The following is a 57671-nucleotide window of genomic DNA, read 5'->3' as shown; positions in this document are numbered from 1 at the left end:
GTGCATGCGATGCGAAATATAGATTAGCGCCATGCCCTCAGCGCGCAGCCGCTTGAGAACGCCGAACACCTTCTCGACATCAGATTGCGTCAGAGCCGAGGTCGCCTCGTCGAGGATCAGCAGGCGCGGCTTGCGGGCGAGCGCCTTGGCGATCTCGACCATCTGCCGGCGCGACAGCGGCAGGTCTTTCACCGGCGATGAGGGATGAATATCCGACGCGCCTGCGCGCGCCAGCGCCTCTTGTGCGATCGCGCGCTGCCTGCGCCGGTCGATCATGCCGAAGCGCAGCGGCGGATTGCTGATGACGATATTGTCGGCGACCGACAGATCCGGAATGAGCGACAGTTCCTGGAAGACGCAGACGATGCCTGATGCCATCGCCGCCGAAGGCGTGGGAAAGCCGACCTCCCGGCCGTCAAGCAGCATTCTCCCCTCGTCGGGCGAGACAACGCCGGCCATGATCTTGATGAGCGTCGATTTGCCCGCGCCGTTTTCGCCGAGAACGGCGTGGATGGCGCCCGGGCGGATCGTGATGCTGGCATTCTTCAGCGCGATGACGCCGCCATATCGCTTCGATATGCCGTCCATCCGGAAAAGAGGTTCAGATAGGCTCAAGCGTCCGTCTCCCGCAGCCATAATGAAGACAGTGCCGCGGGCGGATGCGCCCGCGGCCACCATGACGAATGGAACGGCTTACTGGTTTTCCTTGGTCTGCCCCATGATTTCCTGGGCAGTGAAATTGATCCCGCAGGTGGGGAAGGAATTGCCAACGAAGAAGTTATCGGACTCCTTCGGATAGTAATCCTGGCCTTCTTTGAAATCAGGATCGGAGACGAGCGCCGTCGGCAGCTTGATCGCCTGCGGGATCACCTTGCCCTCAAGTGCCGCGATCGCGGTCTGGATCGCGACGGCGACCTGGGCGGGGCCAGTACCGGCGGAGGTGCACTTCAGGCCGTCGGCAGCATGGGCGGCGCAAAGCTTGCGGAAGCCGTTCTCCGTCTCGCCGCCGAAAGGCACGAAGGGATGCTTGGCATCGATCATCGCCTGCACGACGCCGGTGTCGCCGCCCTGCGCGGTGACGCCGTCGAACGGGCCGTTGGTGGCGATCGCATCCGCAGTCGCCTTCTGCGCGACGCCATCGTCCCATTTGCCGACGACTTCGGTCACGTTGAACTTCTTGCCCGAGGCGGCCAGCGTTTCCTTGATGCCGTCGTGGCGGTCGGTATCGACGGAGGTGCCAGCGACGCCGCGCACTTCGAGCACCTTGCCGCCATTCGGAATGTGCTTGACCAGCCAGTTGCCCCAGATGACGCCGAGGCCCTTCTGGTCGACGTTGACGTTGATCGCGTCCTTGGTGTCGAGCGTGTTATCGAAGGCGACGAGCACGACGCCCGCTTCCTTGGCGCGCTTGATGACCGGGCCGAAGGCCGTCGGGTTCTGCGCGTCGACGACGATTGCGTCATAGCCGGCATCGATGAAGTTGTTGATCGCCGAGATCTGGGCCGGAACGTCCTCGCCTGTCGAGACAACCTTGAATTCCTTCAGCTTCGCCTTGACGTCGGGCTGTGCCGCATAGGCCTTCGCCGTCTGCACCATCTGGATGCGCCAGGTATTGGCGATATAGCCGTTCGCGAGCGCGATCCGGTAGGGTCCTTCCTTCTTCGGAAACTGCAGGAACTGCGTGTCGGCTGCCCAAGGCGTCATGCATTTGGGATCGGCTGCCGGACCGGACACGACCTTTGGCGCCGCATAGGCGGTGGTGCAGAGCAAAGCGAGCATGGGCACGGAAAGGCACGCGAGCCCGATGGGCTTCGCTTTCAATCTCTTAAGCATGGATGTCCTCCTCCTCGGGCGGACCGAAGCCGCCCCTCCAATATGAATTGATTGGCATGCTTGGTCCGGAAGGCTCCATTCCCATCCATATCCGGAACGGCAGAAAGGTAGCATAGTAGACAGCGCTGTCAATTTCTATTTGCTAGCGCTGTCAACTGTGGCATAACTATACTTATTCTATTCGCTGCTGCAGAAATATAGAATTTCGGGGAAAATTATTCCATGCGCCGTGTAACATTGGACGATGTTGCAAGTTTCGCCGGTGTCAGCCCGATCACCGTGTCGCGTGTTTTGCGTAAACCCGATGCCGTTTCCGAGCCGCTTCGCAGGCGCGTCAATGCCGCCGTCAAGGAGCTCGGCTATGTGCCGAACATCGCCGCGAGCCGGCTGGCATCGGCCAGAACCCATGCGATCGGCGTCATCGTGCCGACGCTCTACAACGTCATCTTCGCCGAATATCTGCTTGCCCTGCACGAGGTGCTGGTCGATGCTGGCTTCCAGGTCGTGGTCGTCAACAGCCGCTATTCGGAGATCGAGGAGGAGAATGCGATCAAGGCGCTGCTCGGCCAGCGGGTCGAAGCCATCATAATAGCCGGCATTCACCACACTGCGCATGCGCGCCAACTGCTCGCCCATGGCAACTTGCCTGTTGTCGAGACCTTCGAGCTTTCGCCGGATCCGATCGACATCAATATCGGCATGTCGCAGGAGAGCGCCGGGCGCGCGGCAACGCGGCATCTGATTGCGCGCGGTTTTCGGCGGATCGCATTCCTCTGCGGCAACCTCGATCACCGCTCCCAATCTCGCCTCGATGGGTATCATCTGGCCATGTCGGAAGCAGACCTCGAAAACTTCGAACTGGTAACCCAGCAGCCAAGCCACAGTTCCATCGCGCTCGGATCCGCACTTTGCGCGGACATGCTGGAGCGTGAGCGGATGCCTGAAGCAATCTTCTGCACCGATGACAATCTCGCCCTCGGCGCTCTACAGGAGTGCCGCAAGCGCGGCATCGGCATACCAAACGACATCTCGGTTATTGGCTTTCATGACCTGGAGTTTGCAGCCTGTGCCTCTCCCTCGCTGTCATCGATCGCGTCGCGACGCTACGAGACGGGCAGGCTCGCAGCCGAAAAGGTGCTATCCGCAATCCATGCGAACACCCGCCATAGCCGGGAACAGATCGATCTCGGTTTCGAGGTGAAGCTGCGGGAGAGCACCGGTGGCTAGGTAATACCTGAATGAAGGGCCTTAGATTCACAAACGGCTCCTTGTAGAAATTTGAGGAGAGGTGCCTCGTTAGTATGCTCTTGAACGGATAAGAACCCGCGACCCTGTTATTACAATTTTCCTTGATAACAGATTGACTAGGCGAGCCAAGAATTTGGCCTGACTGAATTGACTGATTGGGGGCCGACTGCAGAATGTGCGGATTTTGCGCCGGGAAGTCTCAAGCAGACGTCTTCTCTGCCTGATCGTTAAAGCTTCAGGAGGCTTGAATGTAGGCGACGGACCGAAGGCAGGAATTGGGCAGTTCACCCACGTGATTGCCCTGCTCGCTGGCGCACCGCCTCCGGACAGGCGACGCCCAGCGCCACCTCAGCGGAGCTAGGCATCGCAACGGCTTAAGCTTGTGTCATGAATGCCTGTGTCGTGATCGCATTTGAGTAGAAAGGCGCGATGTCGTTGAGGAACGAGGTCTGCTGTTCCTTGGTGAAGGCCGCCGACGCGTCGTAGATGACGTTGGTGTGATAGCCGAGGTCGTGAGCGTTGCGCACCGTCGACTCGACGCACTGCCGCAGGGCGAAGCCCATGACGTAGATGTCGAAGATCCGGTTATTGCGCAGATAGCTGTCGAGCGTGGTGGCCGCAAAGGCGCTGCTGCCGCCGGTGCGCTCGCTGATGACATATTCGCCGTCACGAGGCTCGAACCCTGGGAAGAAATCGGTCTGCTCGCCGAGGAACGAGCCATAGTCGCGCACCATCTTGCGCAGCCCGTACTTCCCTTCGCCGAGCACCCGGTAGTTCGGTTCGAGCACCATCCTGACGTGGATGACCTCGATGTTGGGGCGACGGGCCTCTTCGAGGACCTTCTTCGAATTGGCGATCGCGGTGTCGATCTGCTCGCGGTCCTGGAACTGGCCGTTGATGCCGCCAGTGGGGGCCAGCCAGTCGTTCTGGTATTCGATGAGGATCAGCGCGCTCCTAGCGCCGGCTTCGTTGGTTGCGTGGTCGGTCATGTTGTTGTTCCTTCGTTGGATGATGTTCGGGTGCTCTCCCCTGCGGCTGGCGTCAGGCCGCAAGGAGAGCCTGATGCCGGCGCAGGTGCTCGCGGAAGCAGTCGGCATAGTCCTCGGCCACAGCGTTCCTGACGCTCGGGCGCGCCGCCAGTGCCGCCCGCCATGCCGAGACACGCGGGAAGCCTTCGAAGATCGCCTGCGACACGGCGGGATCGATGATCGTGAAATAGCGGAAGAGCGGGGCGTAGACCGCATCCACCATGCCGAAGTCGGCGCCGGCGAAATAGGGGCCCGGCCCGAGCTCGGCCTCCAACTTCCGGAGCCGGTTGCGGAACGCCGCCCGCTTGGCGTCCGCGGTCGCCGGATCGGTGGCGTTGAGAAACTGCCAGCCATCGGCCAGGGTCTGCGTGGCGAACTCGATCCACGCGCGCTGCCGAGCGCGTTGCAGCGCATCGTCGGGATACATCGCCGCGCCGCCCTGCGTTTCCTCCAGATACTCGCAGATCACCACGCTTTCGAAGAGGACGACTTCCTCGTCGTCGATCTGGTGCACCTTGAGCAGTGGAACCTTGCCGGTCGGCGACAGCGCCAGGAACCAGTCGGGCTTGGCCGAGAGGTCGACGTTGATCCGCTCGAACGGCGCGTTCTTCTCGAGAAGGACGATCGCGGCGCGCTGAACGAACGGGCAGAGCGGGTGGCTGATGAGTGTCAGGCTGGGGTCGGGCATGATGGCCTCTCGATGTGACGGCAATTCCGGATGAAGGAGCGGCGCGACGGTCAGATCGCCTGGCCGCCCGAGATGTCGAAGGTGGTGCCATTCGCCCAGCCCATGTCGTCGGACAGGATGGCTGCGACCGCGCCGCCGATGTCGTCGGGCTCGCCGACACGGCCGAGCGCGATGGTCCCAGCGACATAAGCGTTCACATTCGCATCGTCGCGAACCACACCGCCGCCGAAGTCGGTCGCGATAGCGCCCGGCGCGATCGTGTTCACGCGGATCTGCCGCGCGCCCAGCTCGACCGCCATGAACTTGGTCAGCGTCTGGATCGCCGCCTTCGCCGCCGCATAGAGGCCGTAGCCCGCCATCGTGATACGCACGAAGCCGGACGAGACGTTCAGGATCCGCCCGCCATCGGCGATCAGCGGGAGCAGCTTCTGCGTCAGGAAGACCGGGCCGCGCAGATGCGTGTCGATCAGCGAGTCGAACTGTTCCTCGGTCGCGTGGATCATCAGCGCGTACAGGCCCTGACCGGCATTGTTGACCAGGAAATCGAACTGCTCGCGGCCGAACCGGGTCTTCAGCGTCTCGGCGATCGTCTCGGCAAATGCCGGGAAGCTTGCCGAATCGCTGACGTCGAGCGCGATCATCGCGGCCTTGCCGCCCAGCGCCTCGATCTCCTGGCGCAGCGTATCGGCCTCTGCCGCGCCGCTGCGATAGGTGCCGATGATGGCGACGCCGCGCTTGGCAAGATGCAGCGCCATGCTGCGGCCGAGGCCGCGGCTAGCGCCGGTGATGAGTGCGATCTGCTTGGTCATGGTATGTCCTTCCTGGAGTGGTCTCGCCGGAATGCCGCACCGCCGCGGCGTCGTTCCGATACCAACCAGATAAGCTGGGCGGGCCGCGCCCGCCCGCCCAATGCTCTCAATCTATTGCCTGATTGTCTCAAGCTCTTTGCTTGCTCGAAAAACAATGCCATAGAAGGCTCATGATTGAGCAGCTCCAACCGCATATCGACCTCGCCCTGCGCCACGCGCGATCGGGGATGACCGTTACGCCGATCCAGCGACTGGAGATCGGCGTGGGGCAAGCGACATCAGGCACGGCGCCTTGCCTGTACCGTTCAATGATCTGCTTCATCCTGCAGGGTTCGAAGGATGTGGTGATCCACGATACTCTGCTGCGCTACGACTCCGCGCAGTATCTGGTCAGCGCGCTGGATCTGCCACTGAGCGGCCAGATCCACGATGCTGGTGACGGCCGGCCTTATGTCGCGGTTTCGCTCGTCCTCGACCCCGCATTGCTAGCCGAGGTCGCATCCACCATGCCGCCGGTGCGCGACGCCGATGCGCCTGGTATGGGCATCGCGATCAATACGATGACCCCGCCGCTCCGCGACACGCTGCTGCGCCTGCTCGCGCTGCTCGACACGCCGGCCGACATTCCGGTTCTGGCGCCGATGGCGGAACGCGAATTGCTTTATCGTCTCCTGCAAGGACCGAAGGGACGCCTGCTGCGCCATATCGCCCGGCCTGAGGGGGCGCTCGGCCGAATCCGGCGTGCGGTCGAATGGATTCGCGATCACCAAAACGCCCGGCTGCGGATCGAAGCCCTGTGCGACGTAAGCGGGATGAGCCGCGCCAGCCTGCACCGCCACTTCGTTGCACTGACCGGACTAAGCCCGATCCAGTATCAGAAGCAGCTTCGATTGCAGGAGGCGCGACAACTGCTACTCTCCGGTGACCGGACTGCTTCAGATGTCGCCTTTGCCGTTGGTTATGAAAGCGCCTCGCAATTTAGTCGCGAATATCTCAGGCAATTTGGCGCCTCGCCGGTGCGCGACATGCGGCAGCTCCGGCAGACGATCGGCAGCTCGGCAGCGGCGTAATCGACCATCGTGCATCGTCTGTGTGATGCTCGTCCGCCGAACGAACGTCTGCTTACGAGAGTTGGCGAGGCTGCAATCGACGACCGAATAATTGGTTAAGGGTTTCGGGTGCCGGAGGCGTACGAAAGCCTCTCATGCAGGAACCCGCGGTCGTCAGACTGTGAGCTATGGGGTTTTGTGGAGGGAAGCGTCTGGCTGACCGCCGATCGCAGCGACGGTTGTCAGTCCCAACGTGTCCGGAGCGGTACTTGCCGGTGTGATTGCCGAGATATCCGTGGTGCGTGAGAGCAGGTTTGCTCCGCTAAAGGCCCTCACCATAGGGGCTGGCGCATAGTTTTCCGTTGGCCAGCACTGCTGTGAGCAGACCATATAAATGATCATTTCATGCCGGGTCATAAGGTATTCTCCCGGTTTCTTGTTGCCTCGTCTGGCGGTGCACGAGGCTGCCGCCAGCGCTTGAACACCTCTATTACGATCATGCGCCCGCCGCAGCATGGGCATTGCGGTCGGAAGTCGATCGGTTCGTCCTCCTCCACGTCAGGGGGCGACGGTTCAGCGTGGAGGAGTTCGCGGGCGTGGGCGATGTTGGTCTTTCGAGCGCTGCCGGCAAGCAGACCGTAATGCCGGATGCGGTGGAAACCGCGCGGCAAGACGTGAAGCAGGAAGCGACGGATGAACTCGTCGACCGCAAGCGTCATGACCTGCTGTCGATCGCGGCCGTCTCGACGGTAATTCTTGTAGCGGAAGGTGACGTCCGTTTCGTTGAACGCGATCAGGCGACTGTTCGAGATTGCGACCCGGTGCGTATAGCGAGATAGATATTCAAGCACAGCTTCGGGCCCCGCAAAGGGCGGTTTAGCATAAACGATCCAACGTTTCCTGCGTACTGGCGACAGGTGCCGGTGTCGGCCCCTATTCCAAATGGTTGCAGCAATAGAAGATGCTTGTCACTAACGGCACCTTGGGATGTGCATCAACTCTTGACTTTCGTCAGCCTCCCGTCCGTACGGAGCTTTCTAAAATGCCCCATGTTCCAAAGTATGCCCATCTTGAAAACGAGCGCCGATTTTTCGTTGAGCATTGTCCCGACTTGTCGTCGGTTCCATTTCGGTTGATCAACGACATCTACGTGGAAGGTACCCGGTTAAGGCTTCGAGCGATTACTAGCAGTGACGGATCTTCGACGGAGTTCAAGCTGTGTAAGAAGTATCCATCGGATAGTGCCACATCCAGTCCCATCGTAAACGTATATTTGACTGAAGACGAGCACAGGCTACTGTCGCGGTTGCCGGGACGAGCCCTTCATAAGCGGCGATACCGTCTCGATTTTGGGGAGGTGACGTTCGCAATTGACGTCTTTCAGGGCGAGCTTGAGGGCTTGACATTGTGTGAGGTTGAAAGTCCGTCCCCGAAAGAATTGCTGAATTTTACGCTACCGCCTTGGGCGGCAGTCGAGGTGACGAATGATCCCTTTTTCACTGGCGGAAAATTATCTGGCGTTACGAGAGGTGAGCTTGTTCAAAGAATATCCATGTTGCCCCGTCGAAGGGGCGCTATGTGATAGTTTCTGCTTCGCGCAGCTAATGATATTTTTCCAAACCTCCGATCGGCAATTGCCGTAGAACGATAGATCGTTAAATTCTAATGGGCGTGCGGCAACACTCTTCGCGTTCTGCGATGTTTTATTTAAAAGTGTAAATCTCGCCTCCTAAAATTGATCCTGCTTCAAAAGACTAGCGACGATATCGCTCGCAATCCGACCAAAACCAACATGGGGAACGCCATGGCGCAAGGGAAAGTCAAGTGGTTCGACGTGAATAGGAAGTACGGCTTCATAAAGCCTGACGACGGCGGTCCAGATGTTTTCGTGCATCTGAGTGAAGTGATGAAGGCGAAGTTGCCTCACCTGCGACCAGGCGTGTCAATTGCCTATACTCTTGAGATTGAGGACGGCAAAAGGTCGGCAAAAGAGCTCTCGCCAGCGACTATGAGCGTTGATCCAAAGTCTCCCGCCCAAATAATGAAGGAGCCGCCAAACGATTTTGCGGATGAATTCGAACAGGAATGGGGATTACGGCAAGCCTGAAGCCGGCACAGCTTTTTGCGTTTAAATTCTGGTGTTGCCTTGTCTTTTCACCCGCTTGAACGATAGGTCGACTTCTCTTGGCCAATGCGCTTGCAACCATTATCTGTAGCCCAGACCTTTTTGTTTCGCGCGTGAGGTTCTACGTGGCATATGATTGGGACGGCGTTAGAACACGGCGTATCAAGATATTGAAGTTCGGTGTTTCGCTCTTGATCGGCCTATCTCTCTTGGCTGGCCCTGCGATATTGCTCGTCCGGGCTCACCCCTAAAATTAACGGGTTGGTCGAATCGCACCTCGGCATTCTGGTAGGCTCTTGAGCATGGAGGACGTCGTCCAATTAGGGGCGACGAGATTCACGACCTCCCCTTCCCGCTGGATGCGGCCGTTGATCGCCATCATGCTGGAACCGAGCACCACCTGCTGCGGCGTTCGAAAAGTGTCGGCCAGACGACGACATTGCCTGGCCCCGTTTCGTCTTCGATGGTCAGGAATGTGACGCCCTTGGCCGAACCAGGTTTCTGACGCACCAGCACGAGATCCGTTGTCATCAGCAAACGGCCGTCACGGGTTGACATCGCCTCCTCGTAGGTGGCGATATCGCGGGCGGTCAGATCCTTGCGCAAAAAGGCAAGCGGATGTTGGCATAGCATCAGGCCGACATGACAGTAGTCCTGAATGACGTTGTGCCCTCTGTTTGGCGAAGGCTGACCTCCGGCCCCGCTGCTCGGCACCGGTCAAAGCGGAAGAAGAGCTTCGGAAAGCGTGCGTTCGCGGCTTGCGGAAACGTCTTCCTCCCTTTTGACCGGTCGTTTTTCCTGTGATATCTCTCATCTATTCTAATGAGCAGATCCATACTGCATGCCTAAACTTTTGCATCAGGTCTCCGCCAGGAACGGCAGAGCATCTCGTTAAATTGCAATGTTCCGAGGTAAGTTATGGTTTCTTCTAAAGATCGTTCACGATCAAAACAGCAACCCAATGAGGGTGCCGTTGATCTTTCCCATCATCCACTCGTTGAGCGCCTTTATCAGCAGGGTGAGGGTGAAGCCGACCAAGTCGCGCTCGTTGGCTTTTTGGGACCGTCGAAGAAAGCCAATTTCATTCGGCTTTACCTAAGTCTGAGCTTTGATAGATTTATTGAGATCCCCGTCGGAGACATTGTGCTGACTCAAGCCGTCGACGCACAAGATGAAAATAGTCCATCGCGCCTCTTTGTTCGCCGTGATGCCAAGCTGGATCTCGTGTACACGGAGACACAAACGGTCGAAGCAAGGTATCTGCGGGGAAGGATTTCGACCGATTACCTTACTGGTTCGTCGTCATCGTCAGGTCTCAATGGCAATTTGGCTTATGGCGGACGAGCCGGGGTAGAGAACGCATTCGCAGGGAATACGTTCGAGTTGGGCTGCTATACACTAGCCGGCAGTCTGTGTCTGACTTGTACTAAAACCTTTATATGTCCGCCGGAAGTGTTATAGCGCCGCCATCGCTAAGGACTATCCTGGATGTCGATAGCGCGACGACTTATTTGATCGAGCAAGGGTTGATCGATACGACGGCAGTCCTGGATAGGGCGTTGACAATAACGGAGGGCGCGCGGCGAAATCGACATCTCCGCGTTGAGATCTCTGGTATGCCCGGCTTTCTGGTGAAGCAGTCGAATGGCCCCTCCGAAAGTCCGACCACACTCCGAAACGAGGCAGCGTTCTATCTTTTCTGTCATGAGCACCTGACTGGCGCTTCCGTACTGAATATACTCCCGCGCTTCGTCCGCTTCGATGAAGACCGCTCCGTCCTTGTACTGGAGCTCTTGAGTGAGGCTATGCCGCTCTGGCAGCATTATCTCGCCCAAACTGATATTCCTCGACGACCAACCGTCGATCTCGGTCGTGCTTTGGGCTCATGGCATGCCGCCTTTCGCTTGCGGAGCCCGCTTTCAGATAACTCTCTCAAGTGGTTGCCGACCCATCTCCCACAGATACTGCGCATCCATCGACCAAGTATCGATTGGCTCGCTGACATAAGCGCTGGCGGTTATGAGATACTTCGTATCCTTCAATCCCGCAGGCGCTTGATGCGACAGCTGGATAAGCTTTCGAGCGCATGGACACCGAATACCATTATTCATGGGGACATAAGGGCGGACAATATATTGGTCATTCCATCTCAACCTGAATCAGTCCAGTTGAGGCTGGTGGATTGGGAGCTGGTTCAGTACGGAGATCCAGCTTGGGACCTTGCAGGGGCGTTTCAGGATCTCCTTCTTTTCTGGATCAGTACAATCCCAGATCTTCCAGAAACGTCGAATTCCGACCTCGAACTGCGGACGGCGCAGGCGCACTATCCCTTGGCTGTGATCCAAGCAGCACTTCGCGCCGTATGGCACGGCTATCGGGAGACCGCCGACCTACGATCCGCTTCCATGCATTTTGTCCTATCGCGCGCTATTCAATTTTCGTCCATCCGGCTCATTCAAGCAGCCTTAGAAGCTACTCAAGGCGGCGGCCCTCTTCCTTCAAAGGCGGTCCTGCTACTGCAGATCGCATCGAACATCCTGGATGATCCGGCGACCGCTCAGGTAAGACTTTTTGGCATTCCGCAGTCGGTGGCGGCCTGATGGTAAGTCTTCATCCGGACCTACTCGCGATGGCTGAAGCAGCGGAGGTTCTTTCCCCGACCACCTATCGCGTGCTTGGGAGCGTCAGGAACCTTGAATGCACACTCACCGCAATCGATCACGGTGATCGCCACCTTAACACACGATCCCAGATGGTGCGGGCGCTACAGGATGATCTCTATGTTCAACTGTACGTCCGGCCGACGCAAGCTGCCCCATCACACGTTAATACCTTCGCGCAAAGAAGCTTGGTCAACACCTTGTCTTCTGTCAACGGCGGGCGCGGAGGATGGGAGAGCGGATGGATCATGGTGGAACAGTCGAAAGGGCGGGATGGCTATGCAGCGATGCGAAAAGACGGGGTTACATTCATGGTGCCAAGAAACGATATTCGCGGCCACTCAGGCCATCTTCAAGCGGGCGAGCTTTGTCGCGTGCGAATTGGCAAGGAAATCCGTAATCTCATGCCAGGCTATTATATCGCTATCGGTGATGGTGATCCCGGGCATGGCACGCGCGCGAGTGCGAGTGTGAATCCCGCACTGATGCGCCTCTATTGGCACTTGACCGCCCAGGGGGCAGTTCCGTTCATCGAATCGGTGACGAAACATCTAAATTCCGCGAGAGTACCTTTTCGCGCCAAGGTACTCAATGCCGCAGAGGCTTACTGTCGGGCTGATGCTGGCGTGCTCTATTTGGAACGTCGCTGGTATCGCCAGTCCACCGACCTGCTAGCCTGCGTATATAGGGACGTAGCGACGGTTTTGCGTGCAGAAACCCCGATGTTTGCTCGACCTATCGAGAACGGATTGGCTGCGGCCGAGGACCCGGCCAATGGATTGAGCTTTGGGCAGGATCGTTGCCATATCGTTGCCGGGGCGCTTTGGGATGCGTTCGCGCAAGGCAAGACGAGCGTGCATGCCCGCGCGCTCGCGATTACTGCCGCCATGCGCGCCGCAGATCTCAATCCCTTGCGTCCTCACTTAGGCCCGCGATCACAAGATTGTCATAGGCTTAAGGCGGCACTCCGCGTTGCAGAGAGCTGAAGGAACGAAACTCTGATCAAAAGGGCTGGAACGTGACAGTCTTCCTGGACGCCGCGGCTGCAATTGGCCGAACAATCTGTGATACAGCCTATTGGGATCGAACGCAGTCGCGCTGCAATTGGGTCGGTCGCGTTGCGAGCGGTCCATTATCGGGAGTGGAGGGGATGGTTCCGAAGGCCGCCGCGCTCAGCGCTGACTTGTACGGCGGGACGAGCGGAGTGGCGCTTTTCCTCGGTGAATTATTTGGCCAAACCGGAGAAACAAAATTCCGGCGGGCGGCAATTGGCGCGATCAACCAAGCAATACACCAAAGTAAGAGCCAGTCTCATGACCCTCAGGGCGCGTCACCCTTATCATTTTTCAGCGGGTCGCTTGGCGTCGCCTATGTCGGTTGTCTGCTGGCGAAACTGACCAGCTGCGAAGAGGTCTTCGATCTTGCGATCATGCTTTTGAGGCTGGTTAGAGAACGACAACGTGCATCAAGGCCACTGGACCTGATCGGGGGAAATGCGGGAGCGATACCAGCGCTACTAGCGCTTGACCGAATGGGCGTCGGCGAAGGTTGCAGGGAGCTAGCCACGAGCCTTGCTGAAGAAATTTGCGAAAATGCCACGCGTGAAAACAACTTCGCGATCTGGCAACCAAAAATAACGAGTGGTGCCGATGTAGCGTCTGCCCCCCTTACCGGATTCGCTCACGGCGCTGCCGGCATCGGACTTGCTTTGCTCAAAGCATATGCCGAAACTGCTCGACGAGATTTTCTCGAATATGCACGCCTTGCGTTTGCATACGAAGACGCTCACTTTAATCCAGCTCTCGGCAATTGGCCGGACTTCCGACACGTCTCCGAAGCAGGAAAAGGAACTCCATATGCCGTGGCCTGGTGTCACGGTGCGGCTGGGATTTCACTCTCTCGCCTTTGCGCGATGTCACTCGATCCTGCGCGTCGAGATGCGCTCGCGACGGAGGCACGTGCGGGTCTGCGCACGACAATAGATGCGGTTTTCCATCGCACTCGACAGGGTTTTCAAGACGCAACCTTGTGTCACGGCGTAGCTGGGCTCAATGAGGTACTTTTGACTGGTGGAATCGTTCTGGGTGAAGAAGGCTATGTGGATCAGGCGCGAAACACCGCTCTGGACTTAATTGATAGACATTCAACAAAGGAAAACTGGCCAACGGGGACCGGGGGACCGACACCCTCGCTTATGCTAGGAACGGCCGGGATAGGTCATCATCTACTTCGTATCAACGCTCCGCGAGACGTGCCGATGATCCTCGCGCTGACCCAGAGGCGGCCAGCGGGTAGCGCTCATATTTAATTGAGGAGCAGCGGAGCGACCAATATTTGCCACCGCCCTTGTAAAGCCGAGTTGGGGCGGCCTGCTTGGGATATGGCAAACGATGGCATCCCAAACCGGATCTTTGCTCTCGAATGGATAAGAACCGGTGCTCATCCCATTCAATGAATATTGCCCGTAATAACAAAGAAATAGAACGGAGCGATTACGACAATCTTCCGCTAGTCGCAATCGTTCTCATTTTGGATATCGGCGAGTTCTCGCCTCCCGTTGCTCTCCCACGGTGGATTTAGTTAGCCTCGACCCTTGTAGCGCGAAATGTGACCGTATTTGCGTCCCGGTCTTCGGATGTTTCAATGTTTATGTATTCATCTCCGGGATAATCAGTGAAATGGGATTTGTTCAACGTGAATGATCCGCCATGCGCATTTATTATCAGCCACAACGTGTTTCTAAGGCGAACACGCGCGGCTTCAGCCGAATGCTCTTTCTCGGGCTTTTTAGCGGCCATCACATCACCTCGTCGAGTTTCGGTGCGTCCACTCCAAAGCTAACGCAGGTGCACCGCTTGCGCAAGGTCCGCTTGGCATCAAGCGTTTCGCATGCTCGCAATCCGGGATTGAGTGAGCGCCAAGTCAGTCATTCCATTTGAAGTTAGCGTTTGCGCTCGAATGGGATAGCCCCAGGCAATCGCCCCCACTCGGCTGGATCGAACGCGAGCACAGAGGGCACAGATTGGTCATACAGCCGCAGATAAGCATAGCCGATGCCTGCTCGACCCAGCAGCAGAGAGGGGTCTTCGACATCCCACCCGCAAGGCCATACTCCTGAGATCCCGTGGCATTCAATACCACCAATAAAACATTCCACGGCGGCTTTCGCGGCGCAGTTTTGCCAATTCAAGTCAGCATTTCCCCATCGGGAAGCCTCCAACAAGATCTCGGAATTTCCGGCGAGCCCATGACATAGGTTGAAATTGGCGCTCTCGTTCCCAGTGTTCCTTTGGACCGTTAGCCGGAGTGTCTCAATAGCGTTGACGATGTGCTTCGGGAGCTGCCGAAGTCCCATGACACGGCCCAAATGCAGGCGGCTAAGAATAATGCCCGCGCCACCGTGGCACCAGAAGTTGATGAATTGGCGGGACTTATCATGACCTCGATGGTCGGGCCAGTTGGCGCGACTGTCACTGTAGGTCAGATCTTCGTAGTGCATGGCACCTATAATTGCATCCAAGAATGAACGATCCGTGGTAATTCGCCAGAGCTCTGCCAACGCAAGGACAATACCGGCAACGCCGTGCGACATCCCACTGAGATGCCTGCTGGAGGCAATCGTTGGATTATGCCAAGACCATGACGGCCCATCCCGGTGCACAATTTTTAGAAGCATTTCGCCAAAATCGATTGCATATCCGCGAAATGAATCATCCCGCAAGAGAACCGAAAAGCTCAACAATCCAAGTATTTTTCCGGCCAATCCAAGAAGCAAATCAGGGCTGTTCGCTTCGGGAGCCGCCTGTGATGTAGCAACGTGGCGAGCTACGACGACGGCTTCGTCTACGACGCTTTCGTTTCCAAGGGCAAGAGCGGAGCGCGCCGCAATCAAGGCGATTCCCAGCGATCCGGCGTACAGACCGGTCGCTCCTGCGGGCTCCGATGTATCAAAAAGCGCCTGCCGCATGGCCGCTGTTCCCGTTTCCAGGAACTCCTCGCTTTGGGTTCGATATCCCAATTCCAACAGAAAATGTCCTATTCCGGCTGTCCCATTGTAGAGACATGAAGGAAGCGTTCTAGCGGTCAAGGGTGATCCAGGAAGGGTAGTGCTGCCAATCCATTGGCAGCGGCGCTCGTACCAAAACGCGTCCGCCGACAGTCGTTGACCAATCTTCTTGGCCGCCATCAACCATTTTTCTGCAGGCACGGCTCCTGAGCTCTGTTGCCATCGGTCGGCTGTGTTCGTTGCGGATCGACAGATGAGAGTCTCGAGCTGCTCGATGCAACCCTCGTCCGAATGTTGCTGCTTGTAAGGGCGGCTTGGATCAATGCCGTGACTGAGAAAAACCGCGTCGCAGCAAGAGTGAACGTCCTCCGGCTTTGTAAGTTCGACCTCAGCGGCGCGCAATCGGGCTTCAGCGATAAGGCCACAACGATGCCTTCCAAAACTCTCGCCTCCCGGAGGATTTTCTGCTACCGATAATCCTGGTGCGATCCAGCGGGTTAACGCCGGAACACCATCCCGAAAACAATGGCTTGCCTCCCGGTACGCATCCGCGAGCGCTCTTTGTGCGCCGCGTGCGCGAAGATCAATGTAGATCACGCTGGTATCCAGCCGACGACTATAGTCAAGTGGATGAGCAAGCGCCTTCAACCTGAACTTGACCTGTGCACAATCTAGATGGCGTGTCGCGGTCGCAATCCATTCTGCGGCGCCGCGGGCATGCAAATTTGAGTATACTCGATGCGGCGCAGCCTCATTAAGGTCGTTTCGGCCGAACAGCAAAAGAAACCCCGGCGACGCGTGCAAGGTCCAACTGCGACCGCCTACGGCGACGACGTCGGGCCAAGTGTCCTCGCCGTTATCAGCGGATATGGGGAGACCGTTCTCGCGCCGCCGAAGTTGGGAAGTTCGATCCGGGTAAACGGAAATCCCTCCCAAGGATCCCACGAGCGCTGTTGGCGTGATGTTTTCGACTGGCATCTCCGTCCACGCGATTTTGTTGAATCTGGCATCACAGAGCATTTGCACAAACTCGTTATCTGCCTGGACATAATAATGAGGATATTCGAGATAGGGCGTCGGGCCGCCGACGCAGTAGAAATTCTCGTACAGGCAGTCCGTCATTGCTCCAATAAGAGTAGCGTTGCGGCGCAGGGGCTTAAGCGAATGAACCCTGCGTTGCGAGAGCGCGCGATACACGCCAAACCATTCAAACCCTGGCGGATCAAGAGAGACCAGCAGTTCTCTCATCGCAACGTCGATTGCAGCGCCCGGGTTGTCGTCCAACATTAGCTATCCGCCTCCCACAAAAGCCGTGACAGCTCTTTACGGCGAACTGCGAGGTTTGCTGCCATCTGAACAGCCTTGACGGAATAGAGGTCGAGTTCGGTGCGAATCTGACCCGCCTCAAAAGCAGTCTGAAGGAGGCGAGCTGCTGAAAAGCAGAGACATTCATCTGCGAATTGTGCATCGAGCTTCTTACCAGCGTTGGCACAGTAGCTTTTTAGAAAGACCTTGCAGAAAAGACTGACCCTATGAAACAAAGCCACTTCGCGTTTTCCGTTCTGATCGTCGCTCGTTTCGATGCCGTGATTCACGGCGTCAATCAACCAAACATGAAGCAGATCCGCGAGTATAGATCCCAAATCCCAACGGGTATCACCTAACCCCGCAAACTCCCAGTCGACCAGAACGATAGCGCGTTCAATGTCTCGGAATACTATGTTATCGAATTTCAAGTCACCATGAATCAGGTTCGAAGATTGCCAGGATACCTCCAAATCTGTCAGGAGTTCACAAAGCGGCCTATCGTGATGGATCGCTGAAATCAGCTGAATATTGGCGGGTGTCAGGTCGCGAAAGAACTCGAGGCCGGGACGGAGCAGCGAAATCCCCCTCGGAGTTGGTGAAGCACCTTCGATGTGGCTCCCCGACGTAGCCCGATGGGCAATTGCTAGGGCACGGCCAAGTTCTTCCACCTGAGCGGCAGCAACCTCTTTCCAGCTTTTCGGCGTGCCTACCCCAGTAGATGAGGGGATCAGCTCGGTCACAAATACGCGAAGTCTAAGATCATGGTGAACCATACGCGGTACGTAAATTCGAAGCTCCTTAAGGTCAGACTCGAGAAACTGTGCTTCGTTTCGGACTGAACGAGCCGTCGTGTCATTGCGGGCTTGTTTGATAAAAAAACCCGTACCATCTGCTCTCTCAACGCGAATGTTGCAATTGCGCCGCCCCAACCGGGTGATCGTAAGACCACCTTCAACGATGTCCGCATTGGATATCAGGCCGGCACCCAAAAGCAGGCGAGCCGCGTCCGCTTCACTTAATATCATCGGTGCGGTAAAGTTTGCCACTCAACGCGTGGCGGCGATCCACCCCCTTCACCAATTCTCATTTTTCTTCAACCTGAGGAGGACAAACGTCGGTGTGGCAAATTTGCTTAGACATGCAGATGTCCGATCGGCATAACCCTCCGCCAGAATGGGCGGCAAAGTATTCGCCGACAAACTCTTCAGCTGGTGGCGACGCCGCGTGAAGCGATAGCTTTGCCACCGCGGTTTCGGATGGTCTCACAAACGTGTGGCTCTCGGCACGTTGCCCAAGCGCGTCTGAGATGGGACCATCCAGAAACAAGTGCTTGATTTCGTCTATCAAAAGAGAATGGTCGGAGCCATCCGCAGCATTAACTAAATCCATATCAAGTGCCTCCAAAATTCCAAGGACCGCGCACCAACACCATGACTTAGCAAAAACGAACTCGGTATAAATACCTTATATCTTGCAATGGGTTTTGCAAGCACTCGCACAACTCGCAGTGCTACGTGTCACTTTCCATTTAATTTCGGGTCTTCCTCACTTTCTGTGGTGATAGACTTTGCGGTGGTCGCAATGCTCAACGCTGCACCGGCGGAGGAGAATTTCAGCGAAGTAGCGGCCATGCAGAGATCGGATCAGTCCATTGAAGACGATCCGGCAGGCGCTTTTAGCGGGATGGGCGGGAAGCATGCTACCGCTCAATTGACGAGGTTACCCCACAAGGTGAGAACGACCACGATTAAATGGCAAGCGACAGTTGTTTAATCGGGCGCCAATCTCGACGAAACGATCCGCATCTTCATCGATGCATTTCCGCTGCAGCAGTTGGAAGCACGCAATGAGGATTGCATCAACGAAATGCTCGCAGCGAAAGTCGCCTGATCCGACAGAGATGTGCAGAACGCCGGGGCTTGCCGCTGGATGAAAGTTCAGTGGTAGGTCAATTGAATTCGCTATTTTTGGAAGACCCCGCTGCCGCATCTGGATCACCGCTCCTGCATGGCCTGCGACGTGACCTCGACGATCGGCGAGAACAGGTATTCGAGGATCCGCCGCTTGCCGGTCTTGATCTCGGCGGTGGCCGCCATGCCCGGCGAGAGCGGCACGACGTTGCCGTCGACATTCATGGTGCCGGCGTCGAGCTTGACGGTAACGGGAAAAACAAGGTTCTGCACCCGCTGCACATTCGTTGTCGGCACAGTTGCCTGCAATTGCTTGGTCGGAGCGCCTTCAAGCTGGTTGGCATCGGGCTCGGGGATTGCGTCTCGCGCGACCGCTGTGACATGGCCATGGATCACGCCATAGCGCGTGAATGGGAACGCTTCGAGCTTAACGACGGCGGTCTGTCCGACGGAGACGAAGCCGATATCGCTGTTTGGGATATAGGCCTCCACCTCCAGCGTCGAACCATCCGGCACGATGCGCATGAGGTCGACGCCTGTGGTGACCACCTGGCCGATGGTATTGATCGCCGACGATTGGATCATACCATCGATCGGGGTGGCGATCGTCATCGATTCCCGCCGCTTGCGGGCCTTGATCAGCTGGCGCTCGAGTTCGTCGGCCTGGCGTGAGGCCTCGCCTGCCTTTTCGACATTGTCGGCAATGAAGGTGTGCAGCGTCTTCTCTCCGTCGCTGGTGGTGACGCTGAGCGATGCCTTGGCCTCTTCGAGTTGGCCGGTCTCCTCGGCGAGTGTTGCTTCCTCCTTCTGGCTGACCTCCTTGGCGTCGATCACACCGGTCTTCGAGCCCGCGTCCTGATCCACCAGCGACGCACGGATGGCCACCCGTTCGTTGAGCGTGTCGACCAACCGCTGCTGCGCCGTCATTGTCTGCTGAAGCCTGGCGACAGTCGCTTGGCTCTGCGTGTGCTGTGCGGCGATATTGGTGAGGCTTGCGGCAAGCTGGGAAAGGTCGGCCTTGAAGATCGACTGTTCGCGCTCGCGGATGCTGGCCGGCGTGTCGGAGGCAAAAGCAAGCGGGAGATCGGGGATTTGTTTCCTGTCCGTCCAAATGCCCTGCTCCTGCCACTGCTCGACCGTTGCCAGCACAGCCTTGCGGCGGACCATCTCACCCCGATAGGCCTGCAGATTGATCGATATCGCCTCCTCGTCCGACCTAAGCTCGGTATCATCGAGCTGAACGACGATGTCGCCCACCTTGACCTTTGAGCCATTGACGACCGGAATGGACCTGACCTTGCCGAGCTCGATCGACTGGATCACCTTGACGCGGCCGGTCGGTTGGATCTTGCCTTGCGCGGTCGAGACGATGTCGAAAGTGCCGAGATAGCTCCAAAGGAGCGTGGCTGCCACGACGATGGCGATGAACCAGATGAAAGCGGTGCGGATCGGCGAGGCTGGTGTCTCAAGAATCTCGAGCGCCGCCGGCAGGAACTCGTTCTCGGTTCTACTGCGCCGCTGTGGCCGGCTCGGGCGCTTGGGCGGCTTGACCACCTGGTTCATGGCTGATTGAGCCCCGTCTGCAATTGCCACAGATGCGCATAAAGACCGTTCGACCGGGCAAGCAGGCTGTCGTGCGTGCCCTCTTCGACAATGCGGCCATCCTTCATGCCGATGATGCGGTCGCAATGGCGGACGGTTGCCAGGCGATGGGCGATGATAACGACCGTCCTGCCTTTGACGATCTCGCGCATGTTGGCAAGGATGATGCGCTCGCTCTCATAGTCGAGCGCACTGGTGGCCTCGTCGAGGATCAGCATCGGCGGATTGGTGGCCAATGCTCGCGCGATCGCCAGGCGCTGCCTCTGGCCGCCGGAGAGGTTGGCGCCGCGCTCCTCGATCAGCGTATCATAGCCCTTCGGCAGCTTGGCGATGAACTCGTCGGCGCCCGACAGCCGCGCCATCTGCATGGCGGCTGCGCGCGACATTGATGGATTGACCAGACAGATATTGTCGTGGATCGTCCGGTTGAACAGCATGTTCTCCTGCAGCACGACGCCGATATTCGATCGGAGCCAGGCCGGATCGACCTGGGCGATATCCTGGCCGTCGACGAAGACCTGGCCGCGGGTCGGGATATAGAAGCGCTGCACCAGCTTGGTCAGCGTCGATTTGCCCGATCCGGATGGCCCGACAATGCCGATCACTTCTCCCGGCCGCACCGAAAGGGAGATATCACGCAGCACTTCCGGGCCATCGGCGGTATAGCGGAAGTTGACGCCCCTGAAGGAGATGGCGCCTCTGGGCTTTGGCAGGCTGACGGAGACTTCCGGCCGCGGCTCCGGCGGCGCGTTGAGGATATCGGCAAGCCGCGCCACCGAGACCTGCACCTGCTGGAAATCCTGCCAGAGCTGCGACAGACGCAGGATCGGCTGCGAGACCTGGCCGGCAATCATGTTGAAGGCAACGAGCGCGCCGACGGACAGCTCGCCATTGATGACGGCCTGAGCGCCGAACAGAAGCAATGCGGCGGAGGTGATCTTGTTGACATACTGGATGGCGTTCTGGCCCTTGGCGGCGAGCATGGTGGTGCCGAATGACGATTGCACGTAGCCTGCCAGCCGCTCTTCCCATTGCGCGGCGACGACCGGCTCGACGGCCGAGGCCTTCAATGTCTGCACGCCGACCACGGTCTCGACGAGGAGCTGCTGGCTATAGGCGCCACGCTCGAACTTCTCGTCGATCTTCTCCTTCAGAAACGGCCGGACCAGAAAGCCGATCGCCAGATAGAAGGGGATCGAGGCCACGACGATCCAGGCAAGCTTCGCGGAATAGGAAAACAGTACGAAGATGAAGACGATGGTGAAGATCAGATCGAGACCGGAGAACAGCCCCTGCCCCGTCAGGAAATTGCGGATCGTCTCCAGCTCGCGCACGCGGGCGATCGTCTGGCCTGTCGCCCGCGTCTCGAAATAGGAGAGTGGCAGGTTGAGCATATGGCGAAACAACCGTCGCCCGAGCTCGACGTCGATGCGATTGGTCGTATGCGACAGTGCATAGGTTCGAAGATACTGCAGAATGACATCGAACAAGCCGACGGCGGCGAGACCGACGACCAGCACGATCAGCGTCGAATAGCTGCGATGAGCCAGGACTTTGTCGACCACCACCTGGAAGAACAATGGTGTGACCAGTGCGAAGATTTGCACGATCAGCGAGGCAAGCAGGACGTGCCCGAAGGCATGGCGATAACGCCAGATCGACGGCAGGAACCAGCGGAAGCCGAAATTGCCGCGCGAGGCTCCAGGCCCGGCCAAACGCCGCTGCAGCAGGATGAAGTGGCCTGATGTCTCGGCCAGCAGTTCATGCGCCCCAAGATTGCGGCTGGAAAAGTCCGTCGGATCGATGATGCGCCAGCTGTTGTCTGGTGCGGCTCCGCCGAAGACCGCAAAGCGGCCATCGGTCAGGCAGGCGATCGCCGGCGTCGGCAAGGTCGCAAGCCGGGCATCGGACTGGATCTCCAGATGCTTGGCTTTCAACCCGACAAGCTTGGCAGCGCGTAGCAGGTCGTTGCGCCCAGCCTCCTTCGACAGCGCCAGATCGCGGGCCAGTACATCCGGGTTGGAGGCGATGCGGAAATAGCCGGCGATCGCCGCAATCGCTGCAAGACCACTGTCGGGCACGCGCACTTCGTCCAGGGAGGCGGTCGGCGGCGGGCTCGGTTCGAGGGTGATTGTTTGGTCCATGACAGTTGGCTTGAGCAGGTTGATCGAGACGCGCCGGAGTTATTTTTGAACCTGGATGCTGGTAGCGCTGTCCTTCACGGTGCCATTTCCGAACGAAACGCGGAGGATGAACCTGTCGCTCCCGCTATAGCCCGGAGACGATTGGTAATAGTAGCCGATGACGGGAAGCTTCAGTGAGTTGCATTTTGCAAATCGGCCCTTTGCGTCGGTCAAGACCTCCTGCTCTGCAACAAGCGTCAACTTGCCATGAGCGGGCGGTTCGACCACGCGTATCGTCGGTGAATGCCCTGCGCTGCAGTCGGGGTTGATGTGCCAAGCGCGTCCAACACGTTCACGGTTGCCGCTTTTTGCAGTCTTGTCGTGGCTCACCTGCCTCACTCCGTCCGCAGATGTAGTGACGCATCCAGACATTGATATGGCGATTATGATAGAAGAGAAAGCCACAAGAGGAAATCGCATTGCTTCCTTGTCCTTAATGCTCCGGCGCGTTATCCGGATTGATAAATGCGACGGTGTAGATGCCATGCAGCTCACCAATTAAAGCCAGCTCATTTGACGACATTGATCTCAGTCGTCACATCTTGAACGAAGCCATTTGCGTAGGAGTGTCGTGTAATCGCGCGGTCGGTACCGATGAATCCACTATCGGACGTATAATACTGCCCGTTGCCTGGTACTTTCTTGGAATTGCATTTGCCGTTCTTCCAATACGGGAAAACATCCTCTCGCTGGATCAGAAGTTTGCCGTGCTTTGGCGCCTGCAGCACGCGAACGGAAGGATTTCCCCGCACGCTACAATCAGGGTTCAGACTCCAATCGCGCCCGACCTCCGTGCGTTCACCGCTCACGGCAAAGGCATGGTCATTAATCTGCTTGATGCCATCCGCGTTGCTGGTTACGCAACCCGACAATGCGGCGCCTGCACCGACTAGGATCAAGGGTAAAATCAATACTTTATGCATGCCAACTCCTCTGCCTGGGGCCATTCAATGAAAACCGGAGAGCTTTTCGTGTTGGGAACGCGGCGTTGCGGGGTGTGAACCGGCGGTCCGCAGAGCCCTCACCATGCTCGCGCTCATAACGCGATTTTGAGTAAACTGAACATACTCATCATAGGGGATGGCGCCTTTGGCATAGGCGGTGAGAATACGGCGGCAATATTCGTGACGTACATTGGATCGCTCGACATTCATCAGCTTCGCGAGCTTGTCCTGGGCGTCCGGCGTGATGCCAGAGTGGCTGCATTGCTCGATGTTCCAATTGAGAGCCGCAGGATTGCTCAACATGTTCTTATCATAGTCATACCCGCCCTTGGTCGTGACGGGCGCGGCATTCGCCGAAACAGAAAAGGCGGCTATGGAAATCGCAGCGAAAATTGGAAGATTGCGTCTCATTCTGATCTCATTTGTTTGGCATCGGCGCGGCTGGTCCGTGGATTGCGGCGACCCAAGAATCGATATCGAGCAACGGAAGGTACTTAACCGACACACCAAACTGCGTTGGCCTGGCGTGTCGGTTTTCGTTAGCGATCCTTAAGCGGCATTTTGCTTGGGGATCGCCGGCTGGTAGCTAAGCGTGGCGTCGCCGACCAGGTAGTGCGACGTGCCGTCGGACGTTTGATAGGAGCTTGTCCCCGTAATCGCGGATCCGTCAGAGAAGGACTGGCTGCCATCCGTGGTCGATAGAAGGTTGACCAGTTTGATGCCCGCCTCCGACATGGTTTGCAGTTCCCCATCGTCGACAGCGCCGTTTTGGTTGGCATCGCGCCAGACACGGAATTCGCTCCAGCGATCGTCATTGGCATCAAGCACATTATCGTGATTGCTGTCGAAGGCGAGACGCAGACCGTCCAGGTCAGAGACCGAGCCACCATTCGCCGCCACCTGATCAGGCGTCGCCCATTCGGAGAAGGCGAGCTCCTTCGACTGATCGATCTTGCCGTCTGAACCCGCCTGGCCGTCCTCGCCAAGATCGATCGCGAGGAAGCCGTCCTGCGGACCCACCCAGGCGGTGCCGTCGCGTGCGCCGTCGCCATTCCAGTCGAAGGTGACGGAGGAGCCGGTGGCGAGCGCGTTGGTATCGAGCGGCCGCAGATCGATATGACCGTCGCCATTCAGATCGAGCAGCACCGGACCATGGCCATAATGCTGTGCCGGCCATTGATCGACCATAATGTAGGGATTTTGGTGTCCGCCACCTTGGTATGCATATCGCGCCCAAGCGATCAGTGTACCGGAGCTGTTGTACTGATAATCGGTATAGCCGCCGTCGTCGTTATTTGATCTTGCGTCGTGGAGCACGTTGTTGACGAAATGCTGAACAACGGTGGTCCACGCCTGATTGTTGCTCACGTCGTGTGTGGTCACTTGGTAGGTGCCCGCCGTATCGCTGTAGACACTTTCGGTCACAAGCTGACCAGCTGAATTATAGGCATTGGCAAGAGACGACCAGCTCTGGGAGTTGTTAACGTCGTAGGCATACAAAATCTTGCTGCCGTCATCATAATAGACATTTTGATTGGTCATCTGACCAGCGGTATTGAACGACTGGTCGATCTCGGACCATGATTGGGCATTGGTCGGATCCCAGATCCATACCCCCTTTGTGCCATCATCGTAATAGGCCGTCTGTGAGGTTCGCTGACCATTTCCATTAAAGCTTTGGTCAACTCGGTTCCACGACTGGGCATTGGTGACGTCGAAGTCGATACAACCTGTACGCTGGCCCGCGGCATTGTAGTAATCGATGTGCTGCTGCGCTCCGGTCGGTGCGTAGAGGGTAATTGCAGTTCTGGTTCCATCGTCGTTGTTGACCGTTTGATTGGTCATCTGACCAGCAGAATTGAAGGACTGATCGATCTCGGACCATGATTGCGCATTGGTCGGATCCCAGGTCCACACCCCCTTTGTGCCGTCATCATAATAGGCCGTCTGAGACGTGCGTTGACCGTTTGTATTAAAACTCTGGTCAAGCCGGCTCCAGGCCTGCGCATTGGTGACATCGAAATCGACACTACCGGTCCTTTGGTTCACCGCATTGAAATAATCAATATGCTGCTGAGCGCCCGTCGGCGCATAGAAGGCAATTTCTGTTCGAGTGCCATCATCGTTGTTGACCGTCTGGTTGGTCATCTGCCCGGCAGAATTGTAAATCTGGCTATAGCTCGACCACGGTTGCGTATTGCCGGGATCGTAATTGTAAACGCCCTTGCGCCCGTCATCCATATAGTTGACTTGCTGGGTTACGCGCCCAGCGCTGTCATAGGAAATCTGGTAGCTTGCCCAGTCATTGGAGCTTGTTACGTCGTAGTCGATGCTCGCGGTGCGGACACCCGCAGCGTTGAAGAAATCGACGTGCTGCTGGGCGTCGGTTGGCGTGTAGAAAGTAATCTCCGTCCGCGAACCGTCGTCGTTGAACTGCTTGTCTATCGTTCTGTTGCCCAACACGTTGAAGGACCGCTCGACACGGGTCCAGGGATTCGCATTCAGTGGATCGTAGTAAACGGCGAACGTTGGGATGCCCGTCTTGTTGGCGTTGATGACACCAAGCACTTGCCCGCCGGCGGCATTGTAGTTTGTCGTTACCGAGCTTCCATCGCCGGCGATAACGACCTGCGCCGTCTTTCGGCCCTGACCATCGCTGGTGACCCTGAGCGTCAGGCTTCCCATCGCCGAGACAGTGTCGACGACGCTCTGCGTCACCGCGCTGCTGGCATTGAGATCGACCTTCGTCAGCGTGATCGAGCCATCATTGTGAATGACGGACGTTTCGGTGTGGTCGATAACGCCATCATTGTTGGAATCCTTGCTCAGCACTGTGATCAGGCCGTCCGCGCTGGTCTTGATCGTGCCCTTGGCAATGACCGTGCCGCTGGTATTCGTCTCTGTCACCGTGGCAACCGTCGAACCGTCGACCTGAAGCTGCGACTGCATGACAACCTCGAAGGTGCCGTTGTTGTCGTAGTCGTAATTCACAATCTTCGTATGGCCATCGCGGTAGCTGTCGGTTTCCACCTTGGCGGCAATCGCCTGGCGCCAATTGACCTTACCGGCCGGAAGATAATTCGTCTTCTTCGCGATGGCATTGTTGGTGACGATGGAGACGACCGAACCCGCCGTGTCGGCGGTCAGCGTCTCCACCTGGTCCACCGTGCCGTCGCCATCGACGTCCTTGGAGGTGGTGCGCACCATGCCGTCGGACGATTGCTGGATGGTCGTCTTCGTCGCCAGCTTGCCGGTCGTCAGATCCGTATCGGAGATGACGGTCATCTTGCTGCCATCGGCATTGTTGGTATTGACGGTGACACGGCGGCGATCGACGGTGCCGTTTCCATCGAGATCCCAGTCGGTGGTGGTCTGCAGCCCGTTAGCCGTGGTGGTGGAGGTCGAGCCGTCGCCCTTGACGCCGGCGGACTTGTAGTCGGTCACGCTCTGCGTCGTAACACCGGAATCCGCCGTGACCGTCTGCTGGTGCTGATCGATAACGCCGTCGCCATTAGCATCGCGGTCGATCGTCAACGTCTGCTTATCGGCGCTGGTGAGCGTGACAGTCTTGTCGATGAGCTTGCCGGAGGCATCCGTCGTTGTGACGGTCTCGCGCTTGGCGCCGTCCGCTAAAATCTCGACCGTATCGCTGACCGTTTGCGTCGCAAGGCCCGTCCGTTGCTCGTTGGTGGAGACGACCAGACCATCGGCATTCGTCGTTGTAACGAACTTCGAGATTAGAGAGCCATCGGCTTTCGTGCTCGTCACCGTCCGGGTGCGGGTACCGTCGGCATTGATCGCGGTCACGTCTGTCGAGGTCTGGGCATAGGTGCCAGCGCCCTTCAGATCCGATTGCGAGGTGATCGACATGCCGTTGGCGCTGGTAGTGGTCAGATAGCGGCTGGTGAGTGTCGTGCCGAAAAAGTAGCTGACGGTCTCAGTCCGCGAACCATCGGTATTCAGAACCGTCACGTCGGTCGTCGTCCTAACCCTCGAGAGAACGACTGAGGAATTGGCAAGAGCCCACGCCTGCGCTGCGGCGGCTGTGTGCCCCTGCCCCTCCGGAGAATCCGCGCATTGTTGGGCCAAGGAGGCGCGCGTGGTTCCGGCCGCGATCGCGCTCACCCAGGCTTCGGCAGCTCCTGGTTCGGGCGCCCGACCGAGAGCGTTTTGATAAAGCAACTGGGCGAACTGAAGATCGGTGAGCGTGCCGTACTTTTGCGCAAACTCAGCGGACCCGATCATCATGGCGACAACTTGTACTGCGGTCGTGCCGGTATTAAGTGCGCTCGCGTAAGTGGCGAAGCCGGCGGCATCAGGATCGCGTCCCAAAACAGCATGATAAAGCCGGTAAAGCTCATTTCGGATCGTCGCGCCAAACGGATCGTCGGACACCACCGTTGTCCTGCTCAAGCCGTCGGCAGAGATGTCGGTCTGGGTAATGGCACTTAGGGCAAGCGTGCCACTGCTGTCGGCGGTGTAGATCTTTTCGACCGTCGTCTTGCTGCCATTGGCATTGAGCGTCGTCAAATCGCTGACGGTCTTGTTGGCGGCACCGTTTCCATCGGTGTCGTAGTTCACCGAGGTGTTGAAACCACCGGCGCCCGTCGTCAGCATTGTGGAATGCGACACAGCGCCCGTGGATGTCAGATCCGAGAGAGTCTGGGTGACGCTGCCGTCGGCATTCTTGGTCGTGACGGACTTCTGGTCCACGACGCCATTGCCGTCGATATCGTAGTTCACCGTGATCGCCTTGCCGTCACCGCTCGTCGTGGTCGTCGTCTTGTTGGCGATCACACCGGTGTTGGTCAAAACCTCGGTTGTCGACCCATCCGCGCCAAGCGTCGTGACGTCGCTACCCGTGCGCAGAGTCGCACCCGCGCCATCGGTCCAGCTGGTCTGCCTGGACAAACCATTGCCGCTCGTCGTCGTTGCCGTCTTCGAGATGAGGCTGCTGCCCACGCCGAACCTTGAGACCGTCTCGGTCTTGCTGCCATCGGCATTGAGCACCACGACGTCGGTGATGACTTGCTCATAGACGCCGTCACCGTCGAGATCGGAACTCGTAGTCACGGACAGTCCATTGGCCGACGTCGTCGTGACGGCGCGGCTGGCAAGCGTCGTAGTGCCGGCCTTGTAGGTCTCGACCGTCTTCGTCGTCAGACCTGTCGCATCAATGACAGCCGTCGTCTTGACGTCGCTCTTGCCGTCCCCATCGAAATCGACTTGGCTCGTAACAGTCTTGCCATCCGAGGTCGCGGTGTTCGTCGTCTTCGACAAAAGCGTGCCGGTTGCCGTGCTGACGGCATCGACCAACGAGGTCGAGCCGTCAGCGTTCAACGTCTTCGTGACGGTCTCGCTCCGGTCGACCGTGCCATTGCCGTCATAATCGTAATCGCTCTTCGTCGCCAGCCCATTGGCGCTGACGGTCACCTTGGTCTGATCGGTGAACGAGGTGCCGACGTAATCAGACGTCGTGGTCGTCTTCGAGCCGTCATTGTTCAGAACCGTCGCCTTGGTGCTTTTGGCATCGATCGCGCCATCGCCATTGATGTCGCTCTGGACCGTGATCGTCAGGCCGTTGCCCGACGTGGTCGTCGTTACCTTGTCGAGCAAGACGCCAGTATTGCTCTTGTCGGTCACCGTTTCCGTCCGGCTGCCGTCGGCATTGATGACGGTTTGGTCCACCGTGGTCACATCGACCGTGCCGTCGCCGTTCAGATCGTCCGCCGTGGTCGTGGTCAGCTTGTCAGCGCTGACCGTCACGATCGTTTTGCGGTGGAGCGCACCATCGGCGCTTGCCTGTATCGTGGTCGTCGTCTGGCTGCCGTCCGCGGCGATGATCTGCGCTGCGGCCGCATCGATGTGACCGTCACCATCCACGTCCTTCGTGACAGAGGTCGTCTTGCGATCCGCGCTGACCGTGATCACCGTTTGGCTGAGCAGCGTGCCGTTGCCGCTCTTCGCCGTTACCGTTTCGGTGCGAACGCCAGCATTGAGGGTAATCACGTCGGTGACGGTCTGATCGACCGTGCTGTCGCCGTTCAGATCGGACTGAACCGTTTGCGTCAGGCTGTCGGCAGACGTTGTCGTCACCGTCTGGCCGATCAATGCACCATTGCCGCTCTTCTTCGTCACCGTCTCGACCCGTGCGCCGCCAGTGCCTGCCGTGATGACATCGGTCGTCACGGCATCATAGACACCGTCACCATTGGCATCGGTGCTGACGGTTTTGGAAAGGCCATCGGCGTTGGTCGTCGTCAGCACCTTGCCGACGATCGATCCGTTCGGATTAAGGGTGCTGTCGGTCTCGGTGATCGTTCCGTCGCTCGCAACCGCAATCACGGTCTGTCCATCCGCAGCGCCGTCACCATTGGCATCGGCCGAGATATTCTTGCTCTTGCCGTCTGCGCTGGTGATCGTGACGCTCTTCGACAGGAGGACACCGCTGGCGCTGGTATCCTGGACCGTCTCGGTCCGTGAGCCGTCGGAGGCGGCCGTCGTCACGTCGGAATGAACGAGATCGGCAATGCCGTCCCCCGTGACATCAGACGAAGTCGTCGTCGACAGGCCGCTTGCGGCCGCGACGGTCGTCACCGTGCTTCTGGCCGAATTGTCACCATTCATCGTGGTCACCACGGTCGTCACGTCGCCATTGGTAGCAATCGTCGTCTGGGTCAGATCGCGCTCGTCGATCGTGCCATTGCCGTCGAGATCACTGGTCACGGTCTTCGTGTGCCGGTCGGCGCTGGTGACCGTCGTGACGCTCGAGAGCAAAGTGCCGTTCGAGCTGCTGTCAGTCACTGTTCGCGTGCGCGATCCGTCGCTGGCGACGGTCGTGGCGTCTGAGACGACCTCATCATAGGTTCCGTCGCCGTTAATATCGGTCTTTGTCGCCTTCGTCAGGCCATCGGCGCTGGCGAGAACCTGTATCTGGCTCAGCACCGTCCCGGAGGCGCTGAGAGCCGTGGTCGTGGTAGTCGTCGAACCATCGGCATTGGTGACAAACGTCTGGCTCTGATCGGCCTTTCCGTCGCCATCTTGATCAATGGTCGTCGTGATCGTGTTGTGGTCGGCACTGGTGACCGTTGTCGTGCTGTTGAGGACGGAGCCATCGGCATTGAAATTCGTGATGACCCGCGTGCGAACACCCGAGGCAACCGTGGCGACATCCGTTTGCGAGCGGTCATAGGTGCCGTTGCCGTCATCGTCGAATTTGGTCGACACGCTGTTACCGTCGGCGCTGGTGTTTACCAAATCCTGGAAGGCCAGGCTGCCATCGGCATTGTAGGCCTGAATCGTATTCGTCTTCGACTGGTCGACATTGGTCACGGCCGTCGATTTAACGATATAGCCGTTGGAATCGCTGGCAAGAACGGCGTCGCCCACTGCTCCCGTCGAGCCGTCGGACTTGGTATAGGTCGTCGTCCCGGTAATGGCCGAGCCGTCGCTAAAACTCTGGCCGCTGCCCTTTGGCGTCAGGTCGATCGAGGTGATCCCGAGCGAATCCAGCGACACAAGCTGGCCGTCGACCATGACCTTGAACTTCGACCATTGCGCATCGCCGGCATCGAGTTTGCCATTGTCATTGGTGTCGAAGACGTCCTTGAGCGCCTCAAGATCGCCCGTCGCCGTCGGATCCCACTGCGTGAACTCAAATTCCTTCGAGTTGCTGATCTTGCCGTCGCCGTCGGCGTCGAACACCAGGACGCCCGTGCCGTTGCCTGCCCAAGCCATGCGGTGCTGGTAGCCGTCGCCAGCGATGTTCAAGAACTGGGACGAACTGCCGAGCGTATCGACGTTTACGCCATTGCCAGAAAGGTCGAGGAGAACAGGGTTCAAACTGTCGTCTTCAGATTTGCCTGGGTGATCTTCCGTTGCACTGTGGGATGATGAGTAGCCCCCGATATGATCATCCGCAGACTTCCCTGCATGATCTTCCGTCGCACTGTGGGAGGACGAATATCCCCCGATATGATCATCTGCGGACTTCCCTGCATGGTCCTCGGTGGCACTGTGGGACGACGAACCACCCCCGATATTGTCGTCTGCGGACTTCCCCGCATGATCTTCCGTCGCACTGTGGGAGGACGAGCTATAGTACCCGCCAGGCGAACCGTCGAGACCAAGGTCACCCAGAATCCCTCCGTAGAATGGCTCAAAGTTCATGTTCGGCGGCGTCGGAGCAACCGGGACATCTGGAACGTTCGGCATAAAGCCGAAATTCCATGCGGGGTTATCGACAGGCGTAACTGGCGTCGGCGCCACCGGATCAACCGGAGTGAACGAGATGGGACCGATGCTATCAGGCGTCGGGGGATTGATCGCTAGGTCAAGATTGAATGGGCCAGAATATGGCTGCGAAGGAGTAACGGGTGCTGGATCAGCAACGCCAAACGTATCAGGATTTAGAGCTCCTAAATACGCGGTATCATTTAGCGCACCTACAAAGGCAGCCCCGATTGCTTCAAGGAGTTCGTACGGTGCCTTCACATAACCATATGCTTTAGCCTCCGCCTCGCCCGCCGGGGATTTCTCTCCCATCCCCACCCCCAATTGAACGGTCGCAGAATGTGTCCCCAATGAAACTCCTACGCCGGCTCCCTCAAAATACTCGGCACCAGGATTCGCCTCCTTGTTGGAGGGATCGTAACTTACTCCTGGGGCGGTAATATTGTGTTCAAATTCAGTTTTGCCCGTCATCAGGCTGTGATTGACACCAACCTCTAGGCCGGCTCCATGCAGCCCAACGCCGGCTGCAGCGCCGACACCGACGTCAAACCGCTCATCGCTTTTAGGTTCATCTCGTAGCGTTCCCATACTTATCTCTCTATGTATTGAGTGGAGAGTTTGTAGCGTTTTACTATCAATATCACCTTTATGACTTAGCCTTTGATGACAGATCTCATATCCTCAAGCCCTTGTATGAGATCTTGAAGTATCTTCGGCGCCTGGAGATCTCCATGTTCCGCGGCCTTTCGATACCAAAACATCGCTTGACTGATATCCTTTTCGACGCCTGCGCCCTCAAGATACGCGTCACCAAGGTTCTTTTCAGCGCGCGGATAGCCCTGCGCTGCCGCCTTCCGATACCAATTCACAGCACAAGCGGTATCCTTTGGGCGTCCCAACCCAAGAGAACACATGATGCCAAGACCATTTTGTCCACCCGGATAGCCCTGATCTGCAGACTTTTGGAACAGAATTGCCGCTTTCGAATAGTCCTTCACTCCATTCATTGAAATATAAATGCCGCCCAAATTGGATTGAGCAACTGCGTTACCAGCGCTGGACGCTTTTTCCAGCCAAGCGATTGCAACACTTATGTCACGAGGAACGCCAAGCCCCCACTCATACCGGCCGCTCAAGTTTACTTCCGCGCGGACATCCCCTTGTTCTGCCGCCTTGCGGTACAATTCTGCGGCTTGCACATCATCTTTCGCAACACCTCGACCATTTGCGTACATTGCCCCTAGAGCGTTTTGCGCACTCGCCAGGCCCTGATCCGCCGCCTTTCGATACCATCGTTGGGCCGTATCGAAGTTTTGCTCCACGCCATGCCCGGTTTCATAAAGAAGCCCCAAGCCAAACTCGGCTTGAGCATCGCCCTGCTCAGCCAAGGGCTGCCAGTATTTCAGCGCGCGTTGATAATCTCCTGTATTATATAGATCCTGCCCTTCGTCAGCATATGCGGCCGTTTGAAGTGCAGCGATAATTATCGATATTGCGAGTAAGTATATGACGCGCATAGCGATACCCAGTTGTTAAGTGATCTAGTAATCACGGTGACGTCGCCGATAAGTGGCATACCCTAGCGCATCTGCAACCTCGAACGATCAGTACAAGTCCTCATGTTCGCCAAGCTGCTCACCAAGCCTGTAACTCCTCCATCGGACTCGCAGCTGCGGCGCTTCTCACTACCCAAGCCAAACTGGTCGCAACTCTAAACTGACGGCTCACCGGTTGCTCAGCATTGTCAATCTACAATCATCGCGTATATTCGCGGTGATTACGAACGAAACGAAGCCGAGGCATCGCAACCCACTCACAATGCGCATATTAACTCCACGTATACGCGCATTTTTGTCATTTGCAATAAAGGACTTTTCGATGACGAGCGAAATAAGCGAAAATGATCACGCCATATCCGAATTACGCTCAGATCATCCAGAAGGCGAACCAGCGCTCGCCGCACAATGCATCGCGGCCCTACTGACACGGCACGGCATTCCCAAGTACCGGTTCGCCGTCACCGTCTCCGAGATCCTCGGCCTTTCCTACTCGGCGGGAAACCGTCGTCTGACGACAAATGCCTCCTGGTCGCTTGAGGAATTGAAGCGCGTCGCCGAGCATTTTGGCGAGACGCTGCAGGAACTCGTCACATCAGAAAATGCCGACGCCCTTGTCGATGCTTCGATCGTCATCAACAACCACATCGTGCCCTGCCGTATCCGCCTGGGTACCATCGTTGGTCAGGTGTCGCCAGGAACGCTGATTGCCGCCGAGATCGACGGATCGTGGCGGGTGATGCCGGCAGACGCCAGATCGATCATACCGGCCCATATCGTTACCCGTCTGCTGATCGAACCGACTGCCTCACGGCGCCGGGTTGCCATTCTGGACGATCACGCCGATACCGCCAAGACGATCGTCCAGTATATGGAGACGGCGGGGTTTGAGGCGGTCGCCTTCAGCGACCCTCAAGCTCTTCACGATCAGACCGATTTCGACGCTTATGTGTTGGACTGGATCATCGAGCGCGATGCACGGCGCCAGACGGCACTGGAACTGGTCGAGAATATCCGCGCGCGCAATGCGCTTTGCCCGATCATCATCCTCACTGGGCAGATCAGGACCGGGAATGTCGACGAGGAGAACATTGCCGCGGCATTGGCGCAGCACAATCTGAAGTTCTTCACCAAGCCGGCAAGCATGCCGATCCTCATTGCCGCCTTGAACGCCAGCTTCAAAACTGCATGATCGTCCGCAATTGCTGCTGCCGTATCGGCTTAGTGAGCATGGCATCGAAAAGTGACAGGTCCCGCCTGGAGCCAGCATTGGCGGCTGAAATGGCGACGAGCTTTGGCTTGTAGCCCAAATTCGTCTTGCGGATCTGGGCGGCAAGCTCGGGTCCGGTCATGATCGGCATATCGAGATCGATGAAGATAGCCGAATAGGCATGTGCGGCGGCATAGTTCAGTGCCGCCATACCGGAGGATGCGACGTCGGTTGCTAAACCAAGCTCTTCAAGCACCGCCGAAAAGCCTTTCAGGAGGTCAGGATGGTCGTCCACTACCAGCACCCGTTTCTGATCGTCATTCGCCCTCTGCGAGTGTCCCTCCGCGAGGACTGCGGGAATTGACAGGTCAAACAGGCTGCCGCCCTCGGGCGGGCTGCTGACCGTCATTCGCGCGCCAAGCTGCCGCAACAGGGTCTGGACGACCGATAGGCCGATGCCGCGGCCTGCGCCGAGGCTCAAAGGTCCCCTCGCATCCACGTCGCTCTCGAGGATTCTCGACGGCAGGCCCGGTCCGGTATCGGTCACGCGCAGGGAAAGTTCGCCAGCCTTTTCATCAAATGGCGCAAGATCGACCTGGACAAAACCGGATGACGTGTATTTCACGGCATTCGAAACGAGGTTATGCAATAATTGCGCAATGCGCTCGCTGTCCGCGACCACGAAAATAGCTTCATCTGGACTGATCAGCCGCAGCTGCAGATGCTTGGCTTGCGCCATGTCTTGATAATTTTCCACCACCTCGCGGACGAGCTCCCCTGCCTCGAATACACCAGGCTGCAGTTCGATATATCCCGTTTGCGCCCGAGCCAACGTCAGCATGTCGCGAAGCTGGATTGCAAGGCTATTTGCCGCCCGGCGGATACGCGCCGTCAATTCGCTCCGCGTCCTTATATCCTGAGGGCGTTCGAGAATATCCAGCGCCGAAACGATCACCTGAAGCGGCGTCCTAAGCTCATGGCTGACCATGGCGAGGAATGAGATCTTGTCTTCGACAGCCGCTTCCGCAGCGGCTATCGCGCGCGTCCTTGCGGCAATCGCCAGCCAATAGAAGATCGAAATGATAATGAAGGACAGGATTGCACAAAACAGCATGCCGGCAATTACTAGGATGATGATATGCCCTGCCTGAATCGTCTGGAAAGCCTTTTCCTTCAACTGGCTATCCCGATCCATGGCCGCCTTGGAGACTCTGTCCACGACAAAGGCCATTTCCTCCAGCTTCGGCAACAATGCCTGGGCATCGGCTGACGAAATAGCGGGTTTGATTGCGGGCAGGACCTCTGTCGCGAATTTCTCCAACGCGACTCCATCCTCGGAAAAGCCCGGAAGCGTCTTAAAACTATCGTTCAACTGGGAGGGCCGGACGATAATAGTGATGCCGGAAATCAGGACATCAATGTGAAACGAGAGCGCGTCCGGTTCAATGGCAGATCCATCGGCCATTGCTTTCAGGTCCAATCTGACATCTTCGAGCTCCCTGAGCACCTGCGCCGTCGGCCAATAAGAAAACGACGGATTTCTGCTGCTCGCGGAATCCCAGAGATCATAGGCAGCTCGAATGGCAGCCCAGTTGTAGCCGATAACTCCAAGGCATAGGGCTACGATCACTGCGGGAATGCTAAACCATGCAACATGGAAAAACTTCATTCCACTTCGATCCCGCAGAGCTGCCACACCAGATACGAGGCCGCGGCCGGCGTGTCCAATTGCTCCTTGAAACTGTCACGGGGAAACATGACGAAGACCGGTCCAAAATCCCTAATCGTCAGCCGAACCCCGTTCTTGCTGACGGCAAGGATGGTGCCGTACTTCTCCAGATAATCGGCATCCACTTCCACGCTGAAATTATCAAGCGCAATGAGCCGCAGCTTCGTTCCTTTCGCATCAACCTCGCTCAGCACCTTACTGAGCAAGGGCCCCGCGAAATCGCTATTGGGAGTCCACGCCGTCGATGTTGTCACTGTCGATTGCGGTAGTCCGAGAAATTCGCGTTCAGACATCTCATAGGCATTTGCGGCGCTGTTCGTCGTCTTTCCAATTTTGCCGGAGATTGTCAAAAAAACACCCGGCGTGCATCCATTCGGAATACGCATGGCTGCGTTCGCCAGCCCGGTGCTCGACCAAAGACCAATGACAATCAATGCGAATGCGCGCACCATTTTCCCAGACATGCCCAACAATCCTGCAACCTTTCGCAGTCTGGCACAATTCCAATCAATTTCGAAGGGTATCCGATGGCGTTTGCGTGGAATCCCAAAAATCGAAATGTTCACGAGCACATCGTCTTAGCGGAACTCAGGACGGAAAAATTGCGATACGGCCGATGACAGTTTGAGTAATGGCCCATATGCTCGTCCGGATTTCTACATCTTAAAGAAGATATAATTGGCGAGGCCGACTTAACGTGATCTCCGTTTATTGTGTTCTGCGGTCCGGCGGCGAGTACAAGGCCGAGCACGTGTTGCGCCTATATGCGCAGGTGATGAGACATCTTCCGGACGCCGATTTTCGCTGTCTCTGCGATATCGAAGTCGGCGGCGTCAAAACTGTGCCGCTGGCATATGACTGGCCGGGCTGGTGGTCGAAGATGGAGCTATTTCGGCCCGAGATATCTGGCGATATTCTCTTCATGGATCTCGACACCTCGATTGTCGGAAACCTTACCGATATCGCTTCGGTCCGTCGGCTTGCCTTGATGCGCGATATCTATCGCCCGGACGGTCTGCAATCATCGATCATGTATCTGCCTAAGGCGGAACGCGCGCGGATTTGGGCCGAATGGTCCAATCGGCCGCAGCATTGGATGGATCTTTATCGAAAGGGTGGCGACCAGGCGTTTCTCGAGCGCTTTTGGCTGGATCGCGCCAAGCGGTGGCAGGATTTCCTGCCCGGTCAGATCGTCTCGTGGAAATCGCATGTGAGGCAAGCGCTTTACGATGATGAGCGCGGGAATGGGTCAATCCCCTCCGGCGCCCGCGTGGTGATTTTCCACGGCAAGCCCCGCCCCTGGGATATCGGATGGTAGGTTGCAATCAACCCACTATATCGAGCAACAAACCCGGTCTCGGCGTCGATTATTCGCAAAACACAATGCTCTTGAAGGGACTCGAACCGCCGACCTCGTCGTTTAGTCGAAGTGCTCGCCCAGAATCTCCCTGTGTGGGCAGCTGCTTGCCTTCGGGGGATGGCCGATATGGGACCGTTTATGCTCTGGCGGGTTTCGGGCGCGCCGGGGTGGCTTGCAGACATTCCTTTATTGGGCCGCAGTGTTCGGCATTATGATGATCGCTGCTTGTGCTGGGCCCCCATGCAATAGTGCCGCAAAAAGGGCCGACGGGAGGCCTCGTGCGAATCGCAGCGCAATCGACTACAGGGCAATCATGCGCTGCTCTAATAAATGACAGGGCTCGCGTGGTAGGCTAGACTTTGCGAGGAGGAGATCTGACCCGGTCGGCTTCGACCCTCTTGAAGGACGGCCATTCGATGTCCCGCTTTCCAAGCTTCCAATATGCGCCGAGCGAGACGCGCCAAATTCTTCGGGATCGCTTCTCGCGCAAGCTCCGCGTTTCGTGGCAGGATCGCTATCTCGACCCGAATCTTGCCTACACGCCCGACGTCGTGGCCCTGCGTCTCCTTCAGAAGATGACGATATCGCCGGCCTCGGCCTGGCCCGCCGTCGAGGCCGCCTACGGCTTGGACGGGGTTTGTCCAGACGAAGCGGCCACTCTACCAGACCTTGTGTCGTCCGGCGGTGCGCGCGTGGTCTGGGGAAGAGTCAAAATCTCGCGGGACATCGCGGTCAGGGCGCTACGCGCGCCCAACGGCGAGATGGACGCCCTGAAGGCGCTCGTGAAAGGCATCCACGGCCAGACGTTCGGGTTCGACACGGATGTAGGGGCGGACTCCGAGTTGCGTGCTCTGTCCGAAGATATTGTTGCGGGCCAACTAGATCCGCATCGCCTTGTCGTGCGCAGTCCGGCCTGGATCGCCGAACGGCTTTGGGAACCTGTTCGCAGCCAAGCGAACTCAGTCGAGGTCGCGTTGCGCCACTGGATCGATCTCTGGGGCGTGCTTCAATATCCCGACATCGTCCCCGAGCGGGCATGGGGGCCGGGTGACGCCGCCACGTTTCGAGAGGCAGCGCTTGGCTTGATCGGATCAGAACCGGCGCTGGCTGGCTGGATCGAAACTCGTGACCTCTATGTCCGGCAAGCGGCGTTCGCCCACAACACCACGGCCGCCAACGCCGAGTCGCGTATCCCGGCGCCGCCGAGCACGGCCGTCTACCGCGCGCTTTGGCTGGAAGGCCAGGCCGTTGAAGCCAGCGCCTATGGATCACTGGACGACTGCGACGCCCTGTTCGGATTAGCGCGGGTGCTCCTCGCCGACGTCGATGCGCAGAACAACGCCAAGGCCCCGCACCCCCTGGCCGCCGCGCTGTTCGACCTCGCGCTTGACCGGTCCGAACTCTTCAATGCCGTGCTGCATCAGGCCCGTAGCCATCCGCGGCTGCTCGCCGACCTTGTGCTGCATCCGCCCACGGCCGCACTCGCCTGTCTCTTGATCGCCCAGTGGCGTCATCCAGGCGGCGCCTGGGAACGGTCCCTCACCGAGGCGGATCATCAGGTTGGACAGGCCGACACCTTCGCCGATGGCGTCGCGATTTTAGGGGAACACCTGCGGCGCGACGCAATCCCCGTGGGCGAGGCTGCGGCGCTGCTGACTTGGTTGCATCGCCGCGCCGGGCCCGAGTTTGTCGATGACGTCGCCGGGGCGGACGTGCTAATGGCGAGCCTGCGCCGGGAGTTGGCGATTTGCCCCGCGCCCGTTCTGTTGGCCATAACGGGGTTTCTGCGGGGACCGGCTCTGGACCAGGGATTAGGCGCGCCGGAATTCGCCGCAGTCCTGGACCTTTGCGACCTCGGGAACCTGACGGACGACGTTGATCCCGAGGGAGTGATCGCCGCCTATGAGAGCGCCTTGCAGGCCGGCCACTACAGTCTGTCGGCTTACCGCGTGGGCGCCGCTGGCGCGGCGGCCTTGGCCCGCCTGAGCGAGCGAACCGACGATCTGAGAAAGCGCTTCCTCTATCCCTTGCACCTTCGCGCTCGTCTGGCCGCCGCTCCGCTGGACCACAATCCGTTCACGCTCGCCGATGCTCTCGGCCGGTGCGTCCGCGCTCATATCCGCATCCTGTGCCGCGCAATCGTCGGCGGTCCCCGCGACGCAACCAGCGACCTCTTGGAAGCGCTGGTCGACGCTGTTCGGTCCGGTGCGCTGGAGCATAAGGAAAAGGGGCGGGTCGCGGCTTTCGCGCCGAGCTTTGAAAGCACGTTGATCCGCACGCCACGCGATCGCCCGCTGTCGGGCGACCTGACGGCGGCTCTTGGGCGCCTGAACCCCGCGGCGCAGGTCGCCCTGCTGGACGCGATCCTGGAAACCGACGAGCCTCTGATCCTCGCGCAGATCTTGCCGAACGTGCCGCCGAACCTCCGCGCGCGCGTCGAGCAGCGGATCGCAGCACTGGCGCCTGACGCCGCCGCCGAGATTCGATCTTTGCCCGAGATGCACGCCCGCATCGATCAGCTGCTGACCATCGGGGCGGCCGACGCCGCGGCGAGTTACATGGCCGCCGAAGAGAACCTGAAGACGTGGGGCAAACCTGCCGGCCGGGAACTGACTCGCTTTCGCAATGAGCTGCGGCTGGCGTTTCTGAAGCAAGATTGGGACGCGATCACGCAAGCGCCGCGACCGGCCTTCACCGCCCAGCTGGCACAGGAATCAGCCCTCGAAACCTTGCAGCAATTTCGCGGCCTCGTGGCGCTGGTAGGGCCCAACTCCGACCCAGCGGTGGCGAAGGCGGTGTTCGCCAATCTCTTCTCGAAACGGAAATCCCTGATCTTCGCCACCAACTGGTTCGTTGCGGCCATCAGCGAACTCTTGGTCGACGACAGCTTCAGTCTCTTAGCGGGTCCCGACGTCCGGCTCGGTCGCCAGGTGCTCGCCGAGCTCGACCGCATGGTCGCCTTGTTGCCGAAGGGGCCAACCGACGAAGTCCTGGAGTGCAATCGCGCGCAGTTGCTGCTGGCGCTGGGCGAACCCGGCCAGGCCTTGGCGACGCTATCCGGCGTGCCGCTGACGCGTCTTCACGCCGTCGCCGCCGCCTATCGCGCCGTCGCCTTTGCCCGCTTGGGTCAGCCGGCTGAAGCCACGGCGGCCTTGGACGGCGCCGAGTTTCGGTTCGGCGCGACGCCCATCCTCGCCGCGGCGCGGGCGCACATCGCTAGCGGGGCGGCGTTCCTCGCCTTGCCCGAGGTCTCCGCTTACGGCAACCTCGTGGACAATGTCGGGTCGGCGATCGCGCGTTTCCGGCTGATGGGCCCGCAACAGCAGGCCCGGGTGCTTCGTCCGCAGTCGGACGCCTTCGAGACGCTGCTGATCGACTATGTGCGTCGGGCGGCCGACGCGGTCGTGTCCCTGGTCCCCATGATGAAGGGCGTCGATATCGACGCCATTGAAGACGATCTGAACGGCTTCGTGCAGCATCTGTTGGCGGCGCGCGTCCAATTCCTCGGCTGGTCGGTAAACGACCAGTCGAAGGGAGGCTATAGCGCGAACGCCAACGCCGGCGAGCGCGACATCATCCTCACCAGCGGCAGCACCATCCTGACGATCATCGAAGCGCTCAAATGCAAGAGCGCGCTGACCCAGGACGTCGTGAGGGCGGACCTGGAAAGCCACTTCCAGAAACTGTTGGGCTACGGCAGCCCACGGATCTTCTTCCACCTGACCTACGCCTATATCGACGTTGGCGAGGTCATAGCCTTCCTCGGGACAGCGGCCGAGACGGCATGCCCGCCGGGCTTCAAATATCTCGGCCAAGAGAAGATTCGCCATGAAGACTCACAGCCGCCGGGCTTTGTTGCCCGCTATGACGCCGACTTCGGCGAGGTGAAGGTGGTTTTTCTAGTGCTAAACATGGGCCAACACCGCCAGCGCAATGCTGGGATCACAGCGGGGAAGACGAAGGCCCGGAAGGCGATCAAGGGAGCAGGGAAAAACATTGCGGTGAAGTCAAGCTAGTGGCTCAAGCGGCCGTCGGACACGACCAGACGGCGAACATGAATGGATTACGGCTTTCAGGATCGCCGATTGATGCCGCGAACGGCGACAATAGCGCAAAGCAGTCGTTCTGCCCTTTGCTGCGACGCTGTCTTTTAAACACCGACACACCACCGACAAGATCAAATCTTTTGATGTGAAAGGAGCCGAACCGACGATCCTATTGTTGCAAAAAGCTATCCGTTTAAATTACTTCAATAGCGAACGTCGGCTTTGGCTGTGTGGAATGACCGCTTTATGGCCGTCAGGCGACCAACTGCGTTCGGCCGCGTAACGGCTGTAGCAGACCTTTGAGGGCGGTCTATTAATGCCCGCCGCTCAATAGATAAGCGGAAATTAGACCGTCTTGTAGATTCATTCCTGATGTTCTTGCCTTAATCAATGACCGAGCACATTGTCCCTTCAGTCCTTGGGGAGCGATGCGCAAGCTGGCGATTCTACCGACGACGTCGGTGTTTTTGACTCCGTCTTTTTCACAGTCGGGCATCACGAGCGTCTTGGCGGCTCTTCCATCTCTCACTTCATCGATAAGGCGCTTCATGCGCTCCTCTCCAAGACCAGCCAACCTCCGATAGGGGGTTTTCTCAGAATTATCTTGTTAAGGCTGCCACTTCTTCTAGCCTCATGATGCCGATTTAGCTAAGCTTCGTTGGGGCATTCGGGGAGATTTTATGGGCAGCGTGGCAAGTGTTGAGCGCGCGGAGTATATAGAAGAACTGCAAGCGCTCGACACTAAACGGCAATTGATCGTGCGTCTCGCTTCTCATAGGTTTGGACTGCCTTTTCGCTGGCAACGCGAAGCCAAGCGAGCTGAATTCAACCCAGCCCGCCTAAAGTCAATGTTGTGCAGGGGGGCTGAATGAGGCAGTCGTCGAGAAAAATGCGACGCCGCAAAGGCCTGCCACCTCAACGACAGCTGCGTGACCGTGCTTCACCGGGAACGTTGCCAAACAAGCTTCCCCTGATCCACGTCACCGCCACCGCACTTGCGAGAGAAATCGTTGAAAGCGGTAAATTCGAAGTCCATCATTGCAAAATATTCAACAAGGACTTGATCTACTTCTTTGTGTTGAGACCGGCGTACAAGAGAAAAGATGGAGACGCAAAGTCCGATCTGATCAATCGCTTCCCTTTCGTTTTCATTGTTGCTCCAAACGCTGTTACTCCCTACCATGTGTATCCGTTAGATACTGGCGGAGCCGACGCTGGAGTATTTGCCGACCAGGCTGACGAGTTCGTTTGTCTCGAAGATTACGAACTTCATGCGACTCATGCCGCAGCGGCTGGGCAGATCGGTTGGGCGTTCGGGTCACTTGAAGCGTATTTCGACGGCGACCTTCGAGCCGATCTGGTTAGTGACGTGCCCGCCCACGAAACTGTGACACTCAGCTATCACGCCATAGCTGGCATGGCTCGGAGCGGCAGCAATCAGCCGGACAAGCGTGCCTCGGCGATCGAAATTGCAACGTCGCGCAACGTTCCGCTAAAGGGTAACGTAATGCTGGCCATTGTCCCCGATCGGTATCTCGAAGACAACGGCACCAAAAACTCCTCATTCATAAAGCAGCTGAATGATCGTCACATTGAATGGGAGACCTATATATGGCAACCTAATACGACGCCCAACGAATTTCAGGAAGAAATTGCGCGGATCGCGCGTGCCTACTTTAAGAAAAAGGGGCTGATGTCATGACCGGTGACGGAATAACGGACCTGCTGCTAACTGGCTACCTGCCGCTGCGGACACAGGGTCTTGCCCTGCCTTGTTATGCATCTGGGCCGAATTCTAATGTTTGGTATTGCGCAGTCTGCTCCATTGATGGCGACCATTCTGGGACGATCATTTCATTCGAGCCATTCGAGGCCGACGGAATAATTCGATTGGAAGCGGAAGCATCGCGATCGGTTTCGGTGGGTGACCCATGGCACGATGTTCTCCTCTGGAACAAGGAAGTCTATGTGGGAGCGCCGGCAGTCATAATCGCACAGTTCGCACAAGTGATGGATCAGATCGCTGAGGACATACCCTTGGCATTGCTCGACCTGGCCATGGCAACCGACAGGCTAGACCGCCGGCAGCTGGCCAACGGCGCTTATGGTTACGTCAGAGCGAACTGGGGTGAACGACAAGCAGACCGCTGGCAATCCGACAATTTTGTGCGTGGCCATCTCGTCATCGAAGCCAGAAGGCTTGCAGTGGGCGCTGGCCTTAAGGACGTTGGCTCAATCCGAGAGCTTGCCGTGGATCGTATCAACGGCACACTCGTCGTCACGATGCCGGATGTGCTTTCTAAGCGCTTTATTGAGCACGGCATTCTGAAGCTGTTTACAGCCCAAGCTGCACGGCTTTCGGACGAGACCGGCATATCACTGCAGTTTCTTACTGCCAGCGAAACGGCAGTAAGATCAAAACCGGGACGCGTTTCCGAGTATGTGCCAAACCACAAGAAGGTTTATCACAGGGATGTTTTTCGACAAAGATAGCGCCTTGGAGTCAACAACCACGGCATGTATTCCTTTTGAACGTGAGAACTGGGGATGCCGCAGTACGAAGGTTGATCCTTTTTCGGCGTCCATCCTTTGCCCCTTGCAGACGATCAGCGCCTCTACTCCTGGGCATAAGTCAGACGTAGAATCGGTGGCGTCGCCTTAACCGGCTGGTTTGAATCGACTTGATAATCGGGCTGTCATGACCGAAGCCCCGCATGCCCACTTCAGACGCCACCGGTTTCCTGCTGAGATCATTGCCCATGCGGTGTGGCTGTATTATCGGTTCCCGCTGAGCCTGCGCGACGTCGAAGATCTGTTGGCGGAGCGCGGCATTGTCGTCACGTTTCAGACCGTCGCGGAATGGGCGGCGAAATTCGGCTTAAAGTTCGCTCATCAGCTCCGGCGCCGCTCACGAGGCCACTTTGCCGATAAGTGGCAGCTCGATGAGATGGTGGTGACGATCAAGGGAAAGAAATACTGGCTGTGGCGCGCCGTCGATGCAAACGGTTATGTCCTCGATGCCCTGCTGCAAAGCAGAAGGAACAAGGCAGCGGCGCTGCGTCTGATGCGCAAGCTGCTCAAGGGCCAGGCTACCACCCCGCGGGTGCTGGTGACTGACAAGCTGCATTCGTATTCGGCCGCGAAGGCCGAGTTGATGCCGGGCGTAGAGCATCGATCGCACAAGGGATTGAACAACCGTGCCGAAAATTCTCATCTGCCGCTACGGCGCCGAGAGCGGCGAATGATGTGCTTTAAGTCAGCGCGACAATGTCAACGTTTCGTCTCGGTCCATGGCCAGGTCGCCAACCTCTTTCAGCTTCATCGGAAACATCTCTCTGCCACCGATCATCGCCAGCTCCGCACCATCGCCGTCACCACCTGGCGTGAAATCGCATTGTCGGTTGACGCCTGAAATTCGGCCTGCAAGAACTCACGACGTACGCGATCGGTTAAGGCGACGCCACCGTTTCAGCAACTCTTGGGGAGTGCCCTTCACTTGCCGAAGCCGAATGTCTTGCGCAAACTTTTATCGACTGCGTTCGCCGGCATGAATCTGCGCAAGCGGCTGAGAAGCGTCGCGTTGCCGCCCGCCGGCCGGCGCATGCGGTACGGGCCGTTGATGGCCGCCAGGATTTTCGCGGCCACGACCTGTGGTGAGGGCGCTGACTTGATCTGCGCCTGAAGTGTCTCGATGGTCGCATAGGCCTGCTTTTCATAGGCGCCCAGGGGGGCCTCGGTATGGGCCGCGTTGACGTCGAGCTTCGTGTTGGTGAAGGTGGGTTCGAGCAGCACGACCCTGACGTTGAACTCGCGGATTTCGTGGTCCAGCGACTCCGACAGCCCCTCAAGCGCATGCTTGCTGCTGGCATAGAGTCCCATGAATGGCGCTGGCAGGAAGCCCAAGACCGAGCTGACATTGATGATGAGGCCGCTACGGGCGGCTCGCATGGATGGCAGAGCGGCACGTATCATGCGCAATGGGCCGAACACGTTGGTATCGAAGACTCTTTGAGCTTCCGCAGTCGAGGTATTCTCGACGGGGCCGATCAGCGAAACGCCGGCATTGTTGATCAAAACGTCGATCTTACCTGCTTCAGACAGAACCCATTCCACAAAGTTCGCAACCGATGTGTCGTCGTTGACGTCAACGGTTCCGAAGTGCACGCCTGGGATTGAATTGGTGCGGTTCGGGTTGCGAACGCCACCAAACACCCTGAAGCCGTTTTGTGCGAGAAGGCGGGCAGCGGCCTCGCCTATTCCGGATGATGCGCCGGTGATTACGACGACTTTCTGATTGGACATGCATGCTCCTGAGCTTTGTGCGAACAAGTGCTAGGAAGCTTTCAGCGGAATCGGATTTTTTGTTCCTTTGTCCGGTGGGAATTCCGCGTTTTGCTTCGCACGAGATTCTGTTAGAGTTCGATTGCAATCTAACGTGATTTTGGATGTCGATCAACATATAAATTGAGACTGCGGCTGTTTCGAAGCATTTTCATCCAGATGACGCGCTTGGGTGTGCGAGGTTCGCATGCAACGACTGGAGATGCGTGGCAGGACTTCCCCTCAGTCGATTGATGACAGCCGCAGCATTGCCAATGTGCTCAGTGCCACCAAGCCGGTGCGTTCGCAGCCGCGACCCATGCGGCACGCTATGATGAACGATTGACGATCGAGCCGAGGAGGAGAAGTTCCTTGCCTGACACTGCGCTGATGAACGGTTTCGAGTTTGTGACGGGCCTTCCGAAGGGTATCTTCCCTCGCCCCCGCCGATGGCAGATCTGCTGCCGTTCACACTTCTTCCACCCGAGGACAGTCATGTTGAGCTTCTCGCCGAGCCCGAGGCACGTTTTCTCAATATGATGAATACAGTCCACGGCGGATGGATCATGACGATGCTCGACACCTCCATGTCGCTTGCCGCGCAAACAACGTTGATGCCCGGCGAAATCTGCCCTTCGCAAGAAACCTCTGTTAAATTCATACGTCCAATTTCTGCCGACTGCGGCGAATTGAGGATCACCGGAAAGGTGATCTCTCGCGGTCGGACGGTCATCACGTTAGAGGGCAGGATAGAAAGCCCTCAAGACAAACTCCATGCACATGGGACGTCAACCTGCCTGATCGTTCGACCCGGACCGTGAAGGTCGAGTAGCTGGCTTCGAACAAGATCTATGCGCTTATCATCACCTCGGAAGCTTCGGTGCTTTGCAAGTCGGATTTGCCGAGAGCTCGCATGATGAAGCGGATTTGCGCATGCACGGCTTCAGCAATGCCCTCTCCCTCCTGAACACGTTGTTCAACCAAAACCGGATGGAAGAACGGCAGGAATGCGGTGATCACTCCCCTTGTGGCATGGTCGGCATCTTCCACCAGGAGTTCGCCCGATCGTAGACCCTGACGGATAATCTCTTCCAGGATCGCCCGAATTTGCTCACCATACGCATTCATCGGTGCCCAATTTTCGTTCATGGCAGCGACAAACAACTCGTGCATGGGTCTTTCTTCGATCATCGTCCGCTTGCTGTAACGATGAAGGACGTTCAAAAGTTCAACGAGCTTTTTGCTGGCTACCGCGTCTGTCCGTGCGATAGAAAAAGCAATTTCAGTCTGCGCCTTCAAGACACGCTCGCACACAGCATTGTCGATCGCGGCCCTTGTAGGAAAGAAGCGGTACACGTTCGCGCGACTTGTACCCAGGCCAGACGCTATGTCAGCAATCGTTGTTTTGCGATGACCGATACGCCGAATGTGTTTTTCCGCAATATCCAGGATCCGGTTACGTGTTTGCTCTAAAATTGCGTCGCTGGCATCTGGGGAATGAGACCCCCCTTCCTCGGATTCCGGTTCCTGTCGATCGGACGCCCAATAGGCGTCCGACACCGTCGATGCTGAATCCCTCGTTTTCTCCTTCGCGCTGGAAGCGGTCACGTCAGTACACATCCGAAACATGATCTCACTCCGCAGCCATAGCGCGTTGCAGTTCGGGAGCCTTTTGCTCTGGATGATGTGCTTCTCCCTTCGTCGGCTTGATGCGGAACCAAGTTGCGTAGAGAGCAGGAAGGAACAGCAGGATCATTACGGTCCCGACCGCCGTACCGCCGATCAGCGTGTAGGCCATCGACCCCCAGAACACCGAATGGGTGAGAGGAATGAAGGCAAGAACGGCCGCAAGGGCTGTCAGCATGACCGGGCGGGTCCGCTGCACCGTCGCCTCGATGACGGCGTGATAGTCGTCGAGACCGGCTGCCTTGTTCTCCTTGATCTGCTCGGTCAGGATCAAAGTATTGCGCATAAGGATTCCCGCCAGCCCGATCAATCCGAGAATGGCGTTGAAGCCGAACGGCTGATGGAAGAGGAGCAGCACCGGAACCACGCCCGCAAGGCCTAGCGGTCCCGTCAGCATGACCATGGTCATGGTCGACAGGCTGCGGACCTGCAGGACAATGACGATCAGCATAGCTGCAATCATCGCCGGGAAGATCTGGACGAGGGCGACGTTAGCCTTCAAGGACTCCTCGATGTTTCCTCCCATCTCGATACGGTAGCCGGCTGGAAGCGACGCGATCAGCGGCTGAAGCGCCTTCAGAATCTGCTGCGAAACTTCCGGGGGCTGCGTTGCCTCGTTGATGTCGGAGCGGACGGTAATGACAGGCGTTCGATCGCGTCTTTTCAGGATTGGTTCTTCAAACCGAATTTCCGAGTGCCCGATCTGATCGAGCGGAACCTGCCGGCCACCGCGGCTCATCAGCGAGAAGTCTGCGAGTCTAGAAGGATCGAGGCGGCTTTCACCGGCGCTGCGGGCGATGACAGGCACGGTGCGAATATTCTCGCGAACCTGCGTGATCGGAATTCCGCTCAGCAACAATTGCAACTGCTGGGCCGCCTCCGCCGACGATAGACCGATCAGATTGAGCCGATCCTGGTCTGGGACGAAGCGCAGCACAGGTGTGCGGTTGCCCCAGTCACGGTTTGCCTGGCGGACATCCGGTACAGTCTTCATGATTTCCAAAGCCTTTTCGGAAATCTGGTACAGTTGCTGAGGATCCGGACCCATAACACGGAATTCGACAGGAAACGGCGTGTAAGGGCCGAATACGAGCTGCGTGACGCGGACATAGGCTTCGGGAGCGAGGCCATCCGACACAGCGCTCCGGAGACGTTGCTTCAGGGCTTCGCGGGCTTCGGCATCAGGTGTCAGCACGACGATCTTGGCGAAGGAAGGATCCGGCAATTCCGGCGCCATGGCGAAGAAGAAGCGAGGAGCGCCCTGCCCCACATAGCTCGTGACAGTCTTTGCCTCCGGCTGCTTCTGCAGCCATCCCTCAAGCTTCTCAACCGTCGCCGTCGTCGTCTCAATGCTGGTGCCCTCGGGCAAGCGGACCTCGACCAGTACTTCGGGGCGGTCCGACGTCGGGAAGAACTGCTGCTTGACGGCGCCCATACCAACGACGGACACACCCATGGTGATGCCGACCACCGCACAGGTGACGAACTTGTGCCGCACGGCAAACTCGATCATTCCCCGAAGGCGGCGATAATTTGGCGTGTCGTAGATCGCGTGATGGCCACCGTCGACCGGCTTGATCGCCGGCAGCATCTTGACGCCAAGATAGGGCGTGAAGACCACGGCGACGATCCAGGAGACGATGAGGGCAAAACCCACGACCCAGAAGATGTTGCCGGCATATTCGCCGGCGGTCGAGCGCGCGAAGCCGACCGGCATCAGCCCGATGATCGTCACGAGCGTGCCGGACAGCATGGGCGCGGCCGTATGACTCCAGGCATAGGCGGCCGCCTTGATGCGATCCATCCCCTCTTCCATCTTCACAACCATCACCTCGATGGCGATGATGGCGTCGTCGACCAGAAGGCCGAGTGCGAGAATAAGGGCGCCAAGCGTGATGCGATCGAAGAACCGCCCAGTCTCCAGCATGATGAGGAAGACGACGGCAAGCGTCAGCGGAACGGCAAGGGCAACGACGATGCCGACGCGCCACCCGAGGCTGATAAGGCTCACGAACAGCACGACGCCAAGCGCCATGGCGAATTTCAGCATGAACTCGCCGACGGCTTCCTGGATGTTGACGGCCTGGTCGCTGACCTTCGCGAGCGTCATGCCGAGCGGCAAGATCTGTGCGATCGCATCGGATCTTTCTTCCAGTGCCTTGCCGAGTTCCAGACCGTTCCAGCCCTGCTGCATCACCACTCCAAGCATAATGGCCGGTTCGCCATTGTGACGGATGAGATAGGTGGCCGGATCTTCATAGCCGCGGCGAATCTCTGCAAAATCCGAGAGCTTCAGCGTGCGCCCGCCTGCGACGATGGGCGTGTCGGCGATCGCCTGTATGCTGTCGTAAGCGCCATCGAAGCGGATGAAAACCTGTGGGCCGCGCGTGTCAATCGATCCCGCTGGCGTCACGGTATTCTGCCGCTGCAACGCGGCAGCTATGTCCTGCGCAGAAATGCCAAGGGTAGCCAGTTTGGCAAAGGAGAATTCAACGAAGATCTGCTCGGGGCGCTCTCCGAGAATGTTGATCTTCTTGACGCCGGGCACATGCAGAAGGTCCTGGCGGATCACCTCTGCCTGACGCACAAGGTCGCGCATCGGCATGCCCTTCGCCTTTAGCGCATAAAGACCGAAGCTGACGTCGGAATACTCGTCGTTGACAAAGGGACCAAGAACGCCTTGGGGCAGGTTTCGCGCCTCGTCTCCAAGCTTCTTTCGTGCCTGATAGAACTCCTCCTCCACCGCTGTGGGCGGTGTACTGTCCTTCAGCGTGACGGTCAGAAAAGCGTATCCCGGTCGCGTGGTCGTCTCGACGCGATCATACCATGTCAGTTCCTGGAGGCGCTTCTCAAGAGGCTCGGCGACAAGATCCTGCATCTCGCGCGCTGTCGCGCCTGGCCACACGGCTGTCACGGTCAGCGTCTTGATGGTAAACGAGGGATCCTCCGCCCGTCCGAGCTTGGCGAAGGCATAGACGCCGGCGGCGGCAAGCAGAATGATGAAGAACAGCGTAACGGCTCTCTCGCGAACCGCAAGCGCGGATAGATTGAAGCTCATTGATTGGTCGCCTCTGCTTGTTCTGTCGTGGTCCGGACGCTGGCGCCGTCCTGCAGGAGATGCGCTCCGAGCGCGACGATCGGCTCGCCCGCCTTGAGGCTCGAAACCACCGCGACCTCCTCACCCATCTTCTCGATCTTTACTTGCCGGAAGTGGACAGTCGACGTTTTTTGGTCAAAGACCCACACTCCAGTTCGGCTGCCGTCGTCAAAGACAGCACCGACTGGCACCACCGCATGCGCCAGACCGGTGTCGTTGGAGATTTTGATGGTGACTGTCGCGCCGAGTGGGGCCGAGGCTGCGGTGCCATCCAGAACCCAGCGTGCTTCATAGGTGCGGGTTTGCGGGTCGGCGGCATCCGAGATTTGCCGGAGCCGCGCCTTGTCTTGCCGGCTCTCGCTTCCATAGATGCTCGCCTCGGCCTCGTCCCCAATCTGCGGCCGAGTGGATTCCGGTAGCCAGACCAGTGCCTCACGAGGCCCGGCCTGGGCGAGCCGGATGACTGTCTGCCCAGCCGCGACAACTTGGCCCGGCTCCCCAAGCGTTTCGACGACAGTGCCATCGGTATCAGCCATCAGCAGTGAGTAAGTCGCCGCGTTTTCGGCGACCCTCGCATCGGCTTCCGCCGCCGCGAGTTGCGCGGTTGCCGTGTCCAACGCAGCCTTTGCTTGCTCGTAACGCTGCGGAGAAGCGGCCGCCAACCCGTTTTTCACCAAGGCGGCGTAGCGTCTCTCGTCAGCTTGCGCCTGGGTCCGGACGGCTTGAGCCGCCGCGACCGCGTTGCGTTTGGCGGCAAGCGCCAGATTAAGATCGGTCTCGTCAATGCGCATCAAGGGCTGACCCGCCTTGACCTGCTGGCCGACGTCAACGTAGCGCTCAATGATCTTGCCGGGCACCCGAAATCCCAGATTACTTTGCACGCGAGCGGCAATGGTACCGGTGAAGGTGCGCACAGTGGTACCCGGCCTCTTTGCATCCACCACACTGACGAGCGGCGGCACGACGCGGGGGTCTGCGGCTTGCGCTCTTCCTTCCGAAGATTCGGCAAGGAGAACGAACGCCGTGGCGCCAGCGGCCACCAATATGCCCACGGAGGCGAGGAGAATTTTGCGGTTCATGTCATTTGACCCTTGTTGACGGGTGCAGTGGTTAATTTAGATTGCGATCTAACTCTAAATGTGTTATAGATGTCAAGTGAAATCTAAATGGAGATCGATATGAGAGTCAGTCGGGCTCAGGCAGAGGCAAATCGCGAAGCGGTGATCGACGCGGCAAGCCGGCTCTTCCGAGAGCATGGATTCGATGGGATCGGGCTGAAGGACCTAATGAAGGGCGCCGGCCTCACGCAGGGTGCGTTCTACAAGCAGTTCGCGTCGAAGGACGATCTTGCCGCGCTTGCATCAAGGCGCGCGCTGGAAAGCGCCACGAGACGATGGTCAACCGCAGCCGCAGACGCCTCCGATCCCCTGGAAGCTGTCATGGCATTCTATCTCTCCAAGGATCACAGAGGAGAGAAGGCGGAAGGTTGCCCCCTGGTGGCGCTCGGAGCGGATGCGGCTCGGCAAAGCGAAGACGTCAGGCGTCCATTTGAGGATGGTATTCGCGCTCACTTCGAGGTGCTGGATGAACTGATGGGTGACGCCAACAGCGCAAGTCCAAGCGACAAGGCGATGGCGATACTGTCTCTGATGGTGGGGTCCGTCATGCTATCCCGCATCATCGATGACGAGAGCCTGTCGCAAGGTGTGCTCGACGCAGCCAGTGGCGAAGTCAGGCGCATTGCGCATCGCGACGATGTTGCCTGAGAGCCATGTCGGGCTCCAGGCCCCCGACGCCGACATGGGCCGAGATGTGGCTGCCGCTTGATTAGGTCTTTGAGTAAGCTGCATGTTTGGAGAGCAGGCCCTGACCCATTGTCGGTCGGGACGCCGATTGCAAGCCAATTTTTAATGCGAAGACAGGTGGAAAGCAGATGCGTCGCATCGTTGTCACAGGTATGGGAGCTGTCAGCCCCCTTGGAGCAAATGTCGATATTTCCTGGTCGCGCCTTCTCGCGGGCCAAAGCGGTATTCGGCGACTGGATAACGATGTGGTCGGGGACCTGCCCGCGAAAGTAGGAGGCGTGGTCCCCTCACTGGACGAAGACCCTGAAGGAGGCTTCGATCCGGATACGATCATGCCGCCAAAGGATCAACGCAAGGTCGACCGGTTCATCATTTTCGCGCTGGCAGCCGCAGAAGAGGCGCTAACGCAAGCGAACTGGAAGCCGGCGTCGAATGAAGACAAGCTCAGAACAGCGACGATCATCGCGTCCGGCATCGGTGGCTTCCCTGCAATAACCGAGGCCGTCCGCACCGTCGATCAACGCGGGGTGCGCCGCCTCTCGCCCTTCACGATTCCGTCCTTCCTCGTCAATCTCGCAGCCGGGCAAGTCTCAATCCGCCATGGCTTCAAAGGCCCTCTCGGCGCCCCCGTGACGGCGTGCGCAGCTGGCGTTCAGGCCATCGGTGATGCCGCCCGGCTCATTCGATCCAATGAGGCCGACATTGCCATCTGCGGCGGAACCGAGGCCTGCATAAACATCGTCAGCCTTGGCGGCTTCGCCGCGGCAAGATCGCTGTCAACCGGCTTCAACGAAACGCCGAGCAAGGCGTCGCGTCCCTTCGACACCTCGCGCGACGGCTTCGTCATGGGCGAAGGAGCGGGCATACTCGTGATCGAAGCACTGAGCCACGCTCTTGCTCGCGGTGCCACCCCGATTGCCGAACTCGTCGGATACGGCACGACAGCCGACGCCCACCACATCACCTCCGGTCCCGAAGACGGAAGCGGAGCGCGCAGAGCAATGGAGCTTGCGATCGCGCAAGCCGGCGTCGCCCCTCATGACGTGCGTCATCTGAACGCGCACGCCACCTCGACACCGGTGGGAGATCTTGGAGAAATCAGAGCTATCAAGGGTCTATTTGGCGACGGAAAGTCTATCGCCGTCAGTGGAACGAAGTCGGCAACAGGACACCTGCTCGGCGCGGCCGGAGGGCTGGAAGCCATCTTCACCATTTTGGCTCTCAAGGGCCAGGTGGCGCCACCGACCCTGAATTTGAGTATTCCAGACCCGGAGGCGGCCGGAATCGATTTCGTCGCAAATGAAGCACGCCGCATCGACGCCGAATACGCGATATCCAACGGCTTCGGTTTTGGCGGCGTTAACGCCAGCGCACTTTTTCGGCGCTGGCCGACGGAAGGTCGCCGGACGTCGTTCATTGGCTGATGGTTCATCACGACCTTAGCGGCATCATGAGACCATTATATTTGCCCCAAGAGCTGACCTTCCATGAAACCAACGGAGGTTACTATCCAGAACATAACGCACCTCAAGCCAAGGATCGCCATCGTTAGCGGCGGTGGCGGCGGAGGTAGTGCTGTCAACAATATGATCACACAGAATCTGGCGGGGGTCGAATTCATCGTTGCAAACACCGATGCCCAGGCTCTGTCGATGTCAAGGGCACGGCGGCTTGTCCAGCTTGGCTTGTCTCGTCTTGCCGGACAGCCGATCAACGATGACGGTGACCGTGTCGCCGGCGTAGTCGACGAACAGCTTGTCGCCGGCCGCATGATCCTGCCGCATCGTCACCGGCAGCTTCAGCGCCCAGCCGCGGTAAAGGTCACAGTACCGACTATAGCGATATCCATCGGGATGACGGCTGATGTATTCGTCCCAGAGGATCTGCAACGTCACATGCTTGCGCTTCAGCTCGCGATGGACGTGTGCCCAGTCCGGCTCAGGGGCGCGACGATGCCCCGTCTTCGTCCCGGCCGCTTTATAAAGCGCCGCCTCCAGCACTGCATCGCTGACGTCGTCACCCAGAGGCCACGACAGCCCGGCTACCGCCGCACGCCGTAGCGTCTCGCGCACCGTCGAGGGCGCAGTTCCAACCCGCACCGCAATCGACTTGTGGCCAAGTCCTTGCTCAAAGCGATATCTCAATATCTCGCGGACACGCCGCATCTCCAATCTCTCCGCAGGCATCCCGTTCGTTCCTCATCAAAGTCGAAGGAAGAAACTTCACACCAGCAGAACACCCACGCCAGATGCCGTCCAACGGGGGCGGCATCATCTCGGAATCAGGGGGCGACTATTTCTCGGAATTGGGGGGCGACATCATTTCGGAATTAGGGGGCGGATTACCTCGGAATTTGCAGACTGTTGCTTCGCGGCCCAGAAATCAAGGAACGCGCGTAGTTTAGGCAGGAGTGTGGCTTGCTTTGGGAAATACATGAAAAAGCCGGGAATTGTTGGCATGAACCGCTCGAGGCACGGTTCAAGCAATCCTTGCCTGACCAAGGGTTCGACGACCGAGGCGACAGTGTAGGTAAGCCCCACGCCGGAGGCTGCCGCCGACACGCATAGTAGTGCACCATTGACGGTCAGAGGCCCCTTTACAGCGATCTCAAACACTCGAGGCTTTTTATTGCGGCCGGGTTCCATGAAGGACCAGCGATAAAGCCCACCGCTGGTCTGCCGGATATTGATGCACGCATGTCCAGTCAAATCTTCCGGCCGTTGCGGTTTATTGCGGCGGGCGAAGTAGGAGGGCGCGCCGACAACAGTGAGAGCAACGGGCGGTGTTAGCCGCACGGCGACCATGTCCTGCTGGATCATCTCGCCGATGCGTATCCCGGCATCATATCTCTCTGCAACGATATCGACGAAACGATCCTCGACCGTTAGCTCCAGCTCGATCTCCGGATAAGTTTCCGCGAACTCCGCAAGGATTGGTTCCAGGAGAGGCTGGGCTACGAACGGAAGGTTCAAACGCAACAATCCCGTCGGACGTGACCCGGTGGTCTGCGCGGCTTCGAAAGCGGCGTCGACCTGCTCAACGCTGACGCGGGCATGTTCAAGAAACAGCATGCCTGCCTCCGTGAGACCGACCGCGCGGGTGGTGCGGGTAAACAAGGGGGTGCCGACACGCGCTTCGAGTTGCTTGATTGTCCATGAGATCCCAGCCGTTGTTATACCGAGCTCCTTGGCTGCTGCGGTGAAGCTTCGCCTCTCTGCCACGCGGGTAAAGGCAAGGATTCCGTCGAGAAGGTCAGCGTGCATTGTCAAGCCTGACTTGAAAGGCAGTGAAAATATGAGCGTATTGTCAATGAAACTATCGTGGTGGAAAATGAAAAACAAGATCAACGCTGGAGAGATCATTGGCACGCTTAGCAATAACCCGTCGAGACCTGGGCATTCTTGTGGGCGTTCTGGCGATGCTCTCCCCCATAGGAGTGGCTATGTCACAGACCCTGAACGCACCCAACGGCGCAAAACCCCTGACCGTGAGTTTCTCAAGCGGCGATGGCTACGTTGTCGGCCAACTATACCTCCCGGAAGGTTATGACTATACCAAGCGCTACCCCGCCGTGGCGATCGGTGGCTCGTTCAACTCCGTCAAGGAACAGATGGGTGGCATATACGGCGCAGAGATGGCCCGACGTGGCATCATGGCGCTCGCCATCGACTATCGCAACTACGGCCAGAGCAGCGGTATCATGCGCCAATATGAGGATGCCGACAGCAAGGCCGATGATCTTCTTGCCGCTCTCGCTTACCTGAAGAAACGCACCGACGTTTCGGGCACTGGTCTGCTTGGGATCTGCTCCTCGGCTGGCTCGGTACTTTATGCAGCATCCAAGGACCCGAGTGTTGGTGCGGTGGCAACGGTTGCAGGGTCCTTTTTCGAACCGTCCATCACATCGATGATCTATGGCGCCGATGACGGTGTCGCCAAGAAGAAGGAAGCTGGTCGCAAGGCCCGCGAGCGCTTCGAGAAGACCGGCGAACTTGAATTCATTCCGGCCTATCACTACACCGATCAAGCTGCCGCCAATGTTGGTCCCATGGACTATTACATGGACCCAAGCCGTGGCGGAGTGCCTGAATGGCGCAATGCGATGGCCGTAATGTCGTGGGCCAACGTTCTGGATTTCAACTCGGTCGAGAAAGCATCGAGTGTGAAGTCACCGACGCTCATCGTACACTCTGACGGTTCTGCGTTTCCGGATCAGGCGCGAAAAGTCTACGATCAACTGGCGGGACCGAAGGACTTATATTGGGCCACGGGAAATCATTTCGACTTCTACGATCAGGCTCCGCAGGTGACGGATGCGGCCGACCACGTGGCCGAGCACTTCATGGCAACCTTGAAGTAAATGCCATCTGCATTCGATGTCTGGCGCGCACGTCGCGCCGGACATTCTCTTCCTTTGGAAGGAGAGGCTTAACATGAAGGTGATGATCTTTGGCGCTACCGGATTGATGGGTCAGGGTGTTCTGCGAGAATGCCTCGGTGCCGGAGACGTCGAACAGATCCTGTCCGTAAGCCGGACGTCGGCCGGAGAGATGAACCCTCGTTTGAGGGAATTGCTCTTATCCGACCTCTTCACGCTAGCCGAATATGAGGATCAACTCAGCGGGTACGATGCCTGCTTTTTCTCATTGGGGGTTTCGTCGGTCGGTATGGATGAAGCGACCTACACCCGTTTGACCTTCGACCTCACACTGTCCATCGCCACCCTGCTGGCATCCCTCAATCCGCAGATGACCTTCATCTACGTCTCCGGCGTGGGAACCGACGCCAGCGGGCGGAGCATGTGGGCGCGCGTCAAGGGGCGCACCGAAAACGCCCTTGCGAAACTGCCGTTCAAGACTGTCCATCTGTTCAGACCGGCAGGCGTTCTTCCGGTCCACGGCGAGCGATCGAAGGTCGCGCATTATAACTGGCTGTATGATGCCACGGGCTGGTTCTTCCGGCCGTTGCGCGGCCTGATGAACGGCTACGTCGTGACAACTGAGGAAATCGGTACCGCGATGCTCAACGTCGCCCGCATGGGCTGGAAGACAACCGTCCTAGAGCCTGCTGCTTTCATACGGAAGCATATCCTGAGTTTGTGAGATAGTTTGCGCATTCGGCTGGCGAGAAGCAGTCGAGCATTTCACCAGCCTTGCGCCATGTCGCTTCGACTGTGCGAGGTTGTTCTCTCCTGATCAGGTGCTTGAGCTTCGCAAAGACTTGCTCGATGGGATTGA

41 protein-coding genes and 3 pseudogenes (1 of these 44 running past the window's edge) are annotated in these 57671 nt (G+C 58.1%); 18 read left to right on the top strand and 26 right to left on the bottom strand.

Annotation, left to right across the window (positions count from 1 at the left end; translation table 11 throughout):
- Together HGP12_RS29800 and HGP12_RS29795 are read right to left on the bottom strand one after the other, a co-directional pair.
- Nucleotides 1-615, bottom strand: the 5' portion of a protein-coding gene (locus tag HGP12_RS29800; RefSeq protein WP_168880036.1) for a sugar ABC transporter ATP-binding protein. It extends 924 nt beyond the left edge of the window; only the first 615 of its 1539 coding nucleotides appear in the window; its start codon is at nucleotides 613-615; its stop codon lies beyond the left edge, outside the window.
- A gap of 78 nt (nucleotides 616-693) precedes the next feature.
- The gene (locus tag HGP12_RS29795) at nucleotides 694-1833 is read right to left on the bottom strand and encodes a sugar ABC transporter substrate-binding protein (RefSeq protein ID WP_168843375.1); all 1140 of its coding nucleotides are present in this window, start codon (nucleotides 1831-1833) and stop codon (nucleotides 694-696) included.
- Nucleotides 1834-2055: 222 nt separating this feature from the next.
- Here HGP12_RS29795 and HGP12_RS29790 point away from each other — a divergent pair, with 222 nt between their 5' ends.
- Nucleotides 2056-3060 (top strand): LacI family DNA-binding transcriptional regulator, encoded by a 1005-nt coding sequence (locus HGP12_RS29790; protein ID WP_168843376.1) that lies wholly within the window; start codon nucleotides 2056-2058, stop codon nucleotides 3058-3060.
- Between the two features lie 395 nt (nucleotides 3061-3455).
- On the opposite strand, the gene HGP12_RS29785 is transcribed toward HGP12_RS29790, so the two are convergent.
- The 3 genes from HGP12_RS29785 to HGP12_RS29775 are packed head-to-tail and all read right to left on the bottom strand — an operon-like array spanning nucleotide 3456 to nucleotide 5606.
- Nucleotides 3456-4070: an isochorismatase family cysteine hydrolase gene (locus HGP12_RS29785; RefSeq protein ID WP_168880035.1), complete on the bottom strand. Its 615-nt coding sequence runs from the start codon at nucleotides 4068-4070 to the stop codon at nucleotides 3456-3458.
- Between the two features lie 52 nt (nucleotides 4071-4122).
- Nucleotides 4123-4797: a glutathione S-transferase family protein gene (locus tag HGP12_RS29780; RefSeq protein ID WP_168880034.1), complete on the bottom strand. Its 675-nt coding sequence runs from the start codon at nucleotides 4795-4797 to the stop codon at nucleotides 4123-4125.
- Nucleotides 4798-4847: 50 nt separating this feature from the next.
- The gene (locus HGP12_RS29775; RefSeq protein ID WP_168880033.1) at nucleotides 4848-5606 is read right to left on the bottom strand and encodes an SDR family NAD(P)-dependent oxidoreductase; all 759 of its coding nucleotides are present in this window, start codon (nucleotides 5604-5606) and stop codon (nucleotides 4848-4850) included.
- 170 nt (nucleotides 5607-5776) lie between these two features.
- Here HGP12_RS29775 and HGP12_RS29770 point away from each other — a divergent pair, with 170 nt between their 5' ends.
- Complete coding sequence (locus HGP12_RS29770; RefSeq protein ID WP_168880063.1) at nucleotides 5777-6676, top strand: AraC family transcriptional regulator; 900 nt, start codon at nucleotides 5777-5779, stop codon at nucleotides 6674-6676.
- A gap of 392 nt (nucleotides 6677-7068) precedes the next feature.
- Here HGP12_RS29770 and HGP12_RS29765 read toward each other — a convergent pair.
- Nucleotides 7069-7575 (bottom strand): annotated as a pseudogene (locus HGP12_RS29765) (transposase); the annotation flags it as partial.
- Nucleotides 7576-8459: 884 nt separating this feature from the next.
- Here HGP12_RS29765 and HGP12_RS29760 point away from each other — a divergent pair.
- Entirely contained in the window at nucleotides 8460-8762 is a 303-nt protein-coding gene (locus tag HGP12_RS29760; RefSeq protein WP_168880032.1) for a cold shock domain-containing protein, read from the top strand.
- A gap of 343 nt (nucleotides 8763-9105) precedes the next feature.
- Here the strand turns inward: HGP12_RS29760 and HGP12_RS29755 are convergent.
- Nucleotides 9106-9452, bottom strand: a pseudogene (locus tag HGP12_RS29755) (OB-fold nucleic acid binding domain-containing protein); the annotation flags it as partial.
- 246 nt (nucleotides 9453-9698) lie between these two features.
- On the opposite strand from HGP12_RS29755, the gene HGP12_RS29750 reads away from it, so the two are divergent.
- The 4 genes from HGP12_RS29750 (at nucleotide 9699) to HGP12_RS29735 (ending at nucleotide 13748) form a co-directional block, all read left to right on the top strand.
- On the top strand, nucleotides 9699-10241 hold the full coding sequence (locus HGP12_RS29750) for a hypothetical protein (protein WP_168880031.1): 543 nt from the start codon (nucleotides 9699-9701) through the stop codon (nucleotides 10239-10241).
- Nucleotides 10220-11380, top strand: a complete 1161-nt coding sequence (locus tag HGP12_RS29745) for a phosphotransferase (protein ID WP_281408526.1) — start codon at nucleotides 10220-10222, stop codon at nucleotides 11378-11380. Before HGP12_RS29750 ends, HGP12_RS29745 begins: the two co-directional genes overlap by 22 nt.
- Nucleotides 11380-12426, top strand: a complete 1047-nt coding sequence (locus HGP12_RS29740; RefSeq protein ID WP_168880029.1) for a T3SS effector HopA1 family protein — start codon at nucleotides 11380-11382, stop codon at nucleotides 12424-12426. The genes HGP12_RS29745 and HGP12_RS29740 overlap by 1 nt, the downstream gene beginning before the upstream one ends.
- Before the next feature lie 164 nt (nucleotides 12427-12590).
- Complete coding sequence (locus HGP12_RS29735; protein WP_168880028.1) at nucleotides 12591-13748, top strand: lanthionine synthetase LanC family protein; 1158 nt, start codon at nucleotides 12591-12593, stop codon at nucleotides 13746-13748.
- Nucleotides 13749-14381: 633 nt separating this feature from the next.
- On the opposite strand, the gene HGP12_RS29730 is transcribed toward HGP12_RS29735, so the two are convergent.
- The 10 genes from HGP12_RS29730 to HGP12_RS29685 all read right to left on the bottom strand — a co-directional run bounded on the left by HGP12_RS29730 (nucleotide 14382) and on the right by HGP12_RS29685 (nucleotide 33142).
- Nucleotides 14382-16733, bottom strand: coding sequence for a lanthionine synthetase LanC family protein (locus HGP12_RS29730; RefSeq protein WP_168880027.1), 2352 nt, complete (start codon nucleotides 16731-16733; stop codon nucleotides 14382-14384).
- Entirely contained in the window at nucleotides 16733-17800 is a 1068-nt protein-coding gene (locus HGP12_RS29725; protein ID WP_168880026.1) for a phosphotransferase family protein, read from the bottom strand. The genes HGP12_RS29730 and HGP12_RS29725 overlap by 1 nt, the downstream gene beginning before the upstream one ends.
- 37 nt (nucleotides 17801-17837) lie before the next feature.
- Complete coding sequence (locus HGP12_RS29720) at nucleotides 17838-18143, bottom strand: hypothetical protein (RefSeq protein ID WP_168880025.1); 306 nt, start codon at nucleotides 18141-18143, stop codon at nucleotides 17838-17840.
- Between the two features lie 605 nt (nucleotides 18144-18748).
- Complete coding sequence (locus HGP12_RS29715) at nucleotides 18749-20227, bottom strand: HlyD family type I secretion periplasmic adaptor subunit (protein ID WP_168880024.1); 1479 nt, start codon at nucleotides 20225-20227, stop codon at nucleotides 18749-18751.
- Entirely contained in the window at nucleotides 20224-22410 is a 2187-nt protein-coding gene (locus tag HGP12_RS29710; RefSeq protein ID WP_246703590.1) for a type I secretion system permease/ATPase, read from the bottom strand. The genes HGP12_RS29715 and HGP12_RS29710 overlap by 4 nt, the downstream gene beginning before the upstream one ends.
- A 39-nt stretch (nucleotides 22411-22449) precedes the next feature.
- Nucleotides 22450-22779: a hypothetical protein gene (locus tag HGP12_RS29705; protein ID WP_168880023.1), complete on the bottom strand. Its 330-nt coding sequence runs from the start codon at nucleotides 22777-22779 to the stop codon at nucleotides 22450-22452.
- Nucleotides 22780-22958: 179 nt separating this feature from the next.
- Nucleotides 22959-23372 (bottom strand): hypothetical protein, encoded by a 414-nt coding sequence (locus HGP12_RS29700; protein WP_168880022.1) that lies wholly within the window; start codon nucleotides 23370-23372, stop codon nucleotides 22959-22961.
- 24 nt (nucleotides 23373-23396) lie between these two features.
- Entirely contained in the window at nucleotides 23397-23804 is a 408-nt protein-coding gene (locus HGP12_RS29695) for a hypothetical protein (protein WP_205926714.1), read from the bottom strand.
- A 138-nt stretch (nucleotides 23805-23942) separates the two neighbouring features.
- On the bottom strand, nucleotides 23943-31235 hold the full coding sequence (locus HGP12_RS29690; protein WP_246703589.1) for a beta strand repeat-containing protein: 7293 nt from the start codon (nucleotides 31233-31235) through the stop codon (nucleotides 23943-23945).
- 1043 nt (nucleotides 31236-32278) lie between these two features.
- On the bottom strand, nucleotides 32279-33142 hold the full coding sequence (locus HGP12_RS29685) for a tetratricopeptide repeat protein (protein ID WP_168880021.1): 864 nt from the start codon (nucleotides 33140-33142) through the stop codon (nucleotides 32279-32281).
- 361 nt (nucleotides 33143-33503) lie between these two features.
- Here HGP12_RS29685 and HGP12_RS29680 point away from each other — a divergent pair, with 361 nt between their 5' ends.
- Nucleotides 33504-34373, top strand: a complete 870-nt coding sequence (locus HGP12_RS29680) for a helix-turn-helix domain-containing protein (protein WP_168880020.1) — start codon at nucleotides 33504-33506, stop codon at nucleotides 34371-34373.
- On the opposite strand, the gene HGP12_RS29675 is transcribed toward HGP12_RS29680, so the two are convergent.
- Nucleotides 34360-36060, bottom strand: a complete 1701-nt coding sequence (locus tag HGP12_RS29675) for a hybrid sensor histidine kinase/response regulator (protein ID WP_168880019.1) — start codon at nucleotides 36058-36060, stop codon at nucleotides 34360-34362. The two genes, HGP12_RS29680 and HGP12_RS29675, sit on opposite strands and share 14 nt — an antisense overlap.
- Nucleotides 36057-36584, bottom strand: coding sequence for an oxidoreductase (locus HGP12_RS29670; protein WP_168880018.1), 528 nt, complete (start codon nucleotides 36582-36584; stop codon nucleotides 36057-36059). The genes HGP12_RS29675 and HGP12_RS29670 overlap by 4 nt, the downstream gene beginning before the upstream one ends.
- A 311-nt stretch (nucleotides 36585-36895) precedes the next feature.
- Here HGP12_RS29670 and HGP12_RS29665 point away from each other — a divergent pair, with 311 nt between their 5' ends.
- A complete protein-coding gene (locus HGP12_RS29665) occupies nucleotides 36896-37438 on the top strand; it encodes a hypothetical protein (RefSeq protein WP_246703588.1) in 543 nt (180 codons plus the stop codon).
- Nucleotides 37439-37896: 458 nt separating this feature from the next.
- The gene (locus HGP12_RS29660) at nucleotides 37897-41496 is read left to right on the top strand and encodes a hypothetical protein (protein ID WP_168880016.1); all 3600 of its coding nucleotides are present in this window, start codon (nucleotides 37897-37899) and stop codon (nucleotides 41494-41496) included.
- 343 nt (nucleotides 41497-41839) lie between these two features.
- On the opposite strand, the gene HGP12_RS29655 is transcribed toward HGP12_RS29660, so the two are convergent.
- The gene (locus HGP12_RS29655) at nucleotides 41840-42076 is read right to left on the bottom strand and encodes a hypothetical protein (RefSeq protein ID WP_168880015.1); all 237 of its coding nucleotides are present in this window, start codon (nucleotides 42074-42076) and stop codon (nucleotides 41840-41842) included.
- A 318-nt stretch (nucleotides 42077-42394) separates the two neighbouring features.
- On the opposite strand from HGP12_RS29655, the gene HGP12_RS29650 reads away from it, so the two are divergent.
- The 3 genes from HGP12_RS29650 to HGP12_RS29640 all read left to right on the top strand — a co-directional run bounded on the left by HGP12_RS29650 (nucleotide 42395) and on the right by HGP12_RS29640 (nucleotide 44938).
- Nucleotides 42395-43228 carry a hypothetical protein gene (locus tag HGP12_RS29650; protein WP_168880014.1) on the top strand — a complete coding sequence of 278 codons (834 nt, stop codon included), beginning with the start codon at nucleotides 42395-42397 and terminating at the stop codon, nucleotides 43226-43228.
- Complete coding sequence (locus HGP12_RS29645; RefSeq protein ID WP_168880013.1) at nucleotides 43225-44019, top strand: hypothetical protein; 795 nt, start codon at nucleotides 43225-43227, stop codon at nucleotides 44017-44019. Before HGP12_RS29650 ends, HGP12_RS29645 begins: the two co-directional genes overlap by 4 nt.
- 205 nt (nucleotides 44020-44224) lie before the next feature.
- Nucleotides 44225-44938 (top strand): IS6 family transposase, encoded by a 714-nt coding sequence (locus HGP12_RS29640; protein WP_168880012.1) that lies wholly within the window; start codon nucleotides 44225-44227, stop codon nucleotides 44936-44938.
- 80 nt (nucleotides 44939-45018) lie between these two features.
- Here HGP12_RS29640 and HGP12_RS29635 read toward each other — a convergent pair whose 3' ends face one another.
- Nucleotides 45019-45828: an oxidoreductase gene (locus tag HGP12_RS29635; protein ID WP_168880011.1), complete on the bottom strand. Its 810-nt coding sequence runs from the start codon at nucleotides 45826-45828 to the stop codon at nucleotides 45019-45021.
- A 467-nt stretch (nucleotides 45829-46295) separates the two neighbouring features.
- On the opposite strand from HGP12_RS29635, the gene HGP12_RS29630 reads away from it, so the two are divergent.
- Entirely contained in the window at nucleotides 46296-46667 is a 372-nt protein-coding gene (locus HGP12_RS29630) for a PaaI family thioesterase (protein ID WP_168880010.1), read from the top strand.
- Between the two features lie 28 nt (nucleotides 46668-46695).
- Here the strand turns inward: HGP12_RS29630 and HGP12_RS29625 are convergent, their stop codons facing one another.
- Genes HGP12_RS29625 through HGP12_RS29615 form a run of 3 tightly spaced genes read right to left on the bottom strand, consistent with a single transcriptional unit; the run spans nucleotide 46696 to nucleotide 51708 of the window.
- A complete protein-coding gene (locus HGP12_RS29625) occupies nucleotides 46696-47454 on the bottom strand; it encodes a TetR/AcrR family transcriptional regulator (protein WP_312862954.1) in 759 nt (252 codons plus the stop codon).
- Between the two features lie 25 nt (nucleotides 47455-47479).
- Nucleotides 47480-50590: an efflux RND transporter permease subunit gene (locus HGP12_RS29620; RefSeq protein ID WP_168880008.1), complete on the bottom strand. Its 3111-nt coding sequence runs from the start codon at nucleotides 50588-50590 to the stop codon at nucleotides 47480-47482.
- Nucleotides 50587-51708 (bottom strand): efflux RND transporter periplasmic adaptor subunit, encoded by a 1122-nt coding sequence (locus tag HGP12_RS29615; protein WP_168880007.1) that lies wholly within the window; start codon nucleotides 51706-51708, stop codon nucleotides 50587-50589. The genes HGP12_RS29620 and HGP12_RS29615 overlap by 4 nt, the downstream gene beginning before the upstream one ends.
- Nucleotides 51709-51807: 99 nt before the next feature.
- Here HGP12_RS29615 and HGP12_RS29610 point away from each other — a divergent pair, with 99 nt between their 5' ends.
- Together HGP12_RS29610 and fabF are read left to right on the top strand one after the other, a co-directional pair.
- A complete protein-coding gene (locus HGP12_RS29610; protein WP_168843556.1) occupies nucleotides 51808-52395 on the top strand; it encodes a TetR/AcrR family transcriptional regulator in 588 nt (195 codons plus the stop codon).
- A 167-nt stretch (nucleotides 52396-52562) separates the two neighbouring features.
- Entirely contained in the window at nucleotides 52563-53858 is a 1296-nt protein-coding gene (gene fabF / locus HGP12_RS29605) for a beta-ketoacyl-ACP synthase II (RefSeq protein WP_168880006.1), read from the top strand.
- Nucleotides 53859-54110: 252 nt separating this feature from the next.
- On the opposite strand, the pseudogene HGP12_RS29600 reads toward fabF, so the two are convergent.
- Both HGP12_RS29600 and HGP12_RS29595 read right to left on the bottom strand, forming a co-directional pair.
- Nucleotides 54111-54599 (bottom strand): annotated as a pseudogene (locus HGP12_RS29600) (sigma factor-like helix-turn-helix DNA-binding protein); the annotation flags it as partial.
- 153 nt (nucleotides 54600-54752) lie between these two features.
- Nucleotides 54753-55796 carry a LysR family transcriptional regulator gene (locus HGP12_RS29595; RefSeq protein ID WP_246703587.1) on the bottom strand — a complete coding sequence of 348 codons (1044 nt, stop codon included), beginning with the start codon at nucleotides 55794-55796 and terminating at the stop codon, nucleotides 54753-54755.
- An 80-nt stretch (nucleotides 55797-55876) separates the two neighbouring features.
- Here HGP12_RS29595 and HGP12_RS29590 point away from each other — a divergent pair, with 80 nt between their 5' ends.
- Complete coding sequence (locus HGP12_RS29590) at nucleotides 55877-56794, top strand: alpha/beta hydrolase (RefSeq protein ID WP_246703586.1); 918 nt, start codon at nucleotides 55877-55879, stop codon at nucleotides 56792-56794.
- A 73-nt stretch (nucleotides 56795-56867) separates the two neighbouring features.
- A complete protein-coding gene (locus HGP12_RS29585; protein WP_168880005.1) occupies nucleotides 56868-57536 on the top strand; it encodes an epimerase in 669 nt (222 codons plus the stop codon).
- Nucleotides 57537-57671 lie beyond the last annotated feature (135 nt).

It is taken from the genome of Rhizobium sp. P28RR-XV, assembly GCF_012641385.1.
Classification (GTDB): Bacteria; Pseudomonadota; Alphaproteobacteria; order Rhizobiales; family Rhizobiaceae; genus Rhizobium.
This window is presented reverse-complemented; position numbering and strand designations above follow the sequence as displayed.

Coding starts and splice junctions, on each gene's coding strand:
- HGP12_RS29795 (WP_168843375.1), bottom strand. CDS start 1,833: ATGCTTAAGAGATTGAAAGCGAAGCCCATCGGGCTCGCGTGCCTTTCC.
- HGP12_RS29790 (WP_168843376.1), top strand. CDS start 2,056: ATGCGCCGTGTAACATTGGACGATGTTGCAAGTTTCGCCGGTGTCAGC.
- HGP12_RS29785 (WP_168880035.1), bottom strand. CDS start 4,070: ATGACCGACCACGCAACCAACGAAGCCGGCGCTAGGAGCGCGCTGATC.
- HGP12_RS29780 (WP_168880034.1), bottom strand. CDS start 4,797: ATGCCCGACCCCAGCCTGACACTCATCAGCCACCCGCTCTGCCCGTTC.
- HGP12_RS29775 (WP_168880033.1), bottom strand. CDS start 5,606: ATGACCAAGCAGATCGCACTCATCACCGGCGCTAGCCGCGGCCTCGGC.
- HGP12_RS29770 (WP_168880063.1), top strand. CDS start 5,777: ATGATTGAGCAGCTCCAACCGCATATCGACCTCGCCCTGCGCCACGCG.
- HGP12_RS29760 (WP_168880032.1), top strand. CDS start 8,460: ATGGCGCAAGGGAAAGTCAAGTGGTTCGACGTGAATAGGAAGTACGGC.
- HGP12_RS29750 (WP_168880031.1), top strand. CDS start 9,699: ATGGTTTCTTCTAAAGATCGTTCACGATCAAAACAGCAACCCAATGAG.
- HGP12_RS29745 (WP_281408526.1), top strand. CDS start 10,220: ATGTCCGCCGGAAGTGTTATAGCGCCGCCATCGCTAAGGACTATCCTG.
- HGP12_RS29740 (WP_168880029.1), top strand. CDS start 11,380: ATGGTAAGTCTTCATCCGGACCTACTCGCGATGGCTGAAGCAGCGGAG.
- HGP12_RS29735 (WP_168880028.1), top strand. CDS start 12,591: ATGGTTCCGAAGGCCGCCGCGCTCAGCGCTGACTTGTACGGCGGGACG.
- HGP12_RS29730 (WP_168880027.1), bottom strand. CDS start 16,733: ATGTTGGACGACAACCCGGGCGCTGCAATCGACGTTGCGATGAGAGAA.
- HGP12_RS29720 (WP_168880025.1), bottom strand. CDS start 18,143: ATGGATTTAGTTAATGCTGCGGATGGCTCCGACCATTCTCTTTTGATA.
- HGP12_RS29715 (WP_168880024.1), bottom strand. CDS start 20,227: ATGAACCAGGTGGTCAAGCCGCCCAAGCGCCCGAGCCGGCCACAGCGG.
- HGP12_RS29710 (WP_246703590.1), bottom strand. CDS start 22,410: ATGGACCAAACAATCACCCTCGAACCGAGCCCGCCGCCGACCGCCTCC.
- HGP12_RS29700 (WP_168880022.1), bottom strand. CDS start 23,372: ATGCATAAAGTATTGATTTTACCCTTGATCCTAGTCGGTGCAGGCGCC.
- HGP12_RS29695 (WP_205926714.1), bottom strand. CDS start 23,804: ATGAGACGCAATCTTCCAATTTTCGCTGCGATTTCCATAGCCGCCTTT.
- HGP12_RS29685 (WP_168880021.1), bottom strand. CDS start 33,142: ATGCGCGTCATATACTTACTCGCAATATCGATAATTATCGCTGCACTT.
- HGP12_RS29680 (WP_168880020.1), top strand. CDS start 33,504: ATGACGAGCGAAATAAGCGAAAATGATCACGCCATATCCGAATTACGC.
- HGP12_RS29675 (WP_168880019.1), bottom strand. CDS start 36,060: ATGAAGTTTTTCCATGTTGCATGGTTTAGCATTCCCGCAGTGATCGTA.
- HGP12_RS29670 (WP_168880018.1), bottom strand. CDS start 36,584: ATGTCTGGGAAAATGGTGCGCGCATTCGCATTGATTGTCATTGGTCTT.
- HGP12_RS29665 (WP_246703588.1), top strand. CDS start 36,896: ATGAGACATCTTCCGGACGCCGATTTTCGCTGTCTCTGCGATATCGAA.
- HGP12_RS29660 (WP_168880016.1), top strand. CDS start 37,897: ATGTCCCGCTTTCCAAGCTTCCAATATGCGCCGAGCGAGACGCGCCAA.
- HGP12_RS29655 (WP_168880015.1), bottom strand. CDS start 42,076: ATGAAGCGCCTTATCGATGAAGTGAGAGATGGAAGAGCCGCCAAGACG.
- HGP12_RS29650 (WP_168880014.1), top strand. CDS start 42,395: ATGAGGCAGTCGTCGAGAAAAATGCGACGCCGCAAAGGCCTGCCACCT.
- HGP12_RS29645 (WP_168880013.1), top strand. CDS start 43,225: ATGACCGGTGACGGAATAACGGACCTGCTGCTAACTGGCTACCTGCCG.
- HGP12_RS29640 (WP_168880012.1), top strand. CDS start 44,225: ATGACCGAAGCCCCGCATGCCCACTTCAGACGCCACCGGTTTCCTGCT.
- HGP12_RS29635 (WP_168880011.1), bottom strand. CDS start 45,828: ATGTCCAATCAGAAAGTCGTCGTAATCACCGGCGCATCATCCGGAATA.
- HGP12_RS29630 (WP_168880010.1), top strand. CDS start 46,296: ATGGCAGATCTGCTGCCGTTCACACTTCTTCCACCCGAGGACAGTCAT.
- HGP12_RS29620 (WP_168880008.1), bottom strand. CDS start 50,590: ATGAGCTTCAATCTATCCGCGCTTGCGGTTCGCGAGAGAGCCGTTACG.
- HGP12_RS29615 (WP_168880007.1), bottom strand. CDS start 51,708: ATGAACCGCAAAATTCTCCTCGCCTCCGTGGGCATATTGGTGGCCGCT.
- HGP12_RS29610 (WP_168843556.1), top strand. CDS start 51,808: ATGAGAGTCAGTCGGGCTCAGGCAGAGGCAAATCGCGAAGCGGTGATC.
- fabF (WP_168880006.1), top strand. CDS start 52,563: ATGCGTCGCATCGTTGTCACAGGTATGGGAGCTGTCAGCCCCCTTGGA.
- HGP12_RS29595 (WP_246703587.1), bottom strand. CDS start 55,796: ATGATCTCTCCAGCGTTGATCTTGTTTTTCATTTTCCACCACGATAGT.
- HGP12_RS29590 (WP_246703586.1), top strand. CDS start 55,877: ATGTCACAGACCCTGAACGCACCCAACGGCGCAAAACCCCTGACCGTG.
- HGP12_RS29585 (WP_168880005.1), top strand. CDS start 56,868: ATGAAGGTGATGATCTTTGGCGCTACCGGATTGATGGGTCAGGGTGTT.